General features: G+C 42.1%; 46 protein-coding genes and 4 pseudogenes (1 of these 50 cut by a window edge). 12 read left to right on the forward strand and 38 right to left on the reverse strand.

Features of this window, described 5'->3' with window-relative positions; all coding sequences use genetic code 11:
* On the reverse strand, positions 1–2,982 hold the beginning of the coding sequence (locus ACWPWY_RS16830; RefSeq protein ID WP_454192697.1) for a beta strand repeat-containing protein. 4,584 nt of this gene lie to the left of the window's left edge; only the first 2,982 of its 7,566 coding nucleotides appear in the window; it begins with the start codon at positions 2,980–2,982; its stop codon lies beyond the left edge, outside the window.
* A gap of 144 nt (positions 2,983–3,126) precedes the next feature.
* Positions 3,127–4,188, reverse strand: a complete 1,062-nt coding sequence (locus ACWPWY_RS16835) for a lactonase family protein (protein WP_454192698.1) — start codon at positions 4,186–4,188, stop codon at positions 3,127–3,129.
* 201 nt (positions 4,189–4,389) lie between these two features.
* On the opposite strand from ACWPWY_RS16835, the gene ACWPWY_RS16840 reads away from it, so the two are divergent.
* Positions 4,390–5,826, forward strand: coding sequence for a glycoside hydrolase family 1 protein (locus ACWPWY_RS16840; protein ID WP_454192699.1), 1,437 nt, complete (start codon positions 4,390–4,392; stop codon positions 5,824–5,826).
* 157 nt (positions 5,827–5,983) lie between these two features.
* Entirely contained in the window at positions 5,984–6,967 is a 984-nt protein-coding gene (locus ACWPWY_RS16845) for a LacI family DNA-binding transcriptional regulator (RefSeq protein WP_454192700.1), read from the forward strand.
* A 9-nt stretch (positions 6,968–6,976) separates the two neighbouring features.
* Here the strand turns inward: ACWPWY_RS16845 and ACWPWY_RS16850 are convergent, their stop codons facing one another.
* The 6 genes from ACWPWY_RS16850 to ACWPWY_RS16875 all read right to left on the reverse strand — a co-directional run bounded on the left by ACWPWY_RS16850 (position 6,977) and on the right by ACWPWY_RS16875 (position 15,305).
* On the reverse strand, positions 6,977–7,462 hold the full coding sequence (locus tag ACWPWY_RS16850) for a DUF4188 domain-containing protein (RefSeq protein ID WP_454192701.1): 486 nt from the start codon (positions 7,460–7,462) through the stop codon (positions 6,977–6,979).
* An 8-nt stretch (positions 7,463–7,470) separates the two neighbouring features.
* On the reverse strand, positions 7,471–9,429 hold the full coding sequence (locus ACWPWY_RS16855) for an RNA polymerase sigma factor (protein WP_454192702.1): 1,959 nt from the start codon (positions 9,427–9,429) through the stop codon (positions 7,471–7,473).
* 65 nt (positions 9,430–9,494) lie between these two features.
* A complete protein-coding gene (locus ACWPWY_RS16860; protein ID WP_454192703.1) occupies positions 9,495–11,489 on the reverse strand; it encodes an RNA polymerase sigma factor in 1,995 nt (664 codons plus the stop codon).
* A 28-nt stretch (positions 11,490–11,517) separates the two neighbouring features.
* Positions 11,518–13,437, reverse strand: coding sequence for a hypothetical protein (locus ACWPWY_RS16865; protein ID WP_454192704.1), 1,920 nt, complete (start codon positions 13,435–13,437; stop codon positions 11,518–11,520).
* Between the two features lie 126 nt (positions 13,438–13,563).
* Complete coding sequence (locus ACWPWY_RS16870; protein ID WP_454192705.1) at positions 13,564–14,007, reverse strand: Rrf2 family transcriptional regulator; 444 nt, start codon at positions 14,005–14,007, stop codon at positions 13,564–13,566.
* Between the two features lie 194 nt (positions 14,008–14,201).
* Entirely contained in the window at positions 14,202–15,305 is a 1,104-nt protein-coding gene (locus ACWPWY_RS16875; RefSeq protein ID WP_454192706.1) for a hypothetical protein, read from the reverse strand.
* Positions 15,306–15,495: 190 nt separating this feature from the next.
* Between ACWPWY_RS16875 and ACWPWY_RS16880 the strand changes: the two genes are divergently transcribed.
* Entirely contained in the window at positions 15,496–15,993 is a 498-nt protein-coding gene (locus ACWPWY_RS16880; protein ID WP_454192707.1) for a CcdC family protein, read from the forward strand.
* Between the two features lie 53 nt (positions 15,994–16,046).
* Here the strand turns inward: ACWPWY_RS16880 and ACWPWY_RS16885 are convergent, their stop codons facing one another.
* From ACWPWY_RS16885 to ACWPWY_RS16900, 4 genes are all read right to left on the reverse strand, one after another.
* On the reverse strand, positions 16,047–16,505 hold the full coding sequence (locus ACWPWY_RS16885; protein ID WP_454192708.1) for a thioredoxin family protein: 459 nt from the start codon (positions 16,503–16,505) through the stop codon (positions 16,047–16,049).
* Between the two features lie 261 nt (positions 16,506–16,766).
* A complete protein-coding gene (gene map / locus ACWPWY_RS16890) occupies positions 16,767–17,513 on the reverse strand; it encodes a type I methionyl aminopeptidase (RefSeq protein ID WP_454192709.1) in 747 nt (248 codons plus the stop codon).
* A gap of 57 nt (positions 17,514–17,570) precedes the next feature.
* Positions 17,571–17,711 (reverse strand): hypothetical protein, encoded by a 141-nt coding sequence (locus ACWPWY_RS16895; protein WP_454192710.1) that lies wholly within the window; start codon positions 17,709–17,711, stop codon positions 17,571–17,573.
* Entirely contained in the window at positions 17,711–18,367 is a 657-nt protein-coding gene (locus ACWPWY_RS16900; protein ID WP_454192711.1) for a hypothetical protein, read from the reverse strand. The genes ACWPWY_RS16895 and ACWPWY_RS16900 overlap by 1 nt, the downstream gene beginning before the upstream one ends.
* A gap of 577 nt (positions 18,368–18,944) precedes the next feature.
* Between ACWPWY_RS16900 and ACWPWY_RS16905 the strand changes: the two genes are divergently transcribed.
* The gene (locus tag ACWPWY_RS16905; protein ID WP_454192712.1) at positions 18,945–19,904 is read left to right on the forward strand and encodes an L-lactate dehydrogenase; all 960 of its coding nucleotides are present in this window, start codon (positions 18,945–18,947) and stop codon (positions 19,902–19,904) included.
* A 77-nt stretch (positions 19,905–19,981) separates the two neighbouring features.
* On the opposite strand, the gene ACWPWY_RS16910 is transcribed toward ACWPWY_RS16905, so the two are convergent.
* The 5 genes from ACWPWY_RS16910 to ACWPWY_RS16930 all read right to left on the reverse strand — a co-directional run bounded on the left by ACWPWY_RS16910 (position 19,982) and on the right by ACWPWY_RS16930 (position 24,515).
* Positions 19,982–20,707, reverse strand: coding sequence for an ABC transporter permease (locus tag ACWPWY_RS16910; RefSeq protein ID WP_454192713.1), 726 nt, complete (start codon positions 20,705–20,707; stop codon positions 19,982–19,984).
* 3 nt (positions 20,708–20,710) lie between these two features.
* Complete coding sequence (locus tag ACWPWY_RS16915) at positions 20,711–21,424, reverse strand: ABC transporter permease (RefSeq protein ID WP_454192714.1); 714 nt, start codon at positions 21,422–21,424, stop codon at positions 20,711–20,713.
* Positions 21,421–22,338, reverse strand: a complete 918-nt coding sequence (locus ACWPWY_RS16920; RefSeq protein ID WP_454192715.1) for an ABC transporter ATP-binding protein — start codon at positions 22,336–22,338, stop codon at positions 21,421–21,423. Before ACWPWY_RS16920 ends, ACWPWY_RS16915 begins: the two co-directional genes overlap by 4 nt.
* Before the next feature lie 78 nt (positions 22,339–22,416).
* On the reverse strand, positions 22,417–23,835 hold the full coding sequence (locus tag ACWPWY_RS16925; protein ID WP_454192716.1) for a sensor histidine kinase: 1,419 nt from the start codon (positions 23,833–23,835) through the stop codon (positions 22,417–22,419).
* Between the two features lie 2 nt (positions 23,836–23,837).
* On the reverse strand, positions 23,838–24,515 hold the full coding sequence (locus ACWPWY_RS16930; protein ID WP_454192717.1) for a response regulator transcription factor: 678 nt from the start codon (positions 24,513–24,515) through the stop codon (positions 23,838–23,840).
* Between the two features lie 295 nt (positions 24,516–24,810).
* Here ACWPWY_RS16930 and ACWPWY_RS16935 point away from each other — a divergent pair, with 295 nt between their 5' ends.
* The 3 genes from ACWPWY_RS16935 (at position 24,811) to ACWPWY_RS16945 (ending at position 29,496) form a co-directional block, all read left to right on the forward strand.
* The gene (locus tag ACWPWY_RS16935) at positions 24,811–26,559 is read left to right on the forward strand and encodes an alpha-glycosidase (protein ID WP_454192718.1); all 1,749 of its coding nucleotides are present in this window, start codon (positions 24,811–24,813) and stop codon (positions 26,557–26,559) included.
* Between the two features lie 144 nt (positions 26,560–26,703).
* On the forward strand, positions 26,704–26,991 hold the full coding sequence (locus tag ACWPWY_RS16940; protein ID WP_454192719.1) for an ArsR/SmtB family transcription factor: 288 nt from the start codon (positions 26,704–26,706) through the stop codon (positions 26,989–26,991).
* Positions 26,992–29,496, forward strand: a complete 2,505-nt coding sequence (locus ACWPWY_RS16945; RefSeq protein WP_454192720.1) for a CoA-disulfide reductase — start codon at positions 26,992–26,994, stop codon at positions 29,494–29,496.
* Positions 29,497–29,630: 134 nt separating this feature from the next.
* Here ACWPWY_RS16945 and ACWPWY_RS16950 read toward each other — a convergent pair whose 3' ends face one another.
* The 4 genes from ACWPWY_RS16950 to ACWPWY_RS16965 form a co-directional block, all read right to left on the reverse strand.
* Positions 29,631–30,677, reverse strand: coding sequence for a glycosyltransferase family 2 protein (locus tag ACWPWY_RS16950; RefSeq protein ID WP_454192721.1), 1,047 nt, complete (start codon positions 30,675–30,677; stop codon positions 29,631–29,633).
* Between the two features lie 102 nt (positions 30,678–30,779).
* Positions 30,780–32,153: a sensor histidine kinase gene (locus ACWPWY_RS16955; protein WP_454192722.1), complete on the reverse strand. Its 1,374-nt coding sequence runs from the start codon at positions 32,151–32,153 to the stop codon at positions 30,780–30,782.
* Positions 32,150–32,824: a response regulator transcription factor gene (locus tag ACWPWY_RS16960; RefSeq protein ID WP_454192723.1), complete on the reverse strand. Its 675-nt coding sequence runs from the start codon at positions 32,822–32,824 to the stop codon at positions 32,150–32,152. Before ACWPWY_RS16960 ends, ACWPWY_RS16955 begins: the two co-directional genes overlap by 4 nt.
* A 302-nt stretch (positions 32,825–33,126) precedes the next feature.
* A complete protein-coding gene (locus tag ACWPWY_RS16965) occupies positions 33,127–34,161 on the reverse strand; it encodes a LacI family DNA-binding transcriptional regulator (protein WP_454192724.1) in 1,035 nt (344 codons plus the stop codon).
* A gap of 350 nt (positions 34,162–34,511) precedes the next feature.
* Between ACWPWY_RS16965 and ACWPWY_RS16970 the strand changes: the two genes are divergently transcribed.
* Complete coding sequence (locus ACWPWY_RS16970) at positions 34,512–35,564, forward strand: 2,3-butanediol dehydrogenase (protein WP_454192725.1); 1,053 nt, start codon at positions 34,512–34,514, stop codon at positions 35,562–35,564.
* A gap of 147 nt (positions 35,565–35,711) precedes the next feature.
* Here the strand turns inward: ACWPWY_RS16970 and ACWPWY_RS16975 are convergent, their stop codons facing one another.
* Positions 35,712–36,554, reverse strand: a complete 843-nt coding sequence (locus ACWPWY_RS16975) for a tyrosine-type recombinase/integrase (RefSeq protein ID WP_454192726.1) — start codon at positions 36,552–36,554, stop codon at positions 35,712–35,714.
* Positions 36,555–37,376: 822 nt separating this feature from the next.
* Here ACWPWY_RS16975 and ACWPWY_RS16980 point away from each other — a divergent pair.
* Entirely contained in the window at positions 37,377–38,513 is a 1,137-nt protein-coding gene (locus tag ACWPWY_RS16980; RefSeq protein WP_454192727.1) for an MFS transporter, read from the forward strand.
* A 226-nt stretch (positions 38,514–38,739) separates the two neighbouring features.
* Here the strand turns inward: ACWPWY_RS16980 and ACWPWY_RS16985 are convergent, their stop codons facing one another.
* From ACWPWY_RS16985 to ACWPWY_RS17030, 10 genes are all read right to left on the reverse strand, one after another.
* Positions 38,740–39,471, reverse strand: a complete 732-nt coding sequence (locus ACWPWY_RS16985) for a tetratricopeptide repeat protein (RefSeq protein WP_454192728.1) — start codon at positions 39,469–39,471, stop codon at positions 38,740–38,742.
* Positions 39,472–39,485: 14 nt separating this feature from the next.
* Positions 39,486–39,653 (reverse strand): hypothetical protein, encoded by a 168-nt coding sequence (locus ACWPWY_RS16990; protein ID WP_454192729.1) that lies wholly within the window; start codon positions 39,651–39,653, stop codon positions 39,486–39,488.
* 975 nt (positions 39,654–40,628) lie between these two features.
* Entirely contained in the window at positions 40,629–40,889 is a 261-nt protein-coding gene (locus tag ACWPWY_RS16995; protein WP_454192730.1) for a SunI/YnzG family protein, read from the reverse strand.
* Between the two features lie 256 nt (positions 40,890–41,145).
* A complete protein-coding gene (locus ACWPWY_RS17000; protein WP_454192731.1) occupies positions 41,146–41,463 on the reverse strand; it encodes a hypothetical protein in 318 nt (105 codons plus the stop codon).
* Positions 41,464–41,524: 61 nt separating this feature from the next.
* On the reverse strand, positions 41,525–41,779 hold the full coding sequence (locus ACWPWY_RS17005; RefSeq protein ID WP_454192732.1) for a hypothetical protein: 255 nt from the start codon (positions 41,777–41,779) through the stop codon (positions 41,525–41,527).
* Between the two features lie 183 nt (positions 41,780–41,962).
* Entirely contained in the window at positions 41,963–42,757 is a 795-nt protein-coding gene (locus ACWPWY_RS17010) for an SDR family NAD(P)-dependent oxidoreductase (protein ID WP_454192733.1), read from the reverse strand.
* A gap of 109 nt (positions 42,758–42,866) precedes the next feature.
* Positions 42,867–43,238 (reverse strand): ArsR/SmtB family transcription factor, encoded by a 372-nt coding sequence (locus ACWPWY_RS17015; protein ID WP_454192734.1) that lies wholly within the window; start codon positions 43,236–43,238, stop codon positions 42,867–42,869.
* Positions 43,239–43,456: 218 nt separating this feature from the next.
* Positions 43,457–43,720 carry a group II intron maturase-specific domain-containing protein gene (locus ACWPWY_RS17020; RefSeq protein ID WP_454192735.1) on the reverse strand — a complete coding sequence of 88 codons (264 nt, stop codon included), beginning with the start codon at positions 43,718–43,720 and terminating at the stop codon, positions 43,457–43,459.
* Complete coding sequence (ltrA, locus tag ACWPWY_RS17025) at positions 43,714–44,748, reverse strand: group II intron reverse transcriptase/maturase (RefSeq protein ID WP_454192736.1); 1,035 nt, start codon at positions 44,746–44,748, stop codon at positions 43,714–43,716. The genes ACWPWY_RS17020 and ltrA (ACWPWY_RS17025) overlap by 7 nt, the downstream gene beginning before the upstream one ends.
* A 772-nt stretch (positions 44,749–45,520) precedes the next feature.
* On the reverse strand, positions 45,521–45,847 hold the full coding sequence (locus ACWPWY_RS17030) for a GNAT family N-acetyltransferase (RefSeq protein ID WP_454192737.1): 327 nt from the start codon (positions 45,845–45,847) through the stop codon (positions 45,521–45,523).
* Between the two features lie 334 nt (positions 45,848–46,181).
* Between ACWPWY_RS17030 and ACWPWY_RS17035 the strand changes: the two are divergent.
* Positions 46,182–47,390: pseudogene (locus ACWPWY_RS17035) on the forward strand (IS110 family transposase).
* A gap of 482 nt (positions 47,391–47,872) precedes the next feature.
* Here the strand turns inward: ACWPWY_RS17035 and ACWPWY_RS17040 are convergent.
* The 4 genes and pseudogenes from ACWPWY_RS17040 to ltrA (ACWPWY_RS17055) form a co-directional block, all read right to left on the reverse strand.
* Positions 47,873–48,666: pseudogene (locus ACWPWY_RS17040) on the reverse strand (phosphotransferase).
* Positions 48,667–49,459: 793 nt separating this feature from the next.
* A pseudogene (locus ACWPWY_RS17045) lies at positions 49,460–50,430 on the reverse strand (phosphotransferase).
* Positions 50,431–50,605: 175 nt separating this feature from the next.
* A complete protein-coding gene (locus ACWPWY_RS17050; RefSeq protein ID WP_454192738.1) occupies positions 50,606–50,869 on the reverse strand; it encodes a group II intron maturase-specific domain-containing protein in 264 nt (87 codons plus the stop codon).
* Positions 50,863–51,897 (reverse strand): group II intron reverse transcriptase/maturase, encoded by a 1,035-nt coding sequence (gene ltrA, locus ACWPWY_RS17055; RefSeq protein WP_454192739.1) that lies wholly within the window; start codon positions 51,895–51,897, stop codon positions 50,863–50,865. The genes ACWPWY_RS17050 and ltrA (ACWPWY_RS17055) overlap by 7 nt, the downstream gene beginning before the upstream one ends.
* Positions 51,898–52,736: 839 nt before the next feature.
* On the opposite strand from ltrA (ACWPWY_RS17055), the gene ACWPWY_RS17060 reads away from it, so the two are divergent.
* Entirely contained in the window at positions 52,737–53,099 is a 363-nt protein-coding gene (locus ACWPWY_RS17060; RefSeq protein WP_454192740.1) for a DUF3139 domain-containing protein, read from the forward strand.
* Positions 53,100–53,290: 191 nt separating this feature from the next.
* A pseudogene (locus ACWPWY_RS17065) lies at positions 53,291–54,247 on the forward strand (IS30 family transposase).
* Positions 54,248–54,609: 362 nt separating this feature from the next.
* Here the strand turns inward: ACWPWY_RS17065 and ACWPWY_RS17070 are convergent.
* Both ACWPWY_RS17070 and ACWPWY_RS17075 read right to left on the reverse strand, forming a co-directional pair.
* Positions 54,610–54,789: a hypothetical protein gene (locus tag ACWPWY_RS17070; RefSeq protein WP_454192741.1), complete on the reverse strand. Its 180-nt coding sequence runs from the start codon at positions 54,787–54,789 to the stop codon at positions 54,610–54,612.
* A 241-nt stretch (positions 54,790–55,030) separates the two neighbouring features.
* Positions 55,031–55,621, reverse strand: a complete 591-nt coding sequence (locus ACWPWY_RS17075) for a chloramphenicol phosphotransferase CPT family protein (protein WP_454192923.1) — start codon at positions 55,619–55,621, stop codon at positions 55,031–55,033.
* Positions 55,622–55,650: the final 29 nt, after the last annotated feature.

The following is a 55,650-nucleotide window of genomic DNA, read 5'->3' on the forward strand; positions in this document are numbered from 1 at the left end:
CGTTCCTCCAAATCCATCAGACACCAGTACAGTAAAAGAATCAGGTCCTGTAAAACCGGTATTCGGTGTATAGGTGAAACTTCCATCTGGATTCACAACTGCCGTGCCGCTTACAGGAGAAGATTGCAAAGTATACGTTAATGGATCCCCGTTCGGATCTGTGGCAATTACCTGGCCTGTAGCCATCATATTTTGGAGCGTCGAAAGAGAAACATCGCTTGTCGATGGTGCTTGATTCAGCACATTAATAGTCACATTACCTACCGCTGTTCCTCCAAGCCCATCCGATACAAGATACGTAAAAGCATCCGTTCCCGAGAAATTCGCGCCCGGTGTATACGTAAAAGTGCCATCTGGATTAATTACTACTGTTCCGTTTATCGGTGCTGAATTCAAACTGTACGTTAACGGATCTCCATTAGGGTCTGTTGCTACAACTTGACCTGATGCCGGTGTATTCCCTGCCGTTGTTAAAGTCAAATTTTGTGGAATAGGTGGTTGGTTAGTTACCTGGATCGTCACAACAGAGATTGCCGTGCCTCCGTTTCCATCACTGACGACCACGTTAAACGTGTCCGTACCGACGAATCCGGGATTAGGTGTATACGTAAAAGTGCCATCCGGATTTACCACTGCAGTTCCATTAGCCGGAGCCCCAGTCAAAGCAAATGTGAGTGGATCACTATTCGGATCCGTAGCAGTTACTTGCCCTGATACAGGGATGTTCTCTCCAGTTCCGAGATTAAGATTACTTGTGACAGGTGGTAAATTAACAACCTCAATCGTTACCGTAGATACCGCAGTTCCCCCACTAATATCCGTTACAAGCACGGTAAAAGAATCGGTGCCGATAAAGCCAGGATTCGGAATGTACGTAAAAGTGCCATCCGGATTTACTTGTGAGGTACCATTCACAGGGGACGTGTTTTGTGTAAAGGTGAGCAAATCGCCATCCGGATCACTAGCAGTAACCTGACCTGATGTAGCCACATTTGCAGGTGTTGTAAGATTCACATTCTGTGTAATCGGCGGACGATTGAGTATCTGGATGGTTACAGCCCCAATCGCTGTTCCCCCATTCGGATCAGCAGCAAGGAAAGTGAAGGAATCATTTCCTATATAGTCTGTGTTCGGTATATACTCAAAAGTTCCGTCTGGGTTTATGGTAACCGTACCGTTTGCCGGAGCCGAGTTCAGCGTATAAATCAACCCATCACCATTCGGATCCGTAGCAGTTACTTGACCGCTCAGCGGCGTATTCTTACTCGTGGTCAAATCGAGATTATTTGCGATTGGCGGCTGATTCAATACCGTCACTTCCACCGTAGATACAGCGGTCCCTCCGAAACCATCACTTACAAGTACCGTGAAGGAATCATTTCCTGAAAATCCAGCATTCGGGGTATAGGTATAGGTGCCATCTACATTTACTAGGGCGGTCCCACTCGTAGGAACGGAATTGAGAGTAAACGACAACGGATCTCCATCCGGATCGTTGCCTGTAACTTGGCCCGAAACAGCGGTGTTCCCGTTTGTTACCACGGCATAGTTTTGTGTAGTTGGTGGCTGATTGCCGATGGATACAATATTCCCATTTGATCGAGAGGTACCTTGAAAGATAGGGCCTCCAGGTAAACTTTGAAAGTTGTAGGAGATTTCAGCTACATTCGATTGTGCTGATCCAGCAGGTCTTGACACAATTTGTACAGAGTAAACAATCGTAAGTGTCTGTCCTGGGTTCACGGTTCCCAGATCAACACCTGTCGTAGGATCTGCACTTGGCTGGTTTACTCCATTCACAAAGAGAGAACCCGGTACAAAAGTACCTGAAGAAGGAAAATTATCTTTAAGCAAAACAAGTGATGCAGCGGCCGTGCCCGTATTGCTGACGGTTAGTGTGTACTGAATAGAGCTTCCTACAAGCGCAGTTGAGGCATTTGAGCTTTTCGTAAAAACAAAAAATGGAGCATTCACATCCACCTGCAGTCCAAGCGAATTCACCAGGTAAGCATCTCCCTGTGAAGTAGCCTGAATAACAGCTGTGGTCTGGGAGTTAACTAGTGAGGAAGATACATTTACATTCGTAATATCCCAGCCTTGCCTTGCACCAATCGTAGCACCCCCAGGAGGGCTGTTGAGTGTACCAAATGTTCCCCGAGTATCGAGCAAACCTTGATCATTATTAATCTGTGAGCAAAAGAAATTATTCACCGGATTGTTAGGACCGGATATAGGAGCCAGCGTAGCTACAGTAGGTCCGAATCTCAGCTGATCTCCTACGAGCTGCGGATCTCCTTCGCTTGCACTGACCAACAGGCGGCCATTCACCGTACCAGTTACGGGAGTAGCAAATCCGCCAATCGACGTCGTTGTGCTTCCTAAGGCCTGGTTTACGATCTCGGCTCCTACATAAAAACTAATATTTCTAGAAGGTAAAAAAGGGCTCGAATAGATAACAGCCAGCGTCCAGCCAGCAAAATTATCATTGTTATTTGACGCTGTTACCGTAGCCGGTACTGTACCCGCTGCATAGGTACCTGCCCCTCCTTCCTGCACCAACGCGGTAACAATAGCAGAATTCACATAGTTACTACGGATCGGTGCGGTATTTTGTGCGGTTGCCGGGTCAGGAGAGACTGCGGTTGTACCTACAGGTGTAGAAAAAGAGATCGGATTCCCTATAGCACCAAGCACACTTCCTCCCCCTGCATCATAGGAACCCGACCAGATTAATTCAGCGTACAGTACAGATGCACCGCTCGGAATATCTAGCACTGCTCTCGAACCATTTAGTGTATAATTCAGTGTTGTTCCTAATGGAAAGTTTCCAGCTCGAAGTGTCGTATTCAGTGTACTAAATGCTCCAATTGAGCCTGTCGTCCCCTGATTATTCTGGTTTGCTACTTTATTAAGCCCGAGTGTATTCCCGGTAAAGGTAATCGTTCCATTCGTAGTGACGTTATATCTTAAGATATAGGGCATTGCAGACACACACCTCCGCTAGGATACCTACTTGTAGGTCAATATATCGTTACGAAGGTTCGTCCTATTCATAAATCCGTAAAATCCCATAAAAAAACATAAACTTCACCCCCAGGCAAAGTTTATGTTTTTTGTAAAACTTTTTTATCCTACTGGCTCAATACATACCGGTGACTGCAGTTCTAGCTCAAATCCCGTTTTCGTAAGTCGTCCTGTATCACTATCAATGCGGAAAGAAACGAGGTTATTTGTTCCCTGATTGGCAGCTATCAGCAGCCCTCCCGCAAGGAGATTAATATTGCGCGGGGTTTTTCCTCCTGTAGATATTTGTTCTATGGCAGTGAGTTCTCCCGTTTCCTCATTAATATGGAAAAGAGAAATGGTATCATTCCCTCGGTTGGAGACATATAAGAATCGACCGCAAGGAGAGATCCGAATATCTGCCCCTGTATTCTCATCTTGCGTCATTTCTCCTCGTGTCGAGATATGATGTGTAATTTGGAATTCCCCACGATTTTTGTTATAGGTCATGGCCGTAACGGTACTGTTCAGCTCATTCACCACATAAGCCAATTTCTCAGACGGATGGATGACGAGATGTCTAGGCCCTGATCCCGCAGGTAATTTTAATTCATAATGGGTCGAGAGCTTGCCATCCTCGTTACGGTAGACAATAAGCTGGTCTAAACCAAGATCACATACAAAAACAAAGTTGCCGTCAGTACTTGGCAGAATAGAGTGAGCATGTGGTCCCTCTTGGCGGTCTTTACGGAACCCTTCCCCTACATGCTGAATCTTCGCACTCATTTCTACCGGAAGACCCGAATCATCTAATTTAAATACATTAACACTTCCGCTCGAATAGTTAGCCACAAAAACATAACGTCCTTCTGCATCCACAGACACATAACATGGGTCCGCACCTTCCGTTGATTTCCGGTCTAAGAGATGAAGTTGTTTGGTAGAGGCATCAATTTGATAGGTAAACAGTTCTCCTTCTGCTTTTTCACTTACCACGTACAATTTCTCACCATTCGGATGCAGTGCTACAAAAGAAGGTTGACCCACACCGTCCATCTGATTAATGACACGCATTTGTCCCGTCTCTTTATTGGCTGCGACAAGAAAAACACTCGGTTCTTCTACTGTAGAATACGTTCCTGTATAAAATAAGGCTTCATCGGCTATCTGCACTTGTTCGTTCATCGTCGATCGCTCCTTTTTATAAAGCTAGTCTAGTTACTGTTCTATTAACCATATAAGAGCTGTTTTCCCCTAATCTTTGTATATTTCTCAAAAAGTTCATAAGGTGCACGCTTGCTCTGAAATGCATTTCATAACGTAACCTACTTGTGTACATGCTAGATAACAACAAAAAATGCAACCATATATAAGGAGGAATCATCCATGATTCATGAGAAACTAAATCCTTTTCCAGCACATTTTCTATGGGGTTCCGCTTCCGCTGCTTATCAGATTGAGGGAGCTTGGAACGAAGACGGCAAAGGACCGTCTGTCTGGGATATTTATACCGAGATTCCTGGAAAAACGTATAAAGGAACGAGTGGAAAAATAGCAGTGGACCACTATCATCGCTATAAAGAAGATGTTGCCCTCATGGCAGAAATGGGTCTTAAAACATATCGTTTCTCGGTCAGCTGGCCGCGTATTTATCCCGAAGGAACAGGGAAAGTCAATGAAGCGGGACTTCAGTTTTACGATAATCTGATTAACGAACTGCTTGCTCACGGTATTGAACCTGTGCTTACACTGTATCACTGGGATGTACCGCAAGCTCTTCAAGAAAAATACGGTGCTTGGGAATCCAGAGAAATTATTGAAGACTTTAACGAATACTGCATCACCCTATACAAACGATTTGGAGACCGAGTGAAATATTGGGTATCCTTAAATGAACAGAATCACAATACCAACCTTGCCTTTATGCAAGCTTTGCACCCGCCAGGGGTGAGGGATCGCAAACGTTTCTATGAAGCGAATCACATTATGTTTCTTGCCAATGCGAAGGTCATTGACTCGTTCCGCAAATATGTACCTGATGGTAAAATTGGGCCGAGTTTTGCCTATACACCTTCCTATCCGGCAACCAGTTCACCCAAAGACATGCTTGCTTTTGAGAATGCGGAAGAATTTACGAGTAACTGGTGGCTTGATGTTTACTGCAGAGGAACGTACCCAAGCATTCCATATCGCCATCTTAAAAGCATGGGACTCGCTCCAACATTTGAAGATGGCGATGAAGAGTTACTGCTGAAAGGCAAACCCGATTTTGTTGGCGTGAACTATTACCAGACCATTACGTATGAGCATAACCCGCTGGACGGCGTGTCTTTCGGTAAAATGAACAACACCGGCAAAAAAGGAAGCAACGAAGCAACTGGCATCCCTGGCCTCTATAAAACAGCGGATAATCCTCATGTAGAAAAATCGAATTGGGACTGGGCAATTGATCCTATCGGTCTTCGGATTGGTATGCGCCGGATCACCAGCCGTTATAACCTGCCTGTTTTTATTACAGAAAATGGTCTTGGTGAGTTTGATAAACTAGAAGAAAACGGTCAGATTCACGATGCATACCGGATCGCTTACTTAGAATCTCATATTCGTCAGTGTAAAGAAGCGATGATGGATGGTGTCGAGCTCATTGGATATTGCAGTTGGTCCTTTACCGATCTGCTGAGCTGGCTGAACGGATATCAGAAGCGGTACGGTTTTGTATATGTCAATCAGGATGAAGAGGAAGATAAGGACCTGCGCCGCATCAAAAAAGACAGCTTCTACTGGTACCAAGATGTCATTAAGACCAATGGTGAGAACATTTAAGATTCAGGTTAAATTCAGGTTCATCCGTGCTTCGCACAGCCCACTTACAGCCCCTGTCATAGGGGCTTTTTTGGTTTCTTCCTTTTCATGATTATAATGATTATAGTAGAATTTTTTATTATGTAAAATACTGGATTATTGAAGTGAGGGTCCTCTTATGGCCAATATCAAAGACATTGCTATGCTAGCAGGTGTATCTGTAACTACCGTCTCCCGTGTACTTAGCGGACATCCCTATGTGAGTGAAGAGAAACGCAGAAGAGTTCAGCAAGTAATAGATCAGCAGGGATATACACCGAATGCAAGTGCAGTACATTTAATTAAAGGACAGACAAAAACAATCGGAGTTATTGTGCCGAACAGCCATTCTTATTTTCATGCCATCCTGTCCGGAATTATGGACGAAGCCTCTGAAGCCGGATATGGTACGCTATTATATCAAAGCAGATATGATCAAAAAGAGGAAGAACAAGCACTTCATCTGCTTCGTACTAAACAGATTGATGGACTAATTCTCTGCTCTAGATCCCTCTCTGTAGAAGAAATTGCGAGCTACGGGACATATGGTCCGATCGTGACCTGCGAGTATATAGAAGATGAGCGGATCTCTTCCGTATATACGGATCATTATGATGCTTTCATCGCAGGTATGAAACACTTGATCGAACATGGGCACACCGATATCGGATACTGTATTGGCCGCGCCCATAGTACAAGTAGTCAGCTGCGGTATAAGGCATATACTTCTGTGCTTGCGGAACTCGGAGTACCTCTAAACCCAGAGTGGATTTTTGATGACAGTACGGAAATGAAAGACGGGATTCGTATGGTGGAGAGAATGATGAATATGAAAAAAAGACCCACTGCTCTCCTCATAACAGGCGATGAGGTGGCAGCAGGTGTTATTCTTCAGGCACAAGCGGAGGGGCTTCGCATTCCCGAAGATCTAGCGATTGTGGGCTTTGATAATCTTCCAATCTCAGAAGCTTTGAAACTGACAACCATTGATCAACACTTGAAGCGGATCGGTCAGGAAGCTTTTCACGCATTCCATGAGATGAGAAAAGCAGGGCAGACGGCGACGGGCGGAACAATCAAACGTTCGATCCCATTTGAACTTGTTAAGCGATCAAGCGTATAACGAAAAGACCTATTCTTCTTGTTTATCGTTATGCCGCAGCCGGTCTCTTGCTGCTTGATGCGGATCGGCTGGAATCAAGTTCCCCGCCTTACCAAGTCCATAGGACGGCATATTAACGTACACATTTTCATATTGTCCTGGCTCAATAAGATAGCTCTCATGGTAAATACCTACCGCATCTGTTTTACGAGAGAGTTGGTTGAATTCACGCCAGGCTTTTAGATGAATGCCCCCTTCTTTAGCATATCGCTCCATATCCTCGAACGAGCGCCAGTACTGGATAACGGTAACACCCCGCGCTGTAAACATGAATTCAGCAGATAAGAAACCCCATTCCTTATTCGTATACAGCTCACGGATCATCCGGCCCATGGCGGTGAATACAGGCAGCCAAGAAGGTACCGCCCATAATTTATTCACCCGCATGCCAATCAATAGAACGGCATATCCTTGTTCCATTTTCGCTGTGTAGCGCCCTCGATTTATTTTTGCCATGGATTTATTTACTCCTTTATGTTATCTGTAGAACCGATGAGTGGGATACTGATTCGCATCGGGTTACTCTCGGTGGAATCTGAGTAAGATGTCAGATGAAAGGTTAATGGCTGAACATGGTCAAAATCATTCAGTTTTAAAGAAATAGGCCGGCCTTTTTCACTATACTCATTAGCCTGAACAAAGAAGGTATTACCCGCTGCATCTTCATACCGGTTCGAAACATTAAAATCAGTTCCTTCCCATATCGGAAAATGGACCGTAAAATAACCATCTTCGATTGTGCTTTGATCAATAGATAATTCGGTAGTGACATCTGCTGAATCTTGTGGTGAGGAGACAATCTTGCTGTTGTCTGTATCGACTACTAGAACAGGATCAACATTTACTAAGGTATCTTCCATGCTAAGCTGCAGATGATCAAATTCTTCATAATAAATGGATGGAAAAAGAAGATAATCGACTCCCATTTCAAAAGTTCCATATCCACGGCGGTTATCTTCAGTTCCTGTTTCTAGAACAATGCTATCTATACTGTTGATACTATACCTATTCTCAGGATCTGGTTTCAATCTCACTTGTGTATACTCTGTTGTCATAATCAACTCAGTTAATTCAAAAGATTGTCCCTCCACAGTAAAGCTATCGTGCAGTATCACATGTTTTGCTTCCTCTTCCGGCAGCTTAGGATAAGGCGTAGAGAGACTATAGTTACCGTTACGTTGATCCTCCTGAGTTTCAATTACGAACTTTAATAGTGCCCCTTCCGTAGACTTCAGCAGAGAGCTATCCCTTTTAGTTAATATCATCATCCCTTTCAAGGATGAATCGCTCTCACTTGTAAAGTTTTTAGTTCCTTGAATATTCCCAATTAAGTCTGTTTCACTTGCATCCCAGACTTCCCCTGTGATGTAAGGAAAGTGTTGCAGTTCCCCCTTCTCAAGGGTGTACCAAAATAATTTCTCTCTCCCAAAGTTCATGGCTGCATCCAATATGAGACGCACACCGTTATCTGTCTCCATCACCTGACCCATTTCTACATAGTCGCCGCTATCTATTTTTTCCTTGATAAGATTACTCTCCTCACCTGTCTCCATCATAAGACTCAGATCAGGTACAACAAGCGTTCCTTCCCGATTCAATGCCTCATGGACTTTTTCTGGAGCCCATGGATTGAGAACAAGGAGCGTGACGGCAAGAATTGCTATGACCCCACTAATAGACCAGCCTGCTATATTCCTCGTACGCCGCGGTGGTTTCTTGCCTTCCCTTGCATCCTGCAAACCTTGCTGCACAGCAGATTCCCATTTCTTTTCAACTAGGTTTAACAACAGTATTTCTCTCTCTTCTTCAAAATGCTTCCGCAGCAAGGATCGAAGCATATCCTCGCTGTTTTCTCCAATCTCCTTTGCAAGTATCGTCATTGCTTGCTGCAAGTAACGAGTCATGAGCTTTTCTGTCTTCCCTATGTATGTTGCAATTTCAGAGCTGTCTTTCTCTGCAAGATAGGTCAGCAGGAACACTTGTCTTACGGAAGCTGGCATGCGATCAATCGCCTGCTCTATTTGCTTCGACTGCTGGCTTATCATCTGTTTCACTGGAAGAGATTCACTTGGGTTCTCATCTGCATCTCTTGGTTCTATAGAAGTTGCTCCCATCGAGGTGACTTCCATAGAGGACAAATTCTGACGACTCCTGCCGTACCTCTTCTTGTCTAGTATTAATAGCGTCCGCATGAAAAGGAGCGGTACATCGATCTCTTGATCTTTCCCTTTCCTGCATTCATGCCAGACAGCAGCAATTGTCTGTTGAAGCAACTGTTCTGCCTTTGCATGTTCTCTGGTCAGTGCATAACTTATCTTGTATAATTCAGAGGCTCTGTGCTGTATCAACTCACTATATGCTGATATTTCCCTACTACCTGTTGCCGGAGATTGTTGTTCGTCTGATAAATGATCTGTATTCAAGGTTACATCTCATCACCTTTCCGTATTGTTCATTGTACATGCCATGATTTATTAGATATTGCGATTTACTTCTTCACCATAGGAATGGTGAGCCGATTCTGTACACTTGGAACTTCTTCTTCCTTCTGATTCAGTTCAGATTCATTTGTATTTATCTCATAGAACCGAAAACTGAGAGGCTGGATATAAGGTGCATTCGGAAGTTTATATAAGATTTCATCTTTTTTCTTAATTGATCCGCTAATTTGATAACTATTTCCTTCACCATCCACAAAATCTCCGTATATCCCATATCGTTCACTATTCTCTAGTGGATAGTGCAAGTAAAGCGTTTCCTCATTTACTTGTGTTGAAATCCTCATATTTATTGGTAGATTCATATCACTATGTATAACTTCGCCTGTGTTCGAATCTATAATAAAGGACGCAATATCACCCTCTTTTTTCTTAAATCCTTCAACTTGGAGGCTAAGCTCTGTGTACTCCTCATAGTAGATCGATTCAAAAATAAGATCAGAGCCATAACTCTCCAGTAATGAATGCATTCCTCCGCTCATGCCAAGAACGCTTTTATTTACTACATACAGATTGGGCTCTACTAAACGCTCTACTGCCTCATCCGCTTCAGATTGATTCTTGGCTCCCACTGCTTCTACACGTATCCTTGTATTTTGAGTAGACATGGAAATATATTTGATATAATACTCCTGCTCTTGAATCGTAAAGTATTCATTCACATCAATTGTTTTCGTCGGCTTTTCTGGAAAAACAGGAGGATCCATCACAAACTCAGCATACCGAAATCTCTCATCATGGGCATTTGCAATGATGGATACTTCTTTCTCCACTGTAAGTAATTTGGGCAATGTCAAAATCATCCTCCCCTGTGTCCTATTCCCTTTGGTTACATAATGAATACCTTCCTCACCGGAATCACCGGATCCAATTTTATTTTCATTAGAGCGAATCCTTATGCTCCCATTATCGAGCAAGGGTGCTGCTGTTCCTTCTATATTTTCAAGCGTATACCACAGAATGAAGCCAGTACTTGTATCCATTGCTCCATCTATAATGAGCCTCAATCCATTGTTTTCTGGTAACACTTGCCCAATCGACTGATAATCCCCTTCGTTCAAACGCTTTTCTAAATTTGGATCCTGCTTAATTGTGCGTTTCCAGTAACTCATATCCGGTGTAACCAAAGTCCCTTCCGCATTCAGCGGCTGATGAATATCGGCTTGGGAACGACTATCTGCAAACATATAGAGTACGGTTACAGATACGATAAGCAACATGGCACTAATAAAAGACCATCGGTAGACCCTACGCTTCGAGTGTCGATTGGTACTTCTTTCTTTTCTTGCCTCTTTCAATCCTTGCTGAACAGCAGCTTCTCCCTTTCCTGCACGTAGATCAATCTCGATCCGTTCTAGCTCTTCTTGAAAATGCTTTCGCAGTATGGATGAAAGCATATTTCCACTTTTCTCTCCAATCTCCTTTGAAAGTATCGTCATCGCTTGGTGTAAGTAACGAGTCACGAGCGTTTCTGTCTTCCTTATGTATGATGCAATTTCAGAGCTGTCTTTCTCTGCAAGATAGGTCAGCAGGAACACTTGTCTTACGGAAGCTGGCATGCGATCAATCGCCTGCTCTATTTGCTTCGACTGCTGGCTTATCATCTGTTTCACTGGAAGAGATTCACTTGGGTTCTCATCTGCATCTCTTGGTTCTATAGAAGTTGCTCCCATCGAGGTGACTTCCATAGAGGACAAATTCTGACGACTCCTGCCGTACCTCTTCTTGTCTAGTATTAATAGCGTCCGCATGAAAAGGAGCGGTACATCGATCTCTTGATCTTTCCCTTTCCTGCATTCATGCCAGACAGCAGCAATTGTCTGTTGAAGCAACTGTTCTGCCCGTGTATGTTCTCTGGTAAGAGCAGAACTAATCCGATATAACTCTGCTGTTTTCCGGTCTACCATTTCAACGTACGCCTCGAAAGCCGCCTGATTCACAGCTGTGTTTAACTCTTCGTCTTTATATGAATGGTATGTATTCATTATCGATTCCCTCCTTTAGTGAATACTTCTATTCATTAATCACCACGTTTGCTTCCTGTACAATTTGATCTGGATAGCCCATAACGGAGAAGTGCATAGGCTGACTATATTCTTGATCATCGAACGTGTAAGAGAACTGATTCTGCACCCGTTTCTTCTCCAGTACATCATGCTTATTGCCTGATTCATCCGTATATTGATTCTTAAGGAATATCCAGTTTTCTTGATCAGGAATTGTATAATGAAAAGTTAGGGTCCCTCTCTCTTCATCCTTCTCTAATTCGTAAGTCCCATCAAAAGATGTAGGTGCATCTATTAATTCACCTTGATCAGTATCCACAATGAATTCTTGATTTTCTAACGCCGTTAATGCACCGCTTATTCGAAACTCAGTAGGGTTAAAATGTCCCTCATAGGCTAGTGTAGGAAAATAAATGGTCCTTCCATCTGTACTTGTTCTTACGCCAGGGAATTCTCGCTCCTGTTCTCCTATCTTCATCCGAAGCGTTGGATCTACTAATTGATCAATAACTTTAGGATTAGCAGGATCAGGTTTCCACATCACTTCAGTTACATACTTGGTATATTTTACTTCCGTTAGTATTATCGTATATCCGTCGATTTCTATCCGCTTATTCATTCCTCTTATTATTGAAGAATCATCAGCTTCCCCAGCAGGAATTTCGATATGATAAGCAGTATAATCAGACTTTTCCGAACCTAAATATACGTCTAATTTTAATAAGGCAGGCTGCGGCTGCTTCAGTTCGAGTTCAAAGTCTGATGTGTCTTTTCTCTGAAATATAATCTGGCCTTGAACTTTGGACGGCGAGTCAGTTGTCAGTTCTCTATGATTTCGAATAATCCCTATTGATCCACTAAACTCATCCAAATGAATGGAATCCGTAGTCCCGCTTATAATTTTGGGTGTTTCGTCTCCCTCCTCATTTTCGAGGGAATACCAAATGATCGTTTCACTCCCCATGGTCATCATTCCATCAATGGTCAAACGAACCCCTTTCTGCCGCACCGTATATCCAAGATATTCAGGCTGATACCGGAGATATTCAGATTGCCCCATAGTTGAATTTAATCTCTTTAATAACGCTGCCTCCTGAGCCGCAGCTTCCTTAAAGTAACTTCCGTCTGCTTCGATCGTAGTGACCTGACCATCTGGAATAGAAGCAAGCTTATCTTTCACGGTATCTTGTAATAGGAGATTTGGAAAACCAGAAATGAACAACAGAAATATTGCCGCTATAATCAATCCGGCTATGCTAAGAAACCAAGTTTTTTTCCTTGTTCTCCATCTTAATTTCTTCCCCATCTTCAGTCCAGCCGGGGATAGCCCTTGTTCTATGTAAAATCTAATAAACTTCCTCTCCACGCTCGTAATTACTGCTCGTTCCTTCTCAAAGTGGCGTTCTAGAAAAAGAGGACTACTCTCTCCAAAACGAGAAGACATACTACGGTGAAATATAGAGATTACTTCATTCTGTTTCTTCTCTACGATTTGTATTGTTGAATCCGTATAAGCGGCAATCCTCTCTTTCTCCCAGCTAAACAAATAGGTTAATAGGAACGTGGAATGAAGTTCATTTTTTAATTTAGATATGGAATCCTCCAGCGCTAGCGACCGATCACTTATCATCTGATGCTTCCCATGGTTATTTAGATCCTCATGTCTTTCATATTGACCATTGTTTTGTACCAAAGCTACGAAAATCCCATACATTTGCGAGACGAAAATCGTATCGTTATCCTCTACCCCTTCTCGTACCGAAAACATAGTTCTGTTCTGTTGCTCGTCCTCATTAAATCCAGACCAATAAACGGCCAAACCTTCAGCAAGCAACGCTCCTGCCTGATCCAAATTTCTCGTTACGCTATAGGCTAACGTAAACAGCAACTGCTCATTTCTATGTAAAAAGAGAATGTATTCCTTCATAAATCTCGCATCACTCCTTCCATTTCCACTACCTCGTGGTAATTATTGTATTATAAAATCTAATAAAGGAAAATGAAATAAAAAAAGCCCGGCTTCTCAGCCAGACTTCTCAAGTCCTGTCTCCCTTTATTGGATACGATTCATACGATGTTTTTCTTTTTCCGTTAACCTCTTCTGTACTTCTTCAAGTGTGATACTATCCAGGTACAGTTCTACTACCCGTTCTCCATCCTCGTAAATAGTGCCCATGACTTCCTTGATATTCGAAGAGACTACACAATTCGAACTCTCGTCTCCCGAACGCCAGTGCGGAGCAAAGGAACCAAAAGCAAACAGTCGATATAGATCTCCTAATCTAACATCACAGGGATTACTGCTAAGCATATATCCGCCGTGAGCTCCTTCTTTGGTTGTCACATATCTATGCTTACGGAGTACACTCAGAACTTTACGCACTCTCGCTGGATGAGTTGTTACACTAGCGGCAATATCTTCACTATTTGCAATACGTCCTTCTCGGACTCCCAGATACAACAGACCATGCACCGCAATGGTAAACTCACTGTTCATTATCCTGCCCTCCCATAATCTTACCGTGCTTATCTGTTTCTACCCTATTATGTGACGCAAACCGCCTAAAATCAAACCAGGCTTCGCTCGTTACTGGTAATACCTGTAAAATTGTTACTATAATGGTGACAGTTTCATTTGTCAAGACAGGCCACTTTGTTACAACAACGACGACCTGCTTCATTTCCTGTTTCTTACGATGATGCTTTGATCTCACTAAAGATCCGCTTCATAACCGGAACGTATATTTCCCAGTAGAAGGCATTTTGGTGTATTCTCGGAATAAAGAATCTCATGACCACATCCCAGCCTATATACTGTGTAGGGTAAGGTGTGTCCACGCGTTTGGCATAATCTCCCGAAAAATAGTAAGAATAATGTGTCGTGTGATTAAGCCGAGTAATTGCAGGAAAATGATCTGGAATTCCCGCAGATATTAATTTCTCTGCTCCAGCGTCTGACAAATCCATTGTATACTCTGCCATTACTTCTGCCCTTGTGCGAGGTTCTACAATATCAAACCATCCATGATAGCTCGTTTTCCCTTTCATTCGGCTCCACTCGTGCCCTTTTTCCGAGAATTCAACGCCAAACGAATGAGCATCTAGATCGCTGCTGTCCAATACCACCATGTTCTCTTTTTCATCAATGAATAAGATTCCCTCTCCCTGATAGGTCCATTCTTTCTCTGTGGCGAGAGTGTATACCTGTTTCATAGGTATAGATACATCTGCTAATTCGTTGTAATATCTCCCCTTCCATCCAGACCATTTGATACCAAGCATATTTTCAAGTTGTTGTCTGACTCCCTCATCTGTAGGCGCACCAAGAATATTATATTCTCCGATAAAAGTAGCTCCTGTTGCGGTCGCATACTGTATTTTTTGGACATCCTCTAATTTCATCCCGCCATAGATTAACTTTTGTTTATATGACCGATCTGCTTGTTGTTCCTGTTTGTATATTCCATATGTATCTGCTGCATAGATCAGATCTTTCCCTCGCAGCGTAAAAGGAAGAGACTGAATATGATTGACGGCGTTTGGGTTGAATCCGTAATAGCTCTCATCATTAACATAGCCATTACCATTTCGATCCTTTACTTTTTGCTGGTTTAAGATCCAAGTAAGACCTTTATGCTCGTTATAATTCATATCCGATACTGACTTATCAATAATAGCAATATCCATCGTCCGACTCGGGTTTGCTCTCCACTGAATCCACGGATAATTTATAAGGACTAAAATCAGCACCAATATCCCAAGAATTACGGTAGGTTTCCAGACGCCAGCTTCCACGTGTTCACCTTCCTCTATATCTTTATCGATCATTACTTTTGCAAGCACAGTCTAAGTATAATTCGGGTGGTAAGAAATGAAAAGAAGCGTGGTTCACATCCGAATGAAAAACAACTCAGTAAGAGTGTTTTCGTTAAGATATGATATAATGAGGATAAATTTGATTTTAAGTAAAAGAGAGGTCCTATACGTGGCGATAAACTCTTCATTTTTACAAATCGCAGCAACCATTGGTATGATCTTTATTGCGCTCAGTGCCATTTTTATTCGCATGAAAGCAGCAAACAGACCCATTACCAAACGGAAGATTATCATTCCTCCCCTTGGTATGAGCACTGGATTTTTGATGTTTATCGTGCCACATACACGGTTTCCGTTTCTATGGGCCATTGTTGCTTTTTTGGTTGGTTGGTTTTTATTTGCATACCCGCTCATTAAAAGCACTAAATTTGAGAAAAGAGATGGACAGATCTATGTTTCTAGTTCCAAGAGCTTTATGTTCATCTTACTAGGTTTGCTCACGGTTCGCTTATTACTCCATGAATTTATACAAAATTATATAACCGTAGTTCAGACAGGAGCCTTATTCTTTGTTTTGGCTTTTGGGATGCTGCTTCACTGGCGGTTGTATATGCTGCGGCATTACAATGAAACTTTTGAGGCCAAGGAGTCTTCAACAAGTTCTTAAGTGATAAAAAAGCTCTGGAATCGAACACCTGGTGTGTTCATTTCTAGAGCTTTTTACTTTTTGCTATCTAAAAAAGCAGCGATGGCTTCCTGATCCATCGTTCCGGGCGTTAACCGGTCCGCTTCTTTGCCATTCTCTATATAGAGAAGAGCAGGTACAGATTCAATTTCAAGTTCGTCTAACAACGCTCTTAATTTCGCTTCATCTTGCTCACGGCCTTCATCTGTATTGTAATAAAACACCGTCTGACCGGTACTTTGTGAAGCATCCTCTAACTTGGGCATAAACTCACGACAGACTGGACATGTAGGACGGCCCACATACAGAAACCCCGATTGGTCATTCTCCAGAAACGTAGACACTTCTTCGTTCGTTACCGCGGTGAGTACATTAGACTCTTCTTCCTTCTCACTTCCATTTACCACTGCTAGTAGTATCAATAAAATAACGACAATTCCTGCTCCCCATAATAGAGGATGGCGGAATGTGCGTTTCCTTTTGTGGCTACTCATTCTATGCAGACATCCTTTCTAACAAGACTTACGTTCGTTGTCTCACAAAGCGTCCGCTTCATCTTATGGTATGTTGCTATTATTGTCTGTGCGTAATGTAACTATCCTATCTCTATAATAAAAGAAGACACAAAGAAACAGGGCTCTCTTTATGTGGAGGATAAAAGGAGTCCTGTTTCTTAAGGTTATGATCTTCTTATCTACCTAGAGTATATGGGAAAAGTTCGTCTCTTCTCCTCACATCTCATTACCGGCATATGCTTATTGTTCTGTCAAAATAATGGGACCATCTGCGGTAATCGCAATGGTATGCTCATATTGAGCGGACAATTCGCCATCTTGTGTACGGGCAGTCCAGCCATCACTGTCTAACTTGCTGCGGTATGTTCCGATGTTCAGCATCGGTTCAATCGTGATCACCATACCTTCTTTCAGACGCGGACCGCGTCCAGCAGGACCATAGTGAGGTACTTGCGGTTCTTCATGCATATCTTGTCCGATCCCGTGCCCAATAAATTCACGTACTACAGAAAATCCTTCTCCTTCCGCATATACCTGAATGGCATTCGAAATATCACCGATCCGGTTGCCGATTACGGCTTTTTCGATTCCTTTATATAAAGAAGTTTTCGTTACATCCAGCAGCTTCTGTGCTGATTCTGATACATTACCTACAGCATAAGACCATGCGGAATCTGCAAGCCAGCCATCGAGATTAACAACCATATCAATGGTAACGATATCCCCGTCTTTCAGCGCGTATTTCCCAGGGAAACCGTGACAGATTACGTCATTAACCGAGGCACAAGTCGCATATGGATATCCGTTATACCCTTTTTGCTCGGGTGTTGCACCATGCTTTTTCATAAAGTTCTCTGCGAACGCATCAATCTCTTGAGTTTGAATGCCTGGGCGAATGAGCCCTGCAATTTCTCTATGACAAGCAGCGAGTATCTCGCCAGCCTTCTTCATATATTGAATCTCATCTTTACTTTTTAGAATAATCATTTGTGGCTCTCCTTGTCGCTTTTATCGAATCCTCCTTTCTATTGTAACTCTAAATATCTAAAAATAAAAACCCTCAGTTACGGGTGGTCCTGTAATTTGAACCGTATCTTTCAAACGATAAGGTGAGCGAAGAAATTGTCTATGATGATTTCGGCATAACGATTTTGTTTTCATCTTCATCACGCCCCTGTTCATCATCACGCCTCCCTCCTGCTTTTCGGTAGCAATCCAAACAACATTCGGAGGGAATGTCCCTTGGTCTTCGCTTTCTGTTTACGGCCTTGATAACTCCGTAAATTCGTAATTAGCTGGCGATCTCGATCCTCTTCTAGCTTCTCCCGCATCCATGTTTGCTGTTCTCCCACCAACACTTGCAGTTCATCATTTTGTTTTTGAAGTTTTGCTTGCTCCCGTTCAAGCTCTACCATACGCTCTTGGAGCATCTGCCATTCTACATTCATTTGTTCCATTTGCGCAGAAGTCACCCCTGCCGTCTGAAGAACTTGTTTCTGCTCTACAAGCGAATGTGTCTGTACCGATGGAGCCGCATGGTGTGCCAAGGCTGGGTTCACGATCTCTTTTGCAGCAGCTGCTTTCTCACTACCGATCTCCATGACAATAACAGCCGCATCCTGCAAAGGTAGGTTCTGCTCACGAAGAAGTGTCATTAGCGTTTTCACCCGCTCGATATCACGGTTGCCAAATAATCTTGATTTGTTTGCCGCACGTTCAAAATGGTGCCCTTGCTCTTCGAGTGCCGCAGCATATTTACGAAGTGTACTCGCTCCAATGCCCAGTTCTTTTGCAGTCTCAGTCGTTGCTCCTGTTTCGTTACCATTCAAATGCATATTCATATTCATTACCTCCCGGATTTTACAATCGATTTGTTTGTAAAAACATTCGTCATGAACAATGCCTGCTTGGGTCAACATTATGGATAAGGGCGCCTTAAGAACTGTTGTTTGCGCGAGCAACAGTCTTTTCTAATGGATTAGTTAAATCAATCTCATAAGGCTGAGAACTTGATTTAAGGGTAACAAGCATTATAAAGACGTTTCACTCACGGGTGACTCTCTATAAATCTTGTTATACTCTAAATTCGTTCTTTCCTTCTTATTTCCTTTGGCGTAATTCTTCTAAGAATGAGGTATCGTAAGAAGTTTTGTCGGGTATAAAATATGACTTTTCTCCTTTGTCTTTCGACAGAACCCCCTCCTTTCTTCACATCCTTCAGCTCTGTTGTGTCATTAGCATGTGATATTACCTCCTAAATAATAGAAAGTATAGATTGATTATTGATAAAAACACAAAAATTATGTTATCTTATGTAACGTTGAATAGATGCATGCATAGAATATAATGATAACGAAGCAGAAAGAACTTCATGTTTATATTCATTATGACGGTTTATAACGGGGGGGCAGATGGGCGATGCGAAGCAGAACAGGAAAAGTGGCGATTGTTGGAGCAGGTCTTGTCGGTTCGAGTGCAGCATACTCCATGATTAATCAAGCCATCGCAGGTGAAATCATGCTCATCGGGCGAACCTATGAGAAGGCACTCGGTCAAGCACTCGATTTGTCTCACAGCATGGATTTCACTTATCAGCGGACGAAGGTACATGCCGGAACTTATGCTGATTGCAAAGATATGGATGTCATTATTATTACAGCGGGAGCTAATCCAAAACCAGGGCAGACCCGGCTGGATATCTTAGAAGAAGCCGTACTGATCACAAAGGATATTGTGGCACCTATTATGGAGAGCGGATTTGAAGGTGTATTTGTCGTGGCTGCGAACCCGGTGGATATTATTACTTATCTAGTCTGGAAACTGTCTGGTCTACCGAGAAGCCAAGTCATCGGAACAGGGACTTCGATTGATTCTTCGAGACTCAAAACCATTCTATCAGAGATTTTCTCCATTGATCCGCGCAGTGTTCATGGATATGCACTTGGAGAACATGGCGAATCTCAATTTGTGGCCTGGTCTCATGTCACTATTGGCGGCAAACCCATTCTTCATATCCTCGATCAGCATAAGGAACGATTCAAACATCTTGATCTTGCAGATATTTCTCGTAAAACACGGGATGCAGGCTGGGAAATCTTCACCCGCAAAGGATCTACTCAGTTCGGCATCGGCAGTGCAATTGCGTTCATTACACGTTCAATCCTGACGGATGACCACAAGATTATCGCTGTTTCTTCTATTCTAGATGGTGAATACGGACAAAAAGATATATGCACTGGCGTTCCTGCTATTATTGGGGGCAGAGGAATCGAAGAAGTGATCGAACTTCAGCTGGCTGAAGAGGAAATGAAACTGTTCGAATACTCCTGCCAGGTCCTTCGCACAAATATTAATAATTTATCGGTTCATGAGTTGTGAATTTGAATTAAATAAGCGCTGATATATACAATAAAGGTGCACCCTGCCCATCTGCAGGAGAGCACCTTTTTTATTTCCTAAACTTCCTTCTGTTTAAAGTAGAGCATCCCTGCGAAAACAAACAGCACTGCGCTTCCAAAAATAACAGGAACGAGAACGGAATACGGCACAAGAAATGCTCCAAAGTTCATCTCATCTGTAGGCATCATGACTAAAAAAGGTTGCGCCCATGGGTAGTAAGGAGCACACTTCTCCGAGTTTGTGATCAGCATATTTGGAACGGTAAGCATAAAATTAATCCCGAGCGGTGCTCCAAAGCTGCTCCACATCATGGATACCACCAGCTGCAGGGCAGCAAGCGGGGTACAAGCAACCCAGCCAGCAAAAGTGCTTTTGAACAGCACTGCCCAAGGAATGTCTCCCGTCATCCCATGGTAACCACCTGCGATCAAAAAACTGCCGAGTAACAAGACTTGCATCATAAAAAGCAGTACCATGATCACAGTCAGTTTGGCTGCATAAAAGCTAGCACGACTCACAGGCAAGACAAGCACTTGTTTCCAGCCACCGGCTGCATGTTCAAATCGGCAAATATAGGAGGCAAATACCCCCGTAAAAATAGGAAGAAATAACATGGCATGCAGCGTAGCCTGTGCACTAATCAGACTCGTCCAACTGCCGGATGGCTCTGCCATAAAACCTACAAAGAGAGCCATTATCGGACTGACAAGTATCAGCAACCAAACAGGCGATTTGAACAACTTCAGCCGCTCTGAAGATAGTATTCTAAGGTAAGCTGTCATATCTTAGGACACCTCCTTACGCTGAAAATACAGCATGCCCATCAGCAAACAAAGGATACCGAATATAATCCCTTTGACTGCAAACATAGATCCGTTTGTGGTCAATATAGAGAACATCGGCCAGCTTACAGGCACTGAATCCGGAAACTGAGCTCCGAACAAGCCTACAATGGAGAGTGTAACCCCAAGAGTAACAGACACGGCTTGATTTTCATGTGTCATGGTCAGTGTCGCAAGCAAAACAATCATGGGAAGAGAAGCTGCAAGGGGCAGAAAACACAACTTCAGCAGATCCAGCCACGGAATACTCTCTTCAAACCTAAGGAATATTCCAAGGATCACAATCCCCAAAAGCAAAAGTACACAGGAAGTGAGTAACAGCCCGGTTATCAATGCCCATTTGGATAAAAATACCGACTTGCGTGATACGGGAAGGGCGAGCAGCTGTTTCCACGAACCATTCTGGTGTTCTATACTCGCCATCATAGAGCTAAGAATGGTTGCTCCGAGCATAATCGCAAGTGGAATGAACATAGAAAAAGCACGAAGTAGCCCATCCCACATCCCGTTCTTGCCGTATTGATCTTGTAAGTAATCCAGCCGCAATCCGAAGTTTAGTGCGTTCATGAGTACAAGCCCCGAAGGAGCAAAGAAAACAAGAAACCATAATCCTTTTTTACGTATCTTGAGTACATCAGAGGAAAGCAGCGATATCATGATTTGCCCCCTCCGGTTCCCACCACTTGAAGGAAAACATCCTCCAGGGATTGTCTATGTTCCTCCACTCGGTACACCGAATGTTCATGCTCTACGAGTCGGCGTACTAAAGTCGAAACCGTCATATCATCCATATGGTTAAAAACAATTCGGGAACCTTCAACTTGTCCCCACTGTCCTTGTTCTCGTGCAACCTGCAGTGCATCCTCTGCATCAGATACAGTCAGGCGAATCGTGCTCCCTGCCTCTTGATGTAAACGATCAATCGTATTCTGAAATACAAGCTCACCTTCACGGATGATGCCTACGGTACTCGCCATTTGTTCCACTTCACTAAGTAAATGACTCGACACCAGAACGGTAATTCCATACGCTGTCGGCAATTGTTTAATCAGTTCTCTGATTTCCTGAATACCCTCCGGATCAAGACCATTTGTCGGTTCATCAAGAATTAATAACTCCGGATTTCCTAATAAAGCATTCGCTAAACCGAGTCTTTGCTTCATACCAAGTGAATAACCTTTCACCGGTCGGTTTGCTTCTTTCTGTAAACCTACAATTTTCAGGACTTCACTTATTCTTGATTTCGGGACACCCAGCAGCAAACGGCTCGTCTCTAAATTTTGGATCGCGGTCAGATGACCATAATAAGAAGGATACTCCACCAAAGAGCCAACTTTACGAAGAATATCCATACGCTGCTGGCGAATATCTTTCTCAAAAATACGGATAAAGCCTTTCGTTGGCTTGATAAGTCCGAGCAACATTCTTATGGTTGTTGTTTTTCCAGCACCATTCGGTCCAAGAAATCCGTAGATTTCTCCTCTTTTTATCTGTAAACTCAGTTCTTTTACTGCCGCACGGCCCCGGTACGTCTTCCATACATCTGCTGTTTCAATCATCCATTCACTCATTGTCTGTTCACCTCTGCAACTAGCATATCGTGCCGAGGTTAAACTGAGGTGTGCAGAAAGTTTAAGATTGGTTTAAATTTATGCTCTTTCTTTTATAGTTAAAAGAACTCTTGTTCCTTGTCCTGTGTACTCTATCAATCGAATAAGATCCATTCTCGCGAGCAAGAGATCTACAATAGAGAGACCCAATCCCGCTCCCATCTGCTCTGATTTTGTGTCCATTCCCGGTCCCCGATCCTCAATAATCAGATAGACTTCTTCCTCTCGTGTTTCCACCGCAACCCGCACATATTCCCCTTCCTTTGCATGTCTCACAATGTTTTGAAACAAGTTGTCCAGCACTCGGTGAAATCCTTGTTTATCCACTTTCCAAACAACCGATTCCTCTTCATCATCTATATCAATAACCATGTCAAAATTCTCTTTTTCCCATACAGGGTACCAGGCTGCAACACTCTCCCGCACCATACGAAGGACATTAACAGGTTCAAGTTTCATTGTGTATTTTCCACTGGCCAGCAGATTATAAGATAAAAGATTGTCTATTAGTCCGCCCAGATCATCCATCTTCCCTTCAATCAGAACAAGAGACTCTTTCCCTTTATCGGTAAGTGGCTCCTTACTCAGTGCATGCACATGCCCTCGAATTACAGTCAGCGGTGTTCTTAAATCATGGGATAAATCAGCGATCAAATTTTTACGGAGATGCTCTTCTTTTTTCTGTTGCTCTTGACTCTCCCTAAGCTGCGAAACCATGCCGTTGAACGACTCTTCTAATCGGCCGATCTCATCCTTTTTCTCCACCTGAACCGGCAGCGGAATTCCATCTGTACCTGGAATAGAAAGTGCGCCCTTCAGTCGGATAAGTCGTTTGATAATCTGACGAAAAAATGACCAAGAGACCAAGATAAAGATGGCAGGAACCACCGTCATAAATAACACATAAAACAGTGGACCAAAATTAGCCAACGGTGGGGAATTTACCAGTATTCGTGGCACCTCAATGGAAATAAAACCTCGTCCTGCATTGTTCTGTCCTCCGCCTACGAAAGCGACAACGATAAAATTCTCCTTATTATTTCCGGCACTTTTCATGTATTCAACTGCATCGGATGGACTCCACTTTACTGTCCCTTTATCTCGCTCTGCAGTATCAAACTTAATAATCCCTTCTCTATTCACCCAAAACAGATGTGCCTCTTCGTACTCTTGTGCAAGCTTAAACAACGATGACTCGATCTCCTCGTCTGATCGATCTTTCATCATCCTGGCTTCTTCATGCCACTTTAATTCAAGCTCGCTGGTTCTTCCATAGGGCAGGGTTACCTCTGTCTTATCACTGAACCAGGAAGTAGATACTACAAACAAAAGCGAAACCATAGGAAACACAACAGGCAAAAACACCATTGCCAAGATAACAATGAGCAAATATCGGGACATGAGCGAGTTTCTGAACGGATCCCTTTTCCTTTTTCGAATGAACCTATGCTCCATCATGTTCATGCCTTCACCCGGTATCCTACTCCCCGAACCGTTTCAATAATTCGAGGTGTTCCCGGGTCAATCTCCAGCTTCTCCCGCAGATGCCGGATATGTACCATAAGTGTCTTGTCCCCTTCTATATAAGGCTCACCCCATACAGATTCATAGATTTGTTCCTTGGTTCTTATTTGACCCAAATGCCTGACAAAATAAGAGAAAATATGAAACTGCTTGCCCGAAAGCAAAATTTCCTGCTGATTACGTGTATCAAGTACAAGTCCTTCTTTTTCCTTCACAAGCAGATGCCAAATGCGGAGTTCGCCCAAACCTGCCGGTGTTTCTCCGTGTCTTCGGAGGAGGACTTCAATCCGAGCAGCCAGTTCATCGGGATGAAAAGGCTTCGTTACATAGTCATCTGCAAAATCCAAACCCTGCAATTTGTCATCGATAGAAGTCCTGGCAGATAAAATAAGGATAGGCAGACTAGGATGGTCTTTTTTGAGTCGCTGACCAATCGTAAATCCATCTAAACCAGGCAACATCACGTCTAGAATTGCGAGCCCGCATTCTTCTGCAGTAGCAGATGCCTGCTCTCCGCTTTTCAGCCACACTACACGATAACCTCGCGCTTCCAGATCAGATCTAACCATTTCTCCAATCTCTACATCATCTTCAATATATAAAAGTGTTGTCATATTTTTAACGCCCTTCCTTCAAAATAAAAATGAAATAAATAATCTGTTTCTTTCTTTGTCTCACGATTGCAGGTATTTGTAAATACATGGTATATTAAGAAGAGTTTAGTGGTTAGTGTGAAGAGAAAGAGAAACATAAATTAAAGGCAATGTTATCTGATGATTATCAGGTACAACCTCGGAGGATTACACTCTCTTAAGGTTGTACCTTTTTTAATGTGGGTAAAAATAAACAGTATGGATTTTTTTAAGATTCCCTTACTTATTTTGCACATCATTATTAGGAGGTTCTCTCATGTTATTAGAAGCTATCTATCATCACCCTAAACAGCACTGGGCCTATGCATATGACAAAGATACGGTCCATCTCCGGATTCGTACCAAACGAGACGATGTCCACCAAATAACGCTTCTTGCCGGTGACAAATATGACTGGGAGAAAACAAAAATGTATCTTCCTCTAAAAAAATGGACTTCTGATTCCATGTTTGATTATTTTACATGTGAAGTAAAACCACCTTATCACCGGTTACGTTATGCCTTCCATCTGGAGAGTGATAGTGAATCGATATGGATGGACGAAAACGACTTTTTAGAAGAAGAACCGGAAACACCCAGCCGAATGTTCGAATTCCCTTATATTAATCCGGTTGATGTCTTCACCCCGCCCGCTTGGGTTAAAGATGCCGTATTCTATCAGATCTTTCCTGAGCGTTTTGCTAACGGTGATCCAAGTAACGATCCGGAAGGAGTCCTCCCTTGGGGCGGCAAGCCGGAACGGGATAATTTCTTTGGCGGTGATCTTCAAGGTGTAATTGATCATCTCGATTATTTATCTGAACTTGGTATAACAGCGATCTACTTTACCCCTGTTTTTGAAGCTACCACCAATCATAAATATGATACGGAAGATTACTTGCGGGTGGATCGTCACTTTGGTGATGCAGATACACTTAAGAAGCTCGTCAACTTATGCCACGAACGCGGAATTCGCGTATTGCTTGATGCGGTATTTAATCACTCTGGGCGTACATTCAAGCCTTTTGTCGACTTACAAGAGAACGGTGAGAATTCCAAATATAAAGATTGGTTTCATGTTCGTAAATTTCCGATTGATGTAGAAGACGGTGTTCCCACATATGATACCTTTTCATTTGAACCGCTGATGCCGAAACTGAACACCGAAAACCCGGAAGTGAAAGAATATCTGCTGAAGGTAGCCGAATATTGGATCAAAGAAGTCGGGACAGACGGCTGGCGTCTTGATGTAGCGAATGAAGTGGATCATCAGTTCTGGCGTGAGTTCCGCAGTACGGTTAAAAAAGTGAACCCCGACGCCTATATTCTCGGAGAAGTGTGGAACGAATCCTCACCTTGGCTGCAAGGAGATCAGTTTGATGCCTCCATGAACTATCCATTCACCAACGCGGTTAATGATTTCTTTGTAATCGACAAGATGGATGCTTACCAGTTTGCTAACTCGATCGGTCGCCAGCTATCTAGATATCAGCTCCAGGCTTCTGAAGTTGCCTTTAACTTGCTGGATAGTCATGATACCGCTCGTCTACTAACCCTTTGTAATGGAGATAAGCGCAAAATGAAACTTGCTGCACTCTTCCAGTTTACGTATCTTGGTGCTCCGTGCATTTATTATGGAGACGAGATCGGGATGGACGGAGAATATGATCCAGGCTGCCGTAAATGTATGGAATGGGATGTAGAAAAACAAGACCGAGAGCTATTCTCTTTTTATCAAAAACTAATACGTCTACGCCTAAATCATGCTGCTCTTCGGACTGGCGAGATTCAGTTCATTGAAGCCGAACCACAAGGGAAAAGAATCGTGTTCCAGCGGAAAAATGATAAGGAAAATATCCTTGTGTTGATGAGTAAATCGGAGGAACCGGAGCAATTTAATATATCGGTTAAAGCGGATAAATATATTGACCTCTTCTCTGGTATGGAGCAGCCGGTGAATAATGGAGAAATCTCTATTGATGTTCCTGCCTACGGATATGCCGTTCTTCAGGCAGTGAAGGGATAAATAACATACGAAACAGGATGAAAAACTAACCCAGGCTTCGCAAAAATGCGAGTGCCTGGGTTTACTTTTGCTCAAAGTTTGACTTTAATATCACTATAACGTAATATTGCGATATAGTGATACATAAATTACTGAGGTGAAAAGATGGATAAAGATATTAAACAATATAACGAGATGTCCGAATGTCTGAAAGCACTCGCGCATCCTGTCAGACTCTGTATCATTAGAGGTTTGCTCTCGAAAGGCCACTGTAATGTGACTTACATGCAGGAATGTCTTGGATTGCCGCAGTCTACTGTCTCGCAGCATCTGCAAAAACTGCGCAGTATGGGCATCGTTGAGACCGAGCGGCACGGTCTTGAAGTTCGTTACACCGTGAAAGACCCTCGCGTAAAAGGGCTGATGGAATTATTTTTTCAGGAGGACAAATAAATGAGTAAAAAAGTCATCATTGTAGGAGGCGTAGCGGGCGGGGCTTCTGCAGCTGCACGTCTTCGAAGGCTCGATGAAGAAGCACACATTATTATGTTTGAACGAGATGAATATATCTCATTTGCTAACTGTGGATTACCTTACTATATCGGAGATACGATAACGGATCGTTCTAAGCTTATTGTGCAGACACCGGAAGCGATGACTCAGCGATTCAACCTTGATATCCGTACCAAGAGCGAAGTGATTGCTGTCCATCCTGAGAGAAAAACAGTGACGGTTCGCAGTGCTGAAAAAGGGAGCTATGAGGAAAGTTATGATGCCCTTATTCTATCACCAGGTGCAGCGCCAATCCGCCCTGCTCTTCCAGGTATTGACCACCCCCAAATCTATACGGTTCGAAACATTCCGGACACCGATCGGATTAAAAAACAGGTGATTTCTCCTGAGACAAAAACAGCCGTCGTTGTAGGCGGAGGGTATATTGGGGTAGAAATGGCCGAGAACCTTAAGGAAGCCGGACTTGAAGTAACGATGGTTCAGTCAGCGGATCAGCTTCTCAGTACATTTGACCGCGAAATGTCGAATATCCTAGCTCAGGAAATGGAGCAACAGGGTGTAGAGTTGTTATTTCAGGATACGGTAGATTCTTTTAAAGACACAAACGGTAAAGTCACCCTTTCGCTTCGCAGCGGCCGAGTGCTCACCAGTGATCTTGTCATTCTCGCCGTAGGTGTGAAACCAGATACGGGTTTTCTAAGAGACAGCGGTATTGCCCTTGGAAACCGCGGTCATATTCAGGTCAATACGGCACTAGAAACCAATATACCGAATATCTATGCGGTCGGTGATGCTGTGGAGATTCATGAAGACGGAGCAGTTATCGCCATTCCGCTTGCCGGCCCAGCGAATAAACAGGGCCGAATTGCCGCCGACCGAGTTGCTGGTCTTACGTCAACCTATAAAGGCGGCCACGGAACATCCATTATTAAGGTATTTCAACTGACTGGTGCACAAACCGGACTTACCGAGAAGAAGCTCAAAGAGCTCGGTACCGATTATCATACGGTCTATGTACACCCCAATGCACATGCAGCTTACTATCCTGGAGCAACACCGATGACAATCAAGCTGTTGTTTGATCCGCAGGGTGTAATTCTCGGAGCACAGGCGGTCGGAAGAGTGGGAGTGGACAAGCGTATTGACGATATCGCGACCGTTCTCCATTTTGGCGGAACCGTTACCGACCTCACCGAACTCGATCTTGCCTATGCCCCTCCTTTCTCCTCTGCCAAGGACCCGGTGAACATGCTAGGTTACGTCGCAGAGAATGTAGTGACAGGACGAATGGAGGTATTTACACCGGAAAAACTGGAGAAAAGAGATTCTAGCAAGTCTCTGCTTGTCGATGTGAGATCTGCGATTGAGCATCAGAATGGACATATTCCTGGTTCCCTACATATTCCGGTGGATGAGCTGAGAGAACGTATGCATGAGCTGGATCGTGATCAAGAAATCTGGGTGTACTGCCAAGTTGGTTTACGTGGATACACCTCTGCCCGCATTTTACAGCAACATGGCTATCGTGTTCGCAATCTGACAGGAGGGTTCAAAACATACAAGATGAGTACATTTAAACCGGAAAAGAAAATGGATTCATCCATTCCTGCACCTTCCGGGTCGAACTCTATAAATGCTGTTCAATTAAACGAGACAAAACAAGCATCAGAAAGCAGCATTTCTGCGGACATCAATCTCGATGCCTGCGGCTTGTCTTGCCCTGGACCTCTTATCGAAGCCAAACGGGCCATGGATGGTCTGAGCCCAGGACAAGTGCTGCAAATTACGGCGACAGATCCGGGCTTCTACGAAGATGTAAAGTCCTTTGCACGCATGTCTAACCATGATACGCTTCATGTGGAACGATTGCCTGATGGACAGATTAAAGCAATTTTGAGAAAAAAAGAAACAACGAGCGAAGAGCCAGCTTATGCATCGGCAGCACCAAGTACAGTCCCTAGTCCTGCCAAAGCGTCCGAAGGAACGACCATGGTCGTATTCAGCGGTGAATTAGATAAGGCCATTGCTTCCTTTATCATTGCGAACGGCGCTGCGGCAAGCGGCAAGAAAGTCACCATGTTCTTCACGTTCTGGGGACTGAATGTCCTTCGTAAATCTGAACCTGTACAAGTAAAAAAAGATTTCCTTGGTAAAATGTTTGGTCTCATGATGCCGCGTGGCAGTCGTAAACTTCCTTTATCCCGCATGAATATGATGGGCGCTGGATCGAAGATGATTCGCGGCGTTATGAAAAAGAATAACATCTCGTCCGTTGAGGATTTAATGGAGACGGCTAAAGAACAAGGGATTGAGCTTGTGGCTTGTCAGATGTCTATGGATGTGATGGGAATACAGAAAGAAGAACTTATTGACGGGGTGAAAATTGGCGGAGTTGGATATTATCTCGGTCAAGCCGATCAATCTGGAATTAATTTATTTATTTAATCGGATCCATTTCATTATTTACTAATTTATGAAATTGATTTAAACATACAAACAAAGACCCTCATAGATGTCTGTATACAGATCGTCTTATAGAGGGCCTTTCCTATATATATGCTTATACATAACTGATGCTGTTATCTCTGATATGAAGATGTATCGGTAAGAGAAGAAAGAGTATCAGAGAGTCCATAATTTTTAACTTCTAGAGTGTGATCCTCTTCTTTTGGCTGACGGGTTGCCTGCTCATCAAACCCTACCTTTTCCCTCACAATATATAGGGGTCTACCTCGGGACTCATCGTAAATTTGACCCATATATTCTCCGATTACTCCGAGGATCATCATCATAATTCCATTAAGCAAGAGAATGATCAATAGGAGCGATGCCCACCCTGCTATCTTGTTATCCGTAAACAACGGTAAGGATAGGGTCACGAGCAAGCTGGCAAAACTAATACAGGAGATGAAAATCCCTGCATAAGAAGCTATTTTGAAAGGCTTATTAGAGAATGAGGTTACGCTTTTCACTAATAATTGCATCTTTTTACGAAATGGATACTTGGTTTGCCCTGCATCCCGTTCTTCGTGCTCATATTCAAGTTGAAATTGTCTGAAGCCTACCCAGCTGACAAGCCCTCGAACGATGCGATTCCTTTCCTGAAACATCTTCATGGCTTCGTTCACCTTTCGATCAATCAGCCGGAAATCATCGGGGGCAACGGGAATATCATGTTTCGTGAGAACTTTCCGGATACGGTTGTACACAGCAGCTGTCACTCGTTTCATTACGGTTTCATTCCCACGTTCTCTACGTTTAGCACTTACGACATCATACCCTTGATTCCACAGCTCGATCATGTCATGGATCCGTTCCAGCGGATCTTGCAGGTCCGCATTCATAACAATAATCGCCTGTCCTGTTGCAGCATCCATTCCAGCTGTTATTGCCATTTGCTGACCAAAATTACGTGAAAAATCGATAACCCGAACGGAAGAGTCGATCAGAGCAGCCTGTGTCAAAATATCCATCGTGTGATCTGTGCTGCCATCATTCACAAAAATGAGTTCATACGGTTGTCCCGTCTGCTCCATAACCTTAGTGAGCCGACTGTACGTAACCTGAATCATCTCTTCCTCGTTATATACGGGAACCACGATAGAGTACATGACCTGCCCTTCCATTTCCTCGCTCACTCCCCTACGATTCTTATAGCGTCACTATACTGAATCATTATGAACTGAGTATGAATGATTGCAGGCCTTACCCTATACAAAATCCCCCTGTTACAGCCTAAGATATACTCTAAAAATCGTCCCTACTCCAAGTTCTGATTCCACCTGAATTCGGCCCTCATGAAGATCAATAATCTTCTTCGCAATCGATAATCCCAGTCCGCTGCCTTCATAACGATTCCGGGAAGCATCAGCTTTATAGAATCGCTCGAATATCCGCTGTAAATCTTCTTTGGCCATCCCTTCCCCATGATCCTTAATCGCAACAACGGCATAGCCCCGTTCACGGGACATTGAAATTTCGATGTTGCCTCCTTCAGAAGAAAACTTCAGTGCATTATGAATCAAGTTGGTCCATACCTGACTCAGCTGGTCCCGATCCGCCTCAATTACGAGCTCCTGCAGATGAAGATGAAAAGTGATCGACTTGCTGGTCCATATCGGTTCCAAAGTTAAAATAACGTCTCTCAGCTGCCGATCAAGCCTGTATGCTTCGATCTGGAAAGGATGTTTATCTGAATCGAGAGATGACAGCTTCAGTAAATTGCGAATGAGACGGGATAATCGTTCGCTTTCCGTTTCAATAATGCTCGCGTACCGAATTCTCTCTTTATCACTGAGTTCACTAATCGTTAGTGCCTGCGAGAAACCGTGAATCGAAGTGAGCGGTGTCTGCATTTCATGGGATACATTCGACACAAAATCTTTCCGCATCTGTTCCAGTTGTCCGAGTTCACTGGCCATAAGCTGAATGCTCTCTGCCAGCTCCCCAATTTCATCTCTTCGTTTCATCCGAAGGTTAATTCTAAAATCACCGCGGGCAATTTGCCTAGTAGCACTAGTCATCTTCTTCAGCGGGCTTACGAGAAAACGCGAAGCCATCAGGATAAGAAAACTGCCGACAAGCAAAGATGTCAAATTAATCATGGTGTTAGTACGCCTAAAACTTTCACGTTGCGGTTTTAGATTAGGCTGTAAAAACATCGCGTATACTCCATCTGTCGTTTGTAAAGGTACACCAATCGCAACCGGACGCATCGGACCTCCATTTTGGCTTTCCTCCTGGATAATCGTATTCTCTCCGCTCAGCACCGTACCCACTTTATCCGTATAGTTCCCCTTTTCGACCGGCGGATTCTGTTCGTTACTTTTACTATCTATGATTTGTCCATCCGGACCGACAAGTGTAATATGAAGCTCCCGCATGAGGATGGAAGTCTGTTCAACAAATACAGATAAGTCTTCGGGTTGCCACGTATCATACAATTGCTGTACTTTCGCTCCTTCTTCCATCAGTTCACCAGACATATCGCGATTTACATCCTTTTCAAACCAGCGAAAGGCGACGAATGAAGAAATCATCAAACTAACAACAGTGACTGCTATAAAAGTAAGAACAACCCGCACATACAGACTGCGGATCATACAAGTTCCTCAAGTCGATAACCAAGTCCTCGAATGGTCACAATCCGAAAACCGGTCTTATGATCAGGAAATCGCTCGCGCAGTCTTTTAATGTGTACGTCTACCGTTCGCTCGTCTCCTTCGTAATCAAGCCCCCAAATATCTTCAATGAGCTGCTCCCTGGTAAAGGTAATTCCTGAATAACTGGCCAGCTTATAAAGCAGTTCAAATTCCTTAAGAGGCAGTGTCACAGAAGACTGTTCTGATATGACTTGGAACGAAGGACGATCTAGTGTAAGTCTTCCTACTTTTACCGTTTGGTCCATGGAGACCCGGTATCTTTTGAGCAGCGCTTTTACTCTAACTACCAGCTCTTGAGGGGCAAAAGGCTTGACCATATAGTCATCTGTGCCGAGTTCAAAACCTTTCACTTTATCCTCCGTTTCTCCCTTCGCCGTAAGCATAAGAACCGGAATATCGCTCCACGCCCGCAAGTGACTGCAAAGTTCCCAGCCGTCCATACCCGGCATCATAATATCTATAATTACAAGATCAGGCTTCATGGAATCCAGCACGGTGAGTGCATCTTCTCCATCCTTTGCCTGGTAGACATCTAGACCTTCCCTTTTCAGAAATAATTCAATCAGTTCCCGGATATGAGCTTCATCGTCTACCACCAAAATTTTAGCCATTATCAAAAGGTCCTCCCTGTTATTCATATATAGTTGAAACAACTAACGGTTTAATAAAATTAGTCCACTTATCATTATACTTTTTCTTGCTGAGATAAAAAAAGCGATATGTATAGCCTGTCTCATTTGCGTCTTTCGTATAAACCTAGGTGTGAGTACCCCTGAATATAACGGAAGATAATGAACTGAATATGAATTAGAAATCCCTAAAAAATGGAAAAGAACCCCGCGGTTTGCGTGGTTCTCTGATTTTTCAAATATGATCTTTCTACCCATTGATTAAGAAGAATTCCCTCAGCCTCTTACAGTAAAGGAGTTCTTTTCATCGTTACACTGGATTCTCTCACGATAAGTCTTGGTTCAAACTCCACTTTCTCATAGGGAGCTTCTTTGTTGTTTTCTCTGATTCGCTTAATGAGCAGTTCCGTAGCCAAACGGGCGCACTCATCACCTAATATCGTAACTGAACTAATCTGAGGAGAAGTAAGCGTCGTCCATAGATTATTATCAACACCGACAATGGCTACATCCTCAGGAACACGCACGCCCAGTTCCTTGAAACGATTCACCATACCAATCGCAATCATATCGTTACAAGCATAAACCGCGTCCGGCATTTCCTTTAGACTGTAAAAATAACTCGCCGCCTCCATTCCGGTTTGAAGTGAAAAGTCATCCCCGAAATAAGTTAATGAAATATCAACCTGTGGCAACGCACGCTCATAGGCAAAATATCGTTCTTCGATCATATCTTTAGCTGCTCCGGCATAAGCAATTCTTGTTCGACCCGTTTTTATCAGATGCTCCATGACCAGGTTTCCCTCTTGCTTGGACATGCACACCATATCTGCCTTATATTCTGGGCCCAGCTTTTTTCCATAATTAATAATCGATATTGGTACAGGAGACTTACTGATTAGATCTCCAAGTGTTTTAGGATAAGCAAGCGGAAGAATGATCATTCCGTCTACATGGAGTTTTTTTACATCTCGAATCGCTTCAAGCTCCGCTCTCGCATTTCCTGAAGTATTGATTTGGACTACACGATATCCATAATGTTTGGCGGTCTGCTCTACAGACCAAGCAATTTCAGGCATAATCGCATTGCGAATATCAGATACCACAAGAGCAATCTGATGGGTGTGGCGTACTTTTAAACTTTGTGCTGAAGTGTTCGGGGTGAACCCAAGCTCTTCAATTGCTTCGATTACTTTCGCCTTTGTCTTGGCACTGATGCCACTTGTATTATTAATAGCTCGCGAGACGGTCGCTATTCCAACCCCCGCTTTTTTAGCTACATCTTCTATTGTAACTTTCCGATCTTCATTATTATTCACGCACTCGGCAACCTCTCTTTAAACTGGAATCGTTTCCTGTTTCATAGATGAAGTAGGATTCTATTTTTATTATATCACAGCTACTATCATATCAAGATATCCTCCTGAACGAGCGCATTAAACTAGGAATGAAATTAACTTATATATAGAACAAGAAGGGGTTTTAGAATTGACAGTATATAAAAAGTGTGACATATTTGAATTGGAAACGTTTCCGATTAAATTTATTTTTGATAAAACATGTACTTACTTAGAAGTAGAGCAGGGAATGAGAAACTGAAATGAAAGAAGCAGGCCGCTTTATTGATTTTGCTTGCGAGCTAACTTTTCTATTTAGGAGATGATTCAACATGAAAGCGCTTAGATGGCATGGTGTAAAAGATCTGCGTATAGAACAAATCGAGGAACCAAAAGCTCTACCTGGGAAAGTGAAAATCAAAGTCGAGTGGTGCGGGATTTGCGGCAGCGACTTACATGAATATACAGCGGGTCCGATCTTTATTCCTGCAAACGCACCTCATCCAATCACGGGAGAGCAAGCCCCTGTGGTTATGGGACATGAATTCTCTGGACAAGTCGTTGAAGTTGGAGAAGGTGTAACCCTTCTTCAACAAGGAGATCGCGTGGTTGTTGAACCGATCTTCAACTGTGGCAAATGTACAGCATGTCGCCAAGGTAAATATAATCTTTGCGACAAAATGGGCTTCCTTGGTCTTGCCGGCGGCGGTGGCGGTTTCTCCGAATATGTTGCTGCCGATGAGCATATCGTTCACAAAATTCCAGAGACCGTTTCCTATGAACAAGGTGCTTTGGTGGAACCTTCTGCCGTTGCCCTTTATGCAGTTCGTCAAAGCAAATTGAAAGTTGGCGACAAAGCCGTTGTCTTCGGTGCTGGTCCAATCGGTCTTCTTGTAATCGAAGCGCTTAAAGCATCCGGTGCTTCCGAAATTTATGCTGTGGAACTCTCTGCTGAGCGTAGCGCAAAAGCAACAGAACTTGGAGCACAAGTCATTAATCCGAAAGAGGTTAATGATGTAGTACAAGAAATCCACCGCTTAACGGATGGTGGTGCTGACGTAGTATTTGAAGTAACAGGTGTGCCGCCTGTACTCGAACAAGCACTTGAGTCTGTCCGAATTGGCGGAGAACTGATGATTGTCAGCATTTTTGAAAAAGATGCGCCGATCCAGCCTAATAAAATTGTCATGCAAGAACGTAGTATCTCTGGCATTATCGGATACCGTGATGTATTCCCAGCCGTAATCAGCCTCATGGAGAAAGGTTACTTCCCTGCTGACAAGTTGGTAACAAAACGTATTAACCTTGATGATGTGATTGAACAAGGTTTTGAAGCTTTGCTAAAAGAAAAGAGCCAAGTCAAAATCCTCGTTAAAGCGGAATAATAAAGGTTTACTAAAAGACTGCTGTATTTACAGCAGTCTTTTATTGTTTACTTTTATAACTCACTGCAATGAATATCTTGTACTACTATCATTTGACCTTTAGTTGAATAAGTCTGTGGGCCTCTTAAATGCAATCCGCCTCTGTTGCTAAAAAAATCGACGGTACAGTTCTCTCCGACGCTCTCCACGAAGCTGAGCATAGATTTGCGTGGTTGAGGCTTTTTCATGACCCAGCATACCTTGGATAAACTCTAACGGTGCCCCGTTATCAAGCAACTGGCATGCATAAGTATGACGGAATCGATGGGGATACACATTAGCCTTCACCGCTCCACGATCTGCCAATCGCTTTAATACCCACCTTAACGTTGGAATGGCCATTCGCTTAACAGGATTGGTATCCGTTACAAATAAGGCTTTACAGGAGTCTTCCCGACTTGCTAAATACTTCTGCAACCATACTTTACACTCCGTGGTGAAATAAACTTCTCTTTGCTTTGAACCCTTCCCATTTACAATGGCAGAGCAATTTCCCCAGTTCAAATCCTCAATATTTAATTTTTCGACCTCTCCAATTCTGCAGCCTGTGCTGTAGAGAAACTCAAGTAGAGCTCTTTCTCTTTGTGTCTGACAAGAAATCTTCAGATGAATTACATCTTCCTCCATCAAAAACTTAGGAATTCGCTTATCCATTTTTGGCTCACGTAATTTGAGTGAAGGGTTAGTCGGTAAATAGGTTTCTTCATATGCATAACGAAATAAGGAACGTACAAAACGGATACGATGCCCTAAGCTACTTGCCTTTAATCGATTGGATTGCTTTGCTAGGTATTCCTTCAACAGGTTCAGAGTTACCTCGGAAATATCTATATCCCCAAGATCTGTAACCAACATCCTGAGCTGTAAAGCATATGCTTTCAATGTATTTGGACTAAACCCCTCAATTCGCTTGTCTGCTTCGTAATGATGCCATAGTTCACTTAAAATCATAATATAACCTCCTATTAGAGCAATTTAATTCTAGTTTGCTACTAATAGTAGGATTATAGACTCTAGATTAAGCTAATGTTTTTCCGTTAGTTCAAGAGTTGTTACTGTCTCAGATGTCACAATTAATTTAATTTGAAATTAACATCTCTTATGCTGGCGTATCTTTTCTTTTCATTTATGTGCAAGGCTTAGAAGTTGAATTTTTAGCATAATTTATTAATTCATTAATGCATTTTTGCGGCATGTTTTTTTCCGATTATCGGTAAAAATAATGTCTGTCTATGACAGTATGTTATTGCAAGGATAAATAAAAATGCACCTACAATTATAAATGAAACACCTCTTATTTCAGGAGAAATTATGGACATTACTAAATAATATACATATAAATACGAAATATTGAGGTATATAATTTTAAAAAATGTTATATTTTGTAAGTCTCCATTTCCCGATAGTTTAACGTGAAATTTAAATATGATTCATTACTAATCAGTGATATCCTTCAGGTAAATTAGCTGTTGTTCCGTTAATTGATTTTTATCAGCATAGATGAAGTGATATGTAAAAGGTTTTAGGTATCTAAGTTGAATTATGTAATCAATATCCTGAGCGAAGTATGTATCCGGGTTACCCGAAACGTATCCCTCCATAGAATCATCATAAAAATGTCTTAAGTTGACTCAAATTGGAGTAGAATTTGGTTTCCATCCAACAAGGGAACGCTTGGTAGTTATATATTCTTTTTAAGCAGTGTGGATATGTCCCATTGTCTCGCCCCAAACTTCAATAGCCGACTCGGCAATCTGTAAACAGAGGTGTTCCATGAATCCTAAAAAACTGACAAGCTCCCTAATACTTATCTCTTTACCTAGCATATTTCTAGGAGTATTGCTCCCGATATATACACATGAACTAGGTTACACCACATTCCAATATACCATCATAGTTTCCATTCTTTCTTTTTCACAAATAGTGATGAAACTTGTACTAGGTAGAGCATCAGATCGTTATAGCCGGCATTTTATTTTCTTAAGCGCATTAATTTTCTTTACATCCGCTTATTTTGTTTTTTCGGTTGCGACACAATTATCTGTATTAATATTTGCAAGAGTCATAAGCGGTATAGCAGGTATTTTGCTTAGCATTTCATTGGTTGGGTTGATTTCAGATAGCAATAACAGTTTTGGACAGCAAATGGGATACTTTGATAGCAGAATGCATTTAGGGGGTTTGATTGGTGTAGGAATATGTTATCTAGTATTAAAAAATTATGAACTTGTTCAAGGCTGGTATGTGTTATTCATGATTTGCGGGGGGGCGTCTGCGCTAGCGTATATATTTACGTCTATAACACCAGGCTTCTCCTTGATTAAAAGTATCGCAAGTGAGAGGAAATACCTACTATCTATTAAACAACGTAAACTTTGGATATTGAATGTATTTCTATCTACTGTATTTAGCATGTCCAGTGTTATTTTTATCCCTTATATGCAAAAGGCATGCGATGCAAACCTTGAGCAGATCGCCATCGTATTTCTACTTCCAATGATCGCCTTCTCGTTTCTTGGCCCAACCTTAGGAAAGATTGGCGATCGCAGAGGATATCGAAAAACGATAATCATATCTCTGGCAATGTGTAGCATAGCTGCAGTGGGCCTTGCCTTTTCAACCAGTCTGCTTCTTTTTGCTGTGATTTCTACAATGTTTAACCTGTTCGCAACCATGCAAAGTTATGCAATAGACGCTGTATTTATTCAGGATACACCCCAAGAGCACATTGGTGATGCATACGGCAAATTCTCCGTTAGCAACAACCTCGGAGGAATGACAGGCGCCGCTGTAGGAGGATACTTGTTTGATGCTTTTAGCTTTAATATGCCTTATCTAGGGTTTGCTGTTATGATCCTATTGTTCAGCCCTTTTATGCTACGTTTGATTTCTAAGTCTACCCTGTTATAAGAAATATTTAACAGTAAACCTATTCAATATAAAGTTCACTCCTTTCACTTTGTAACGGCTACAGAGTGAGAAGCCGCCTCTAATATTAGCATAATTTCGAATGTGAAAAAGAGAGCAGTTGCCAACTGGCAAGCTGCTCCCTGCTGTGTTCAACTATCGTTTTATCGTTAGTTGAACCACCAATATCTGATTGTATTGTAACTACCATTTCCATCGTTAAAAAGATTCAACCATTATATTCAGGATGGTTATGTCTTGAACATCCAAATAAATAACAACTTGAACTCAAGGATGTTGTGAATTTCAATGGTGGAATAAAGTCTCTAGAAATCATATATATAATATTTTCATATTCCTGTTTGTCATCTTCTAATTGCTTAATGTATGTGGCCTTTTCGCTCTCTGTCCAATCCTCATTGCATTGAACTTCTTGTTCTTCCTGAATATCGTTTGTTTTTAATCGAATACATTCGTTCGTTATTTCAACTGCACGATCCCATGAATTTGTTTTTATTAATGAATAAATATACCTACAAACCCAATCTGGAGTCTTATAATATGTATCCCATGATTTTCGAAACCAACGGACTGCCTCAGAGAAACATTGCAACTCAAAATACAGTTCAGCAACATGAACTTCTCCGACGAATTCATCATCACATTCTGAAAATGCATCCAATTTACATTTTGCTTCTGTCGATTTACCGATTTCAATTAAACATTTTATGTGACTATACATTGCGTAATCAGAAGGTTCGGCACTTTTTAGAAATAAAGCTGAGGCTTCATCCAATTCCCCACGATGGTATTTAGCTATGGCTAAATTATTATATGCTTCTTTGGAATGTTCGATTTCAATGGAGTTCAACAATACATTTGAGGCCTCTTCCCATCTTTCCAACTCAACATTTATTTCACCTAAAAGGTTATAAGGAAAATGCGAAGCTGGATTTAGCATAATTGCTTCTTCAACTAATTTCGAGCAGATTCTACGTCATTTTCTTCGTGATAATAAATCCAAGCAAGGTTCGTTAAAGACTGAACATTTCTCGATTCATTCAAAGCTTCTTTGAAAAGAGCCAAGGTCAGATCATATTCATTACGTTCGAAATATTCGATAGCTTTCTGGTTAATATTCAACTGGTTCCTCCCGTCAATTCACTCCAATGTTAAATATGAAGTTAACTAAAATAAATTATATCACTGATTTCAAAACTTTTTTGTTAACCTGATTGTGTTGCTTCATTAAGCTATCCTGCCGTTTGCATGACTAAAAGGGAGCACCGCCAACTGGCTAGTCAAGCCTCCCTTCTGTGTTCAACTAACGTTTTTTCGTTAGTTTAAAGACTCCAAAGTTGAAATTCGTTTTTTCTTTACTATACAACATTTTATTGACTGTTAACTGATATACACTTTATGATGTTCATAGGGTAATGATGGATCTCCTGTCCATTATCACCAAATCATGTGTGCATGAAATAACAGACTTAGCGCTTATGTCTCTTCCCCGAGATATAAGCGCTTTAATTTATGTAACATATACTAGCTCTTGCTTCGATGACGATGCTTAAATATTTCTACTATCAATGAAAGAAAAACGGTGATTGTGATGATCCAAAGGGAGTCGAGTAGGATCAGAGGTATCTCCTTATTAAATAAAGTAATTCCAGCTAGAATAGTTAAACCTATATTCTCTCTTATGTGTTCCATTGATTTTTTTCTTATTATTCTAACTATTGGAATCGCTAATAGACAAATGATTAATAAGACGCTAAGTGTTTCAATTTTAAGCAACATATTTACTCCTTTTATTACTTTAGGTTAACTATATATAATACCACAAATTGTAATTATCATGCTGATTAGCCGACCAAGCGCCGAAGATCTTGGTAGCCTGTTGTCATAGTGCTATCGTTTTTCCTTTAGCACAATTCTTTTACTTTATCCCGTCAATCATCATCTGTATCGATAAACTCTTTTATGAGCTTTCTTGCAGGAAATTTGTTCTATCTTAAAATCATTACATAAAAATCATTCGGCTGATTATTAAGACTGAATTAACAATTAAAAAGGATATTAAAAGACATAAAATCTATCCGAAATATTTGTGATTTACTATCGTAGAAATTTAATTATTTTGGAATTCAGAGATACAGGGTTTGAAGTAAAAAGAATATAATCTTTGGATTTTGTTTTTATTACTATTCTATCGGTTGTACCATAAGGGGTACCAATTCGCAGTGCTTCCTTTTCATTTCCAGCATAGGTGTTATCTTGAATTACATCTTCTATTTCGATTATAGGAACTTCAATTTTAGTTAACTGCCATTTTATTACCAAGTTACTCTGCGTCTTTTCGATCTTAATACCCAGCATAATCATTTCCTCTTTTCAAATAGATTTTATTAAGAATTGTCAATGAAGAATACTCTAAGATACTGCTCCTGTAATTTATGACCTTCTTATCTTTCAAAAAAGTATCACTATCTTTCTCCTATTCCCACAATCCTACCAAATTGTACCATACAAATAAATATGCTATCCTACCCAATTGAATAACTAAAAAGGAGCAACTGCCAACCGGCAAACTGCTCCCTGCTGTTATTGAACTATCGTTTTTTCGTTAGTTCAATTAGAATGGGTTTTCTCCTTTTACAAATGGAATAGATATTATGTAAATTGAACCAATAAAAAGAAACCAAAAAAATTTTGATTTCAGACGTTGTTTAAAGTAGATCGGATTTTTCATAATAAATAGTGCAGTAATAACCGTATATAGTACAAAAAGAAAGTAAGAAACTCCAAACCAATTAACCCAAACATTACCTGTAAATTCAATTCCAAAACTCTCATAAATTTCAGATGCAACATTTACAGTAAGTAACAAGCCAATAGCCAAAAAAACAATTGCTTCAAGCAATATAAAAACATCTTTCTTTAAGCCTTGCATGACCTTATCTCCTTATAAAAACACAGTATTACATATCGACAGCCTTCGTTAACGGAATAACTCAAATAGATTTCTTCATTCCTTTACTTAGCCCAATAATTAATAAAACTAGTCCAAGTATCAAGAAAATCGCTACAAACAAATTATCAAACACACCAGGCATAGTTGGTTCAGTTGGATACGGTCCAGACCCGTTTATTTTTACTGGAGCCGTTTCACCAATCCATTTAAAAACTGCAATATATCTTTCTAATGTGAACAATATGCCACTTAATGCAATCAGTCCCAGACCAGATATAAAACTACTCTTCCACATTTGTTGTCACCTCGCTTGAAATTAATTATAAACCCAATTGACTAACCATAACACTTAATATCATACAATCGCGATTATCGCAAATAACTTATTGCGCTATTCTGCCGATTTGCATAACTAAAAAGGAGTAGAGCCAACTGGCAAGCTACTCCCTGCTGATTCAACTATCGTTTTTTTGTTAGGTTAACGTTTATTTGAGGTCAAAGCTGATTGAAATAAACGTCTTGCAAATTTCACAACAACACTCCGTGGTAAAAAACGGGGTAATTGGGCCATTAAATAATTATTTTTTCCAGCTATTATGTAACCTCTGTCTTTTTCTACTGCCCTAAATGCTGCATTTACAACATCAATTGGCTCCATCCGTTTGCTTTTCAAATTTGCATAACCCGATACAGCATGAAATGAACTCTTCGTTTCTCCTGGACACAATGCAACGATACGTAGTCCACTATCTCTATATTCTGCCCATAAGGCTTCCGTAAACGATAGGACATACGCTTTTGTTGCACCGTATGCAGCCATATACGGTACCGGCTGAAATGCTGTCATCGAAGAAACATTGATAATAACACCTTCATTTCGCTTAATCATAGAGCCAATAAATTTATGAGTCAATTCAGTTAAGGAAGTTATATTTAATTGGATCTCTTGATTCAAACGTGCAGCAGGAATTTCATTGAAGATCCCCAAAGTTCCAAATCCAGCATTATTGATTAGAATATTTACCTCCAACCCTAAACTTTCAACTTTTTGTTGCACTGTTTCAGCTGCATTCCCAGCTGAAAGATCAACCGGGAGAGAAACAGCTTTAATTGAATATTCCTTTTGTAGTTTTTTTGCAATTTCATTGAGCGGTTTTTCTGACCGAGCAACTAATATCAAATTGCATCCTTTTTTGGCGAGCTCCTTTGCGAAAACCTCCCCTATTCCTGATGAAGCTCCTGTGACGAGGGCAGTTTTATTTGCATAATTCATATATGCGACCTCCAATTTAGTTTTATATTAATCAAATAATTAATCATTTAATTATTATGTTTAAATAAAAAGCTTTCTTCATTGGATCAAAAAGAAAGCCTTTTATATTTTATCCATGTACTTTTGCGGGGTCATCTAATAAACTTTCAGCTTTTTGTATTAACATTTTAAGTTGCTCAATAACCGTGTCACCAAAAGTAAGATTGTAATAAACCTCGGTTCTTTCCTTTGTTGAAAGAATACCTGCTTGCTTAAGAATTCTCAAATGATGGGAGACTGCTGGTCTTGACAGATGAGATTTCTCAACAACTTGTGCAACATTCATTCGTTTTACTAACATAAACATCATTAAAATATCTTGTCTAATAGGATCTGCCATCGCCTTAAAAATTGCTGTGGATTGACGAATCTCATGCAGAAGAGCATTTTTTTTTTCCAACAATTCGCTTGGTATCTCTATACTACTCTGATCAATTTCCATGTTTACACCTCAATAAATTCAAACGATTAAATATTTGATTACTTTGTTATTATAAAAGGTCACACTTTAAAACGCAAGACTGCTGGAATAGATATTATAATACTAATCTGTTCTTTACTAGAGTAAAGGGCTGGGTAAACCAGCCCCTCCTCATCAAACCGTACGTGAGGTTTTCCCTCATACGGCTTTCCGATGTTCGTCATTCATGTGCATACAGATTACAAAAGCGTTTTGAGTCCACATTGTCTCGCCATGTGCCGCACTTCTTGGACTGCACTTTGCCACCGAGAACGTTGCCTTTTCTTTGCATACCATTTTGCCAAACGCAACACAATGTACCAATCTAAACTCGCCATTTTTCGTTGGCTGTAGGATGTGTGGTAGTAATTGCGCCACCCCTGAATCTTCGGGTTCAGCCAACCTACGTGCTCTGCGAGTGACTTATGTCTCTGGTTGGACGGAGCTAAGCGCTCTTTTACCACTTCCCGGATGCGTTCCTCCGCTTTCCGGCACAGCCACTGCGCGTGGTATAGTACACTTTTCCGTAGGATGTTTCAGCTTTCGCCTTGCGATGATGCATGCCTAGAAAATCAAACCCTTCTTCTCCTGTCCATAATCCTACAATCCGCGTTTTCGTCGGATGCAAGGTCAGTTCCAGGCGATCCATAATCGCACGTATAAGTGCATACGCCCGTTCTGCATCTTTCTTCGTTTTGCATACGACAACGAAGTCATCTGCATATCGCGTAAGTTTCCCGATTCCACTGCCATGTCGTTCCCACAAAATATCAAAATAATTCAAATAGATATTCGCAAGAAGAGGGGATATCACGCCGCCTTGTGGTGTACCCAGATCGGATCGTCTGACTTTTCCTTCTTCCATCACTCCCGTGTTCAGCCACTTCCGTACCAGCTTCAGGACGCGCCTGTCGCTGATTCGCATCTCCACCAGTTTCATTAGTTTCTCTTGGTTGATGTTGTCGAAGTAGCCTTGGATGTCGACGTCGACCACCCAATTCCCTTTTCGGTTGCAGGCTTTTCGGATACGGTCCAGTGCCCCTTTCGCACTTCGTTTTGGACGGAATCCAAATGAGGATTCCTGAAAGTCCGCTTCAAAGATCGGTTCCATGACCAGTTTCGGCGCCATCTGAATGACGCGGTCTCGGACGGTTGGGATACCCAGCGGTCTCTGCTTCCCATCTTTCTTCGGAATATAATGCCGTCGTACGGGCTGTGGATGGTATTTGTTTTCCTTCAAGCATCGTTGGCATTCGTACAGGAAAAATGCTTCTCCCTTTTCCTCAATATCCGAAAGAGTTTCTCCATCGACACCAGCCGATCCTTTGTTAGCTCGTACTCTCCGCCAGGCTTCCTCTAATACATCCATTCGATAGACCTTGTCGTACAATGCGTGGAATCTGCGCTTCCTGTTTTCCTTGGCCGCATGACCTAGTTTCTTTTGGAGTTGTTGAACGTTTTCTTTTGGTGTCGTTAGCCGTTTGGCATTCACTAATTCGTACCTCCTAAAAAAAAACATGAACAAAGCAGGGCTCCTTCCCTCCTGCAGGTTGTGTTGTCCTGCAGTTCCTCAGTACTATGAGCCCCTCGGACTCCCTTCCTGCAAATAGATCATTTCGTCTTTTGGACTTATAGACCACTTTGTTACGGTTTCAAAAAAAAAAAAAAAAAATCCGTGCAGGGGAGGGTCTCCCCAGTTCACTGCATCTTCTTTCATACCATGCCGATCCCCTTACGCCGGAGGATTCTTCACTGCCGCTCCAAGTTCTTAGCAGTTTCCGTGGCCTTCACCCATTAAGCCGGGGTTCGGCTTCCCCTCGTCCCTCTTGCGAGGCCTTTTTGACGACGCGGCAGGATTCACTTGATGTTACGGCCTGGTATGTTGCTCGCTCTGTCTCCGACAGATACTTTTGTCGATACGCTTCTACGCACAGTTTTCACCGTACGTAGGTATCCTAGCTACACAGGGGCTTGGCCCCTCCCGTGACCGGACTTTCACCGGCTAGAAGATGCGTGCTTAGCTGGGCACGCGCATAACAAAAAGGGCGTACCGCCAACTGGCTAGTCGCTCCCTTCTGTGTTCAACTAACGTTTTTTCGTTAGCGTAAGTCAACTACTGAATAATTGCACATATTTGTTTAGATCTTCGCGAAAAACTTCAGAATACTTCCCAGCGGTAAATTGACTCACTACATCCCGCCAAAAATGTATTGCTGGTTGGTTAACTTTCATCTGCACTATTTTCCAATTTGCTTGGTATAAATTTAACGCCTTAACAGCACTAGTCTCCCAAATCCCTTTCTCCTATACTTATTTAGGATTAGAAAATCATAAATTACGTGAATTGGATTAGGATCCATATCATAATTTTCAAGAAGTATTACTAAAAATCCGATAATTCGTTCCTTATGACATATAAAATAAGGGCACCATCTAGGGTCTTCCCAATAATGATTCAAGTCAATATTATACTGCCCATTCAAGTCCAAATCTTCCTCAGTATACTGACTAAAATCATAAAGGTAGTATTGATAAAGGTTGTACAAGATTTCTTTTTGATCTATTGTAACTGGCATAAGATTAATTCCCATGATTTGTATCTCACCTCTAAATCAAACTAACATACAACCTGAGAATAGGTTCGGTGAAAAATCATTATAATCAAACTATCCTGTCCGTTCGTATTATGAGGTCAACCAGTTCTTTCTGGTTGACCCTTTTTTCATTAGCTTTGAGAATTAAGGTAGCCGGGTCGAACGTACCTGCCCGTGGGACTTGATCCCGAGCGCTATAATGTTCACCCCTACTTGTCATGACCATGATTGAGGCTGGTTGGGACATAGATCCCGTATAACAAGCGATGCTATGGAGCGACAAGAGGAAATCACAGGGGCCGGTAAATTTAAATTAGGAAGGTGCATTTAAATGAATCCAGTGATTGGCCTGGATATTTCTAAAGATGAAAGCCATGGACAAGCCTTTTTAGAGCGAGGCAAACCGTACAGAGGGACGTTTAAATTCGAACATACCCAAGAAGGGCTGACGAAGTTACTTCAAGCTATTCAGGATGTTGAACATGCGGCTGGGCTACGTCCTACGCTACTTCTCGAGGCAACTGGGCATTACTAGAGTCCCGTTGTTCAGTTCTTAGAGGAGCATCATTATTTGTACATTGTCATTAATCCGCTCATCTCAAATCGGCTAAGAAAGTCCAGCCTTCGAAAAGTGAAGACAGATCTTGCTGATGCCTATTTGCTCGGAGAGTTGTACTATAAAGAAGAATTTGAGCCCTATAAAAAAAGAGGTGTTCAACTGCTTAATTTGCGTTATTTAACAAGACAATATGAGTCTCTGTCAAAGATGTGTGTACAGATTAAACTGCAGTTTCAAGCTGTTCTAGATCAAGTTTTCCCTACGTACAAAGGTGTTTTCGGGGACATCTATTCTAACATTTCACTTCAATTCTTAAATGAGTTTCCGACTTCATATTTGGTGTTGCAGTCGGATGAAGAAATGCTTAAGTCTAAATTCAAAGAACTACTCTCCTCAAAACGAGGAAGGTCAGAGAATTGGATCTGTGTGCGAGTTAAGCGCCTGCTACATGCGGCCAAACAAAATCCTTTTCAACAGAATATGTACTCTAGTCACTTGATTAACCTGAAAGTTTTGATCTCGCTCATTCTTCAGTACCAAGAGCATCTGTCTCAATTGGAAAAGAACATTGATGCTCTCGCTGAAGAAATTGAAGAATATGATTTAATCCAGTCGATTCCCGGTATTGGTCCTAAAATTGCGGCAACAATTTTATCGGAAATTGGAGAAATCGACCGTTTTGATCATCCAAAGAAACTAGTAGCCTTTGCAGGCATTGATCCAAGTGTATTTGCATCTGGAAAGTTTACGGCAACACGGAATCGAATTACCAAACGTGGTTCCCGGCAACTTCGATATGCGCTAGTTATGGCTGTCCAGTGTGGACTCATTCGTTCTCGTAATATGCGACTTAAAGATTTTTATGATCGCAAAAGAGTAGAAGGAAAACCACATAAAGTAGCTTTAGTCGCATGTGCAAATAAGCTAGTTCATTGGCTTTATGTCATCCTGAAAAGTAAAAAATCTTTCCGCACTGCCTAACTATTTTCGTTGGTATAACCTTCCAAAACAAAGGAGATTGGAGGGTTATTTGTCATGCTTATTTTTACTATACCACATGACTTAAGTCCATTTTACTGGTAATCTTGACAAGCTATTAGCTGGTATAGCTTAATGAATTAGAGCAAATAATTGAAAACTTATCCAATCGGTAATCGGTACAAGTTCTTGTCTTTGGCTCGGGACAAGAACTTGTACCGTTAAAACAAAAAAAGCCGCTAATAGCGACGACCCGCCCATTAACAACAGCGACACGTGTGAACGGCAACATCTCGTCGTCTCACACGAGCCACTGTGTTTATTGGGCTATCGTAGAACCACCTTAAGTTGATACAACCATACACAAAAACAGTGAGGCCTACCCCGACTGAAGATTGGGGTAGGCCTCACGTTTTTCAATGGACTCAAAAAAGATGGTCTCTTTTTTCACGCTTGTGCTCCGTTGGTTCACCAAAACATTTCTCTTAATTCCACTCTTTTCCGTGTTCGCGAATGAATCGAAGTTCCTCTTGATAGTGATCATAATGTCCCTCGTCGATCATTTTTTGAAACGCCATATCGCCTTCTTTGGCTTTCCTTTGCATGGTTTTACATAATCCTTCTACTCGTAGCAATAATTTCTAAAAAACCTTTATCTATTCCTTCCATACCATAGGAATCAAAAAACAATCTAATCCTTTGTTTGATTCGCTCAGCATCCTTTAACGAATCATAATAAATGGCTTCGCCTGCTTCCGTATGATAAAGCCTACTTAAAGGAACACAAGTGTAAAGCGTATAGGCGATATCCCAAAGTCTTGGACCAGGAGCGACCAAATCAAAATCAATCACACCTACTGGTTCTTCGCGATTAAAAATAATATTATAGATGGCAAAATCATTATGGCACATCACCTCAAATGGTCATGGGTGTTATCAATAGGTTGCCATCGTTCTTCCATTGGAAAATCACTCACCGCATCATGATAGAGACGAAGCATTTTTGCGATTTCTTTTAAAGACTCGTCCGACCACATGTATTTTTTTAACGGATAATTGCCAGCTTCTCCTTCGATAAAGGATAAGATCTCTCTCCCTTTTTCATCAATACCTAGAAACTTTGGCACACCATGTGGCCTTTGCTTTCAACGTGCTTTAACAATGTATGAATTTTAACACTATCAGGCTTTAATTCTCGCCGAACCGTATCTCCTAAACGATATACAATGGAGACATTCCCTCCAGTTAGTGCTTCTTCTTTTTCGTACTGACTTTCCATTAAAATTCCCCCAATTTAGGGACTCTATGATTGTGTCAATAGAGATGTATTTTTTCCCATAAAGAAAAGCAGATATACAAAGGTATCTGCTCGGCAATGGGAATTTAATTGTCCACACCATGTATCCCTTGAATGATTGATTTAAGATAGACAAATAAACGCATCCTTAAGAACTAAGGACCGCCACTGTCTCTATTCAATTAAATAATCAATTCAAGGTATTCCACATAAGTACAGATTCCCCTCTCTTTACATCTCTAAATTAGATATTACTAGATATTACCAACTAAGAAAAGACTTTTATTTTGCTATTTACAAAAATCAAAAAAGACCGCTCAACAACATCATAAGAATCTACTCTTGGGCTTGTCCTCATGATCTAAAAAAACGGGAAAAGAAAAAACTCTCGATCAGCGACCGAGCTCAAGATTTTTGTCATCAGGACCGAGAAATGTGGCACAAACCAGTTTCTTTGACTGATAAGTTTTTATTCGATAATTCTTCTTGATGTACACAATAACTCTGATAGGATAATTCCATATTTAAGCGAAACCAAAAGGCGGAATTTTTACATGCTTGTGACTCGTAGATGTAAATCTTGGTCGCATCTGACTCTTAGACCACGAGGATAACGAATAACCCCCATTTTTTCAAAACCTCACAATACTTAGTTTTCAAGTATTTCTACCCGTTAGCTCAAAGAAAAAAGCAACCGGTCATCTGAGCGGTCGCTTAATTGTTCTCACTACATAAAGCGGCATCAGAGAAGGCGAATCGTACCTTATCGCGGCCTTTAAACGACAAAATGGTGCCGATAGCCATAGCCCCATAGCCGCAACGAAATAATGAGCCTATCCGAAAGTGCTCGCATGATGTTGGATTTCGCCTCTGCCGCAATCGCTTCATTCCCGTCATCGACCGCTTGCATCAAGATCAGTACGGGAATGTATACCGCGATCAGCCGCGCCAGCGACTTCGTTTCCTCGTCCGCTCCTCCGTAAGTTTCAAAAAACACGCCGCGAGCGTAAGGTGGTAAAAAGCTGTAAGCAACGCTCAAATCACAAGCCGGATGGCCTACGCTCAGATCGCCCCAATCAATGATGCCGGAAACGATCCCATTCTCATTCACAAGCATATTTTTGAAATGAAGATCGCCATGTAGCAGTGCATTCACCGCCTCGACACGGTCCGTTTGCGGCCTGCTAATATACGCTTTGATCACACCGGACTCCTCCGGCGACAAGTGTTCAACCACCTTCGATAGAAAGCCCTCCAATTTCACTTTGCGCGATGCTATGTCCGTCAAGCTTCGATGATCTTGCTGAACTCCGCACTTCAGCGCCGCCTGCACTGGAAACTCATGCAATCTCCGCAAAAATTTCGCCAGCGTCTCCGCCGATAAAGCCCGGCGTTCTTCCGTCAAACCGATGGGGAAATCTCCTGGCACGTAGGCATAGCCAAGAAATGGTGCCGGGTATTCGTCACTTGCTTCGCCATAAAACAACGGTTTCGGATAGGGGATGGTCATATATGCCTCCAGCTTCGGCGTGACTTCCCTTCCATACGAATCGAGCCAACTGCAATCGTTCTTCTTGGAAACCGGAACACGTACTCGTCACCGATGAGAAAAACCGTATTGTCCCAGCCCCAGCCCAATCGCTTCACTTGCTTCGATGACAGCTGAGGGAATTGTCTGCCGATCAGCGTCCGCGCCTGCTCTTCGTTAACCTCCCACTCCGCATCCCATACATTCGTTCCTTCCATGAAATGTCTGCCTCCTCGTTCCTTACTTTATTTGACGTTTACATTCCCTGGAAGTTACGCATAACTGCCCAATACTAGAGTAAAGGGCTGGGCAAACCAGCCCCTCCTCATCAAACCGTACGTGAGGTTTTCCCTCATACGGCTTTCCGATGTTCGTCATTCATGTGCATACAGATTACAAAAGCGTTTTGAGCCCACATTGTCTCGCCATGTTCCGCACTTCTTGGACTGCACTTTGCCACCGAGAACGTTGCTTTTTCTTTGCATACCATTTTGCCAAACGCAACACAATGTACCAATCTAACTTCGCCATTCTTCGTTGGCTGTAGGACGTGTGGTAGTAATTGCGCCACCCCTGAATCTTCGGGTTCAGCCAACCTACGTGCTCCGCGAGTGATTTATGTCTCTGGCTGGACGGAGCTAAGCGCTCTTTTACCACTTCCCGGATGCGTTCCTCCGCTTTCCGGCACAGCCACTGCTTTGCGTGGTATAGTACGCTTTTCCGTAGGATGTTTCAGCTTTCGTCTTGCGATGATGCATGCCTAGAAAATCAAACCCTTCTTCTCCTGTCCATAATCCTACAATCCGCGTTTTCGTCGGATGCAAGGTCAGTTCCAGACGATCCATAATCGCACGTATGAGTGCATACGCCCGTTCTGCATCTTTCTTCGTTTTGCATACGACAACGAAATCATCTGCGTAACGCGTAAGTTCCCCGATTCCACTGCCATGTCGTTCCCACAGAATATCAAAATAATTCAAATAGATATTCGCGAGCAGAGGGGATATCACTCCGCCTTGTGGTGTACCCAGATCGGATCGTCTGACCTTTCCTTCTTCCATCACTCCCGCGTTCAGCCACTTCCGTATCAGCTTCAGGACGCGCCTGTCGCTGATTCGCATCTCCACCAGTTTCATTAGTTTCTCTTGGTTGATGTTGTCGAAGTAGCCTTGGATGTCGACGTCGACCACCCAATTTCCTTTTCGGTTGCAGGCTTTTCGGATACGGTCCAGTGCCCCTTTCGCACTTCGTTTTGGACGGAATCCAAATGAGGATTCCTGAAAGTCCGCTTCAAAGATCGGTTCCATGACCAGTTTCGCCATTTGAATAACGCGGTCTCGGACGGTTGGGATGCCTAGCGGTCTTTGCTTCCCGTCTTTCTTCGGAATGTAATGCCGTCGTACGGGCTGTGGATGGTATTTGTTTTCCTTCAAGCATCGTTGGCATTCGTACAGGAAAAACACTTCTCCCTTTTCCTCAATATCCGAAAGAGTTTCTCCATCGACGCCAGCCGATCCTTTGTTAGCTCGTACTCTCCGCCAGGCTTCCTCTAATACATCCATTCGGTAGACCTTGTCGTACAATGCGTGGAATCTGCGCTTCTTGTTTTCCTTGGCCGCATGACCTAGTTTCTTTTGGAGTTGTTGAACGTTTTCTTTTGGTGTCGTTAGCCGTTTGGCATTCACTAATTCGTACCTCCTAAAAAAAAACATGAACAAAGCAGGGCTCCTTCCCTCCTGCAGGTTGTGTTGTCCTGCAGTTCCTCAGTACTATGAGCCCCTCGGACTCCCTTCCTGCAAGTAGATCATTTCGTTTTGGACTTATAGACCACTTTGTTACGGTTTCAAAAAAAAGTCCGTGCAGGGGAGGGTCTCCCCAGTTCACTGCATCTTCTTTCATACCATGCCGATCCCCTTACGCCGGAGGATTCTTCACTGCCGCTCCAAGTTCTTAGCAGTTTCCGTGGCCTTCACCCATTAAGCCGGGGTTCGGCTTCCCCTCGTCCCTCTTGCGAGGCCTCTTTGACGACGCGGCAGGATTCACTTGATGTTACGGCCTGGTATGTTGCTCGCTCTGTCTCCGACAGATACTTTTGTCGATACGCTTCTACGCACAGTTTTCACCGTACGTAGGTATCCTAGCTACACAGGGGCTTGGCCCCTCCCGTGACCGGACTTTCACCGGCTAGAAGATGCGTGCTTAGCTGGGCACGCACTTAAAGCAAAAGCAACCGGTCTGTTGATCGGTTGCTTACTTGTTCTTCTTTAACTAACGTTTTTCCGTTAGTTGAACGAAGATAAGAGTATTGTTAGTCCATTATAGTCAGCTTCTGTAATTCATGTTAGCACAATATTATTTTGCAATAATTCACAAAATAACACAGTTAACGGGCTATCCTTCTGAGATAAATATCTTTCTATCTTTTTTATGTAATAAAATTCTATTTATTGCTAGTTTTATCATACTTTTATTAGAAATGCTTTGTTAATATATATTAATTGATTTTAGATGAAGGAGAATTTTTTTGAAGAAAATAATGATGATTGGTGGCGGAGTTGTTCTAGGGCTTATAATTCTTGTAATTGGTTTCATATCTTTTACGGTGTACTCTCTTAACACCCCAGCTAAAAGTGATCCAGAGCTTGCCGCTTATAATGAGGAAAGAGTTAAAGAGTATTTAATTGAGGAGAAAGGGTATTTGGAGAGCGATATAGCTAGTTTTGAAGTTGTCAAGATAAAAAAAACAACTGATGAAACAGCTTCTGGATATCTAACTTATGTTGAATTCTCAGATGAACTTAATAAGATGTATTCTTATAGATTAGGGGAAGATGGTGAAGTCGAACAGCTGGGAATTACCGGAGGTGCTTATAAGCATAAAGAATAAATAATAAGCTCGCAAAAGACGCTACTAGTTATGGCAACGTCTAATATGTACATTATATTAATCAGTATCTATTACTTATGACGGATTGTAACATGAAGTGCGACACCTAGTTCAAAATAAAAAATGGCCCATGGCCGGATTCGTGTAAAATGAAGGTTCCTACACCACATTCACACAAGGAGAATCCGCCCATGAGCTACACACATCTTAGCATAATTGAACGCAGTAAACTAGAAGCATTACATCAACTGGGGCTGTCTGCCCGAGTCATTGCTCTCAAATTGAAACGACATCACTCCACGATCAGTCGGGAGCTCAAGAAAAATCAGAGCCCGGATGGTTACCTGGCGGCATCAGAGAAACGGTACCGACGTCTTCGTCAGGATCAAACCTCTGGAGGAAAGTGGACAGAGGCGCTTGGGAAAGAAATTGAGCGGCCGCCTTCATGAAACCTGGTCTCCCGAGCAAATCTCTATGCGTTATTATCTGAAAGGCCAGCCCATGATTTCGTTCAAAACGATATATCGCTGGCTTTATGAAGGTCGTTTGATTCGCATGACAGTTCAGCAGTTAAGGCACAAAGGAAAGAGACAGAAGCCACAAGAAAAGCGTGGTCGCTTCCTCGTTGGCACCTCTATTAAACAACGACCTAAAGAGATTCGTTTCCGAGAAACCTTTGGGCACTGGGAGCTAGACACAGTCGTCTCCAGCCGAGGAAAAAGCAAGGCTTGTGTCGCTACATGTATCGAGCGAAAAACAAGGCTGTACACTGCTATTAAAATGCCAGATCGCACTTCATTATCTATGGAAATCGCTATTGGTGTAGTTGCTTTGCACAGTACCCTGCCCAAACCTTCCAAACAGCTACCGTTGACCGTGGTAAGGAGTTCGCATGCTTTCGTGAACTGGAAGAGTCACACGGGATGAAGGTGTATTTTGCAGATCCTTATTCTTCATGGCAACGAGGCTCCAATGAGAATGGAAACGGGCTCCTTCGAGAGTTCTTCCCAAAAGGGAAGGACTTTGCAGAGGTGACCGAGGAAGAATTAGAACATGCCCTCCAACTCATTAACAACAGACCAAGGAAATGTTTAGGTTGGAAGACAGCTCACGAATCATTTGAAGAAGAAGTGTCGCACTTGGATTGACAATCCGTCTTATACATAAACGGATAATGCCTGATATATCAATAATTAATAAACACGGCTCTGCCTAATAGGTGGAGTTTTCTTTTTGTGTAAATAAAAAACGTCACTAGTTAAGGCAACGTTTTAGAAATATTTCGTTTAAGTTCTTCGAATTTATCAAATATAATTGTTTTATACTCATAGGTCAAATATTAATATATGAATTCTTTGTCATCGATATATTCGGTGGAAATACCGCAATCCTGAATATCAGAGTGAAAGAATTTGTATCGTTTCTACGTTGATAGTTCAATTATCTATAATCTCACTATGGCAACCTCTTTAGGCAGTTGCTTTGTTAATGATCTCATTAAACTCAGGAATCAATGCCCTTCTAACAGTTTTTTTTCAATCCGATTAATTGCCCATGTTGCAAAAGAAATAGCTTGCTCATTATTGTTCATATGCAAATGTACTTTAGAAAGCACTAATGCTAATCTCTCTCTTGTCAACGTGTTACCCAACCGCTTTACATTTTTCCCTAAATAGATAAAATAATTCATAATTGATCTTCCTTCCCAATCACCTTAGTTTTTAATATAACGGTTTTTACAGGGGAAAGTTGTAATCGAAGAAGTGAAGTGCCTCTTAAGCAATCCTGCTGATTAGCAAAAAGGAGGTAGTTGCCAACTGGCAAGCTGCTCCCTACTGTGTTCAACTATCGTTTTACAGTTAGCTTAATTCCAAAATTCGCCGGGTAATAGCTCCAATGTTTGAATATGTAGTTATCCGATGGACTCCCTACTATGAAACACCAATCTCTCTTTTCATTAATTTCTTAAATGCAGAGTATTCCTGACCGGATTTAATAAAGCCTAGTATTTTTTCGGCACATTCTGTTGGACTCAACTCTTCAGTATTTACTTTAAGGTCATATTCATTAAAGGAATATATTTGGTCGTATTGAGAATTCGCTAGTCCAATCTGTCGATCTCCTCTGATTTGCTCTCTTCTTGTGAGTTCTTCTTTCGAGCATAATACGCCTATAAACAATGTTGGATGATCGAATAAGAGATCAAGGTAATCATTTAACCGCTTGTCATTGTCGATTACGGTATCGACGATTACATTTAAACCCATTTCTGAAAACAACTTAATTGTTGCATAATACACTGAATTTATGGGATCAAAAAGTATTTTTCCGACATCATCTACTTCTCTTGTAGGTTCAATATCCGGAAAATTACTATCAATAAAATCATTGTAATTACCAAAAAAAGTATCTATGGATAAATGATGAAAAGGAATCTCTTTCTGATTTTTCAGTTCCAAAGAAATAGTAGTCTTTCCGGAACTTGAAGTTCCGTTCAAGAACACAATAAGTCCTTGCTTCACACGAATCACCCTCACATATAAGATTTGCG

Source organism: Paenibacillus sp. Marseille-Q7038, from assembly GCF_965111595.1.

Bases quoted from the DNA above. Each gene is read 5' to 3' on its own strand.
- ACWPWY_RS17005 (WP_454192732.1), bottom strand. From the start codon at position 41,779: ATGTGGAAGAGTAGTTTTATATCTGGTCTGGGACTGATTGCATTAAGT.
- ACWPWY_RS16940 (WP_454192719.1), top strand. From the start codon at position 26,704: ATGGATAAAGATATTAAACAATATAACGAGATGTCCGAATGTCTGAAA.
- ACWPWY_RS16845 (WP_454192700.1), top strand. From the start codon at position 5,984: ATGGCCAATATCAAAGACATTGCTATGCTAGCAGGTGTATCTGTAACT.
- ACWPWY_RS16910 (WP_454192713.1), bottom strand. From the start codon at position 20,707: ATGACAGCTTACCTTAGAATACTATCTTCAGAGCGGCTGAAGTTGTTC.
- ACWPWY_RS16970 (WP_454192725.1), top strand. From the start codon at position 34,512: ATGAAAGCGCTTAGATGGCATGGTGTAAAAGATCTGCGTATAGAACAA.
- ACWPWY_RS16975 (WP_454192726.1), bottom strand. From the start codon at position 36,554: ATGATTTTAAGTGAACTATGGCATCATTACGAAGCAGACAAGCGAATT.
- ACWPWY_RS16960 (WP_454192723.1), bottom strand. From the start codon at position 32,824: ATGGCTAAAATTTTGGTGGTAGACGATGAAGCTCATATCCGGGAACTG.
- ACWPWY_RS16900 (WP_454192711.1), bottom strand. From the start codon at position 18,367: ATGAATATGCATTTGAATGGTAACGAAACAGGAGCAACGACTGAGACT.
- ACWPWY_RS16955 (WP_454192722.1), bottom strand. From the start codon at position 32,153: ATGATCCGCAGTCTGTATGTGCGGGTTGTTCTTACTTTTATAGCAGTC.
- ACWPWY_RS16905 (WP_454192712.1), top strand. From the start codon at position 18,945: ATGCGAAGCAGAACAGGAAAAGTGGCGATTGTTGGAGCAGGTCTTGTC.
- ACWPWY_RS16920 (WP_454192715.1), bottom strand. From the start codon at position 22,338: ATGAGTGAATGGATGATTGAAACAGCAGATGTATGGAAGACGTACCGG.
- ACWPWY_RS16865 (WP_454192704.1), bottom strand. From the start codon at position 13,437: ATGAAGGAATACATTCTCTTTTTACATAGAAATGAGCAGTTGCTGTTT.
- ACWPWY_RS17070 (WP_454192741.1), bottom strand. From the start codon at position 54,789: ATGAATTATTTTATCTATTTAGGGAAAAATGTAAAGCGGTTGGGTAAC.
- ACWPWY_RS16885 (WP_454192708.1), bottom strand. From the start codon at position 16,505: ATGAGTAGCCACAAAAGGAAACGCACATTCCGCCATCCTCTATTATGG.
- ACWPWY_RS17015 (WP_454192734.1), bottom strand. From the start codon at position 43,238: ATGGAAATTGATCAGAGTAGTATAGAGATACCAAGCGAATTGTTGGAA.
- ACWPWY_RS16840 (WP_454192699.1), top strand. From the start codon at position 4,390: ATGATTCATGAGAAACTAAATCCTTTTCCAGCACATTTTCTATGGGGT.
- ACWPWY_RS16850 (WP_454192701.1), bottom strand. From the start codon at position 7,462: ATGGCAAAAATAAATCGAGGGCGCTACACAGCGAAAATGGAACAAGGA.
- ACWPWY_RS16935 (WP_454192718.1), top strand. From the start codon at position 24,811: ATGTTATTAGAAGCTATCTATCATCACCCTAAACAGCACTGGGCCTAT.
- ACWPWY_RS17000 (WP_454192731.1), bottom strand. From the start codon at position 41,463: ATGCAAGGCTTAAAGAAAGATGTTTTTATATTGCTTGAAGCAATTGTT.
- ACWPWY_RS16895 (WP_454192710.1), bottom strand. From the start codon at position 17,711: ATGATGAACAGGGGCGTGATGAAGATGAAAACAAAATCGTTATGCCGA.
- ACWPWY_RS16860 (WP_454192703.1), bottom strand. From the start codon at position 11,489: ATGAATACATACCATTCATATAAAGACGAAGAGTTAAACACAGCTGTG.
- ACWPWY_RS17010 (WP_454192733.1), bottom strand. From the start codon at position 42,757: ATGAATTATGCAAATAAAACTGCCCTCGTCACAGGAGCTTCATCAGGA.
- ACWPWY_RS16930 (WP_454192717.1), bottom strand. From the start codon at position 24,515: ATGACAACACTTTTATATATTGAAGATGATGTAGAGATTGGAGAAATG.
- ACWPWY_RS16945 (WP_454192720.1), top strand. From the start codon at position 26,992: ATGAGTAAAAAAGTCATCATTGTAGGAGGCGTAGCGGGCGGGGCTTCT.
- ACWPWY_RS16870 (WP_454192705.1), bottom strand. From the start codon at position 14,007: ATGAACAGTGAGTTTACCATTGCGGTGCATGGTCTGTTGTATCTGGGA.
- ACWPWY_RS17030 (WP_454192737.1), bottom strand. From the start codon at position 45,847: ATGGGAATTAATCTTATGCCAGTTACAATAGATCAAAAAGAAATCTTG.
- ACWPWY_RS16915 (WP_454192714.1), bottom strand. From the start codon at position 21,424: ATGATATCGCTGCTTTCCTCTGATGTACTCAAGATACGTAAAAAAGGA.
- ACWPWY_RS16980 (WP_454192727.1), top strand. From the start codon at position 37,377: ATGAATCCTAAAAAACTGACAAGCTCCCTAATACTTATCTCTTTACCT.
- ACWPWY_RS16925 (WP_454192716.1), bottom strand. From the start codon at position 23,835: ATGATGGAGCATAGGTTCATTCGAAAAAGGAAAAGGGATCCGTTCAGA.
- map (WP_454192709.1), bottom strand. From the start codon at position 17,513: ATGATTATTCTAAAAAGTAAAGATGAGATTCAATATATGAAGAAGGCT.
- ACWPWY_RS16985 (WP_454192728.1), bottom strand. From the start codon at position 39,471: ATGCTAAATCCAGCTTCGCATTTTCCTTATAACCTTTTAGGTGAAATA.
- ACWPWY_RS16950 (WP_454192721.1), bottom strand. From the start codon at position 30,677: ATGGAAGGGCAGGTCATGTACTCTATCGTGGTTCCCGTATATAACGAG.
- ACWPWY_RS16995 (WP_454192730.1), bottom strand. From the start codon at position 40,889: ATGCTGGGTATTAAGATCGAAAAGACGCAGAGTAACTTGGTAATAAAA.
- ACWPWY_RS16835 (WP_454192698.1), bottom strand. From the start codon at position 4,188: ATGAACGAACAAGTGCAGATAGCCGATGAAGCCTTATTTTATACAGGA.